The 57,671-nt window shown below is 54.7% G+C and carries 42 protein-coding genes and 1 tRNA gene (2 of these 43 cut by a window edge); 20 read left to right on the top strand and 23 right to left on the bottom strand.

Annotated features, from left to right (window positions below):
* The 5 genes from argC to B7994_RS12295 all read right to left on the bottom strand — a co-directional run.
* Positions 1-120, bottom strand: partial view of an N-acetyl-gamma-glutamyl-phosphate reductase gene (argC, locus tag B7994_RS12315; protein ID WP_088638763.1) — the beginning only. It extends 843 nt beyond the left edge of the window; 120 of the gene's 963 nt are visible here — the first part of the coding sequence; it begins with the start codon at positions 118-120; the stop codon falls past the left edge of the window.
* Positions 121-129: 9 nt separating this feature from the next.
* The gene (locus B7994_RS12310) at positions 130-627 is read right to left on the bottom strand and encodes a YchJ family protein (RefSeq protein WP_088638762.1); all 498 of its coding nucleotides are present in this window, start codon (positions 625-627) and stop codon (positions 130-132) included.
* Positions 628-672: 45 nt separating this feature from the next.
* Positions 673-1,293 carry a methyltransferase gene (locus B7994_RS12305; RefSeq protein WP_088638761.1) on the bottom strand — a complete coding sequence of 207 codons (621 nt, stop codon included), beginning with the start codon at positions 1,291-1,293 and terminating at the stop codon, positions 673-675.
* A complete protein-coding gene (gene rlmN, locus B7994_RS12300; protein ID WP_088638760.1) occupies positions 1,293-2,360 on the bottom strand; it encodes a 23S rRNA (adenine(2503)-C(2))-methyltransferase RlmN in 1,068 nt (355 codons plus the stop codon). Before rlmN ends, B7994_RS12305 begins: the two co-directional genes overlap by 1 nt.
* 123 nt (positions 2,361-2,483) lie before the next feature.
* Complete coding sequence (locus B7994_RS12295; RefSeq protein WP_088638759.1) at positions 2,484-4,766, bottom strand: penicillin-binding protein 1A; 2,283 nt, start codon at positions 4,764-4,766, stop codon at positions 2,484-2,486.
* A 90-nt stretch (positions 4,767-4,856) separates the two neighbouring features.
* On the opposite strand from B7994_RS12295, the gene B7994_RS12290 reads away from it, so the two are divergent.
* The 4 genes from B7994_RS12290 to B7994_RS12275 all read left to right on the top strand — a co-directional run bounded on the left by B7994_RS12290 (position 4,857) and on the right by B7994_RS12275 (position 8,723).
* A tRNA-Arg gene (locus B7994_RS12290) sits at positions 4,857-4,930 on the top strand.
* A gap of 304 nt (positions 4,931-5,234) precedes the next feature.
* Entirely contained in the window at positions 5,235-6,227 is a 993-nt protein-coding gene (locus B7994_RS12285; protein ID WP_088638758.1) for a metallophosphoesterase, read from the top strand.
* 21 nt (positions 6,228-6,248) lie between these two features.
* Positions 6,249-8,357 (top strand): cytochrome c biogenesis protein, encoded by a 2,109-nt coding sequence (locus B7994_RS12280; protein WP_088638757.1) that lies wholly within the window; start codon positions 6,249-6,251, stop codon positions 8,355-8,357.
* A 54-nt stretch (positions 8,358-8,411) separates the two neighbouring features.
* Positions 8,412-8,723 (top strand): YbjQ family protein, encoded by a 312-nt coding sequence (locus B7994_RS12275; protein ID WP_088638756.1) that lies wholly within the window; start codon positions 8,412-8,414, stop codon positions 8,721-8,723.
* A gap of 101 nt (positions 8,724-8,824) precedes the next feature.
* Here the strand turns inward: B7994_RS12275 and B7994_RS12270 are convergent, their stop codons facing one another.
* From B7994_RS12270 to B7994_RS12260, 3 genes are all read right to left on the bottom strand, one after another.
* On the bottom strand, positions 8,825-10,420 hold the full coding sequence (locus B7994_RS12270) for an NAD(P)/FAD-dependent oxidoreductase (protein ID WP_233143204.1): 1,596 nt from the start codon (positions 10,418-10,420) through the stop codon (positions 8,825-8,827).
* Between the two features lie 141 nt (positions 10,421-10,561).
* A complete protein-coding gene (locus tag B7994_RS12265) occupies positions 10,562-13,876 on the bottom strand; it encodes a hypothetical protein (protein WP_088638755.1) in 3,315 nt (1,104 codons plus the stop codon).
* Complete coding sequence (locus B7994_RS12260) at positions 13,876-15,849, bottom strand: FecR domain-containing protein (protein WP_088638754.1); 1,974 nt, start codon at positions 15,847-15,849, stop codon at positions 13,876-13,878. The genes B7994_RS12265 and B7994_RS12260 overlap by 1 nt, the downstream gene beginning before the upstream one ends.
* A gap of 88 nt (positions 15,850-15,937) precedes the next feature.
* On the opposite strand from B7994_RS12260, the gene B7994_RS12255 reads away from it, so the two are divergent.
* From B7994_RS12255 to B7994_RS12245, 3 genes are read left to right on the top strand one after another with little or no spacing between them, the layout of a single operon-like run.
* Positions 15,938-16,228: a hypothetical protein gene (locus B7994_RS12255; RefSeq protein WP_088638753.1), complete on the top strand. Its 291-nt coding sequence runs from the start codon at positions 15,938-15,940 to the stop codon at positions 16,226-16,228.
* Positions 16,228-16,686 carry an rRNA maturation RNase YbeY gene (ybeY, locus tag B7994_RS12250; protein ID WP_088638752.1) on the top strand — a complete coding sequence of 153 codons (459 nt, stop codon included), beginning with the start codon at positions 16,228-16,230 and terminating at the stop codon, positions 16,684-16,686. The genes B7994_RS12255 and ybeY overlap by 1 nt, the downstream gene beginning before the upstream one ends.
* Positions 16,686-18,020, top strand: a complete 1,335-nt coding sequence (locus B7994_RS12245; protein ID WP_088638751.1) for a hemolysin family protein — start codon at positions 16,686-16,688, stop codon at positions 18,018-18,020. The genes ybeY and B7994_RS12245 overlap by 1 nt, the downstream gene beginning before the upstream one ends.
* On the opposite strand, the gene B7994_RS12240 is transcribed toward B7994_RS12245, so the two are convergent.
* On the bottom strand, positions 18,017-19,798 hold the full coding sequence (locus tag B7994_RS12240) for a long-chain fatty acid--CoA ligase (protein WP_088638782.1): 1,782 nt from the start codon (positions 19,796-19,798) through the stop codon (positions 18,017-18,019). The genes B7994_RS12245 and B7994_RS12240 overlap by 4 nt on opposite strands.
* 80 nt (positions 19,799-19,878) lie before the next feature.
* On the opposite strand from B7994_RS12240, the gene B7994_RS12235 reads away from it, so the two are divergent.
* Positions 19,879-20,205, top strand: a complete 327-nt coding sequence (locus B7994_RS12235) for a hypothetical protein (protein WP_088638750.1) — start codon at positions 19,879-19,881, stop codon at positions 20,203-20,205.
* A 60-nt stretch (positions 20,206-20,265) separates the two neighbouring features.
* Here the strand turns inward: B7994_RS12235 and B7994_RS12230 are convergent, their stop codons facing one another.
* The 4 genes from B7994_RS12230 to B7994_RS12215 are packed head-to-tail and all read right to left on the bottom strand — an operon-like array spanning position 20,266 to position 23,642.
* Positions 20,266-20,499, bottom strand: coding sequence for a hypothetical protein (locus B7994_RS12230; RefSeq protein WP_144063884.1), 234 nt, complete (start codon positions 20,497-20,499; stop codon positions 20,266-20,268).
* Between the two features lie 15 nt (positions 20,500-20,514).
* Positions 20,515-21,885 carry a hypothetical protein gene (locus B7994_RS12225; RefSeq protein ID WP_088638748.1) on the bottom strand — a complete coding sequence of 457 codons (1,371 nt, stop codon included), beginning with the start codon at positions 21,883-21,885 and terminating at the stop codon, positions 20,515-20,517.
* A gap of 57 nt (positions 21,886-21,942) precedes the next feature.
* Positions 21,943-22,449 (bottom strand): hypothetical protein, encoded by a 507-nt coding sequence (locus tag B7994_RS12220; protein WP_088638747.1) that lies wholly within the window; start codon positions 22,447-22,449, stop codon positions 21,943-21,945.
* A gap of 14 nt (positions 22,450-22,463) precedes the next feature.
* Entirely contained in the window at positions 22,464-23,642 is a 1,179-nt protein-coding gene (locus B7994_RS12215) for a hypothetical protein (RefSeq protein ID WP_088638746.1), read from the bottom strand.
* A 342-nt stretch (positions 23,643-23,984) separates the two neighbouring features.
* Between B7994_RS12215 and B7994_RS12210 the strand changes: the two genes are divergently transcribed.
* The 4 genes from B7994_RS12210 (at position 23,985) to B7994_RS12195 (ending at position 30,236) form a co-directional block, all read left to right on the top strand.
* Complete coding sequence (locus B7994_RS12210) at positions 23,985-26,063, top strand: polysaccharide lyase family 1 protein (RefSeq protein ID WP_088638745.1); 2,079 nt, start codon at positions 23,985-23,987, stop codon at positions 26,061-26,063.
* Between the two features lie 115 nt (positions 26,064-26,178).
* Positions 26,179-27,540 carry a tetratricopeptide repeat protein gene (locus tag B7994_RS12205; RefSeq protein WP_088638744.1) on the top strand — a complete coding sequence of 454 codons (1,362 nt, stop codon included), beginning with the start codon at positions 26,179-26,181 and terminating at the stop codon, positions 27,538-27,540.
* A 136-nt stretch (positions 27,541-27,676) separates the two neighbouring features.
* Positions 27,677-28,669: a fibrobacter succinogenes major paralogous domain-containing protein gene (locus B7994_RS12200; RefSeq protein WP_144063881.1), complete on the top strand. Its 993-nt coding sequence runs from the start codon at positions 27,677-27,679 to the stop codon at positions 28,667-28,669.
* A 25-nt stretch (positions 28,670-28,694) separates the two neighbouring features.
* Entirely contained in the window at positions 28,695-30,236 is a 1,542-nt protein-coding gene (locus B7994_RS12195) for a family 16 glycosylhydrolase (RefSeq protein WP_233143203.1), read from the top strand.
* A 64-nt stretch (positions 30,237-30,300) separates the two neighbouring features.
* On the opposite strand, the gene B7994_RS12190 is transcribed toward B7994_RS12195, so the two are convergent.
* A complete protein-coding gene (locus tag B7994_RS12190; protein WP_088638742.1) occupies positions 30,301-31,494 on the bottom strand; it encodes a class I SAM-dependent rRNA methyltransferase in 1,194 nt (397 codons plus the stop codon).
* 182 nt (positions 31,495-31,676) lie between these two features.
* On the opposite strand from B7994_RS12190, the gene B7994_RS12185 reads away from it, so the two are divergent.
* Entirely contained in the window at positions 31,677-32,033 is a 357-nt protein-coding gene (locus tag B7994_RS12185) for a VanZ family protein (protein ID WP_233143202.1), read from the top strand.
* Positions 32,034-32,067: 34 nt separating this feature from the next.
* The gene (locus B7994_RS12180) at positions 32,068-33,600 is read left to right on the top strand and encodes a hypothetical protein (protein WP_144063880.1); all 1,533 of its coding nucleotides are present in this window, start codon (positions 32,068-32,070) and stop codon (positions 33,598-33,600) included.
* Positions 33,601-33,603: 3 nt separating this feature from the next.
* Here the strand turns inward: B7994_RS12180 and ruvB are convergent, their stop codons facing one another.
* The 4 genes from ruvB to B7994_RS12160 form a co-directional block, all read right to left on the bottom strand.
* Positions 33,604-34,644 (bottom strand): Holliday junction branch migration DNA helicase RuvB, encoded by a 1,041-nt coding sequence (gene ruvB / locus B7994_RS12175; RefSeq protein WP_088638780.1) that lies wholly within the window; start codon positions 34,642-34,644, stop codon positions 33,604-33,606.
* Positions 34,645-34,695: 51 nt separating this feature from the next.
* Complete coding sequence (gene ruvA / locus B7994_RS12170; RefSeq protein ID WP_088638740.1) at positions 34,696-35,304, bottom strand: Holliday junction branch migration protein RuvA; 609 nt, start codon at positions 35,302-35,304, stop codon at positions 34,696-34,698.
* A 122-nt stretch (positions 35,305-35,426) separates the two neighbouring features.
* Complete coding sequence (locus B7994_RS12165) at positions 35,427-36,872, bottom strand: LamG domain-containing protein (RefSeq protein ID WP_088638739.1); 1,446 nt, start codon at positions 36,870-36,872, stop codon at positions 35,427-35,429.
* On the bottom strand, positions 36,869-37,714 hold the full coding sequence (locus tag B7994_RS12160) for a TIGR02147 family protein (RefSeq protein WP_088638738.1): 846 nt from the start codon (positions 37,712-37,714) through the stop codon (positions 36,869-36,871). Before B7994_RS12160 ends, B7994_RS12165 begins: the two co-directional genes overlap by 4 nt.
* Positions 37,715-37,928: 214 nt before the next feature.
* Between B7994_RS12160 and B7994_RS12155 the strand changes: the two genes are divergently transcribed.
* Entirely contained in the window at positions 37,929-40,316 is a 2,388-nt protein-coding gene (locus B7994_RS12155) for a DUF4859 domain-containing protein (protein WP_088638737.1), read from the top strand.
* A gap of 83 nt (positions 40,317-40,399) precedes the next feature.
* On the opposite strand, the gene B7994_RS12150 is transcribed toward B7994_RS12155, so the two are convergent.
* Both B7994_RS12150 and B7994_RS12145 read right to left on the bottom strand, forming a co-directional pair.
* Positions 40,400-42,337, bottom strand: coding sequence for a glycoside hydrolase family 44 protein (locus B7994_RS12150; protein WP_233143201.1), 1,938 nt, complete (start codon positions 42,335-42,337; stop codon positions 40,400-40,402).
* Between the two features lie 107 nt (positions 42,338-42,444).
* Entirely contained in the window at positions 42,445-43,968 is a 1,524-nt protein-coding gene (locus B7994_RS12145) for a CotH kinase family protein (protein ID WP_088638736.1), read from the bottom strand.
* Between the two features lie 67 nt (positions 43,969-44,035).
* Between B7994_RS12145 and B7994_RS12140 the strand changes: the two genes are divergently transcribed.
* From B7994_RS12140 to B7994_RS12125, 4 genes are all read left to right on the top strand, one after another.
* The gene (locus B7994_RS12140) at positions 44,036-44,233 is read left to right on the top strand and encodes a hypothetical protein (RefSeq protein WP_088638735.1); all 198 of its coding nucleotides are present in this window, start codon (positions 44,036-44,038) and stop codon (positions 44,231-44,233) included.
* A 167-nt stretch (positions 44,234-44,400) separates the two neighbouring features.
* Entirely contained in the window at positions 44,401-47,310 is a 2,910-nt protein-coding gene (locus tag B7994_RS12135) for a glycoside hydrolase family 43 protein (RefSeq protein ID WP_088638734.1), read from the top strand.
* A 163-nt stretch (positions 47,311-47,473) separates the two neighbouring features.
* Positions 47,474-50,383 carry a hypothetical protein gene (locus tag B7994_RS12130; protein WP_233143200.1) on the top strand — a complete coding sequence of 970 codons (2,910 nt, stop codon included), beginning with the start codon at positions 47,474-47,476 and terminating at the stop codon, positions 50,381-50,383.
* Between the two features lie 152 nt (positions 50,384-50,535).
* Positions 50,536-53,208, top strand: coding sequence for a hypothetical protein (locus B7994_RS12125; protein ID WP_088638733.1), 2,673 nt, complete (start codon positions 50,536-50,538; stop codon positions 53,206-53,208).
* 14 nt (positions 53,209-53,222) lie between these two features.
* On the opposite strand, the gene B7994_RS12120 is transcribed toward B7994_RS12125, so the two are convergent.
* Positions 53,223-54,275, bottom strand: a complete 1,053-nt coding sequence (locus B7994_RS12120; RefSeq protein WP_088638732.1) for a hypothetical protein — start codon at positions 54,273-54,275, stop codon at positions 53,223-53,225.
* 232 nt (positions 54,276-54,507) lie between these two features.
* On the opposite strand from B7994_RS12120, the gene B7994_RS12115 reads away from it, so the two are divergent.
* The gene (locus B7994_RS12115) at positions 54,508-56,271 is read left to right on the top strand and encodes an Ig-like domain-containing protein (protein WP_233143199.1); all 1,764 of its coding nucleotides are present in this window, start codon (positions 54,508-54,510) and stop codon (positions 56,269-56,271) included.
* A 7-nt stretch (positions 56,272-56,278) separates the two neighbouring features.
* Here the strand turns inward: B7994_RS12115 and B7994_RS12110 are convergent, their stop codons facing one another.
* Together B7994_RS12110 and B7994_RS12105 are read right to left on the bottom strand one after the other, a co-directional pair.
* Positions 56,279-57,517: a hypothetical protein gene (locus tag B7994_RS12110; RefSeq protein WP_088638731.1), complete on the bottom strand. Its 1,239-nt coding sequence runs from the start codon at positions 57,515-57,517 to the stop codon at positions 56,279-56,281.
* Positions 57,518-57,617: 100 nt separating this feature from the next.
* A protein-coding gene (locus B7994_RS12105; RefSeq protein ID WP_088638730.1) for a glycosyl hydrolase crosses the window boundary here: on the bottom strand, positions 57,618-57,671 show its final stretch. Its footprint extends 1,602 nt past the window's final position; the window shows 54 of its 1,656 coding nt (coding positions 1,603-1,656); its start codon lies off the right edge, out of view; it ends in the stop codon at positions 57,618-57,620.

Here is a 57,671-nt window from a genome sequence, read left to right as displayed (position 1 = left end):
TACATCCTTGCGGAGTTCGGGGGCGATGCGCAGCACTTCGATATCGGTGCGCTTTGCGAGCCTCTCGTAAATCTGCAGGCCGGTCGTTCCTGCTTCGCCGTCAACAAAAACTTTGAACATCTTTAACCTTTACTTGCCAGCGCCGCAGCACTTCTTGTATTTCTTGCCAGATCCGCACGGGCACGGGTCGTTGCGGCCCACGTCCGGAGTGGTCTTCTTCACGGTTTCCTGCTTCACTGCACGGCCGTCATAGAAGAACCAGGCGCCACCCACCTTGTGGAACTCGCCGAGTTCGTGGTGGTTGCGGGTCACGTTACCCTGCTTGAAGCGGGCGTTGAATTCGACCCAGCCGATGTTCTTTTCTTCTTCGGTCTTGGTCTGCTTGATTTCGATGCCGAGCCATTCGGATTCCTTGCTCCAGGCTTCTACGCTCGGTTCGTCAAAGTCGCCACGCTGCGTGGGTTCGAGGGAGTCCTTGAGCCACTTGATTTCGTGCTTCACGTAGGCCGTGTAGCGGGAACGCATGAGGGCTTCGGGGCTCGGGGCGAGGGTGGTTCCCTTGATAATGGGTTCGCAGCATTCGCCGTATTCTTTTCCAGATCCGCAGGGACATAAATCTTGTGCCATAATAAAATCCTTGTGTTAAAAAATCTAGTTCAAAGGTAGAAAAAGTTACAGGCACTTCTTCATCAGCCAGAATTCTTCCTTGCCTTCGCGGCCGGGGAGGCTGTTGACTGCCGGAATGCGCTCGACGATGTCGAATACGCCGTCGAGGCGTGCCATGAGTTCGCCTTCGCTGGTGCAGTGCGGCGGACCTTGGAGGGTCTTGCCGTTTATGAGCGGGTACATGAGGCAGATGAAGAGTCCATCGTCCTTGAGCATCTTGTAGCAGACTTCGAAAAATTCATCACGGCGCCCCGGGTGGATTGCGGAGAACGTACCGTAGTCGTACACGATGTCGAACAGCTGTCCGCCGCGTTTCGGGTCCTTGGGGGAGAGCGTGAACAGGTCGAGGTCGAGGGAACGCAGGTTCTTGTGCGCACGGCTCAGGTGGTCCAGTTCGTCGACTGCGGTTGCAGCGAAATCGACTGCGAGGACATCGTGCCCGCGCTTTGCCCATGCCTCGGCATCGTAGCCGAAGCCTGCACCGGGAACCAGTACGGAGCCCGTGGCGGGGCAGGAGGGGTGCTTGAAGAATTCAAGCAGGGCCGGAGTCGCCTTCTTGAAATTCCAGTAATCCTTGCCGTTGGCATAGAGATTGTCCCAGAATTCCGGGAGGTTCTGCGTTAACATTATTTACCTTCCTTTTTGTACGCAAGCTGTCCGCAGGCGGCGAGAATGTCGCGGCCACGCGGATTGCGGATCGTTATTTGAATTTCGGCTGCCCGGACTGCGGCGAGGAAGTCTTCTACTTCTTCCGGAGTCGGAGCGTGGAGTGTCGGGTCGTCCCCGTCGTTAAGCACGATGGCGTTCACCTTCACGCGGCGGGGGGCGCAAATGCGGATAAGTTCCTTTGCTGCCTTCGGTGTACAGGTGATTCCCTGGATGAGGACGAATTCGAAAGTGACGTAGTTGTCGGTGCGGCGGATGTAGTCATCGACCGCCTCGAGCAGTTTCTCGATGGGCCAGACCCTGTTTACGGGCATCACGGACGAACGGTACTCGTTGTTCGTGCTGTTGAGGCTTACCGCGAGGCAGCAGGGTGTGTTCCTGTCTACAAGTTCCTTTATTTTCGGGACGACGCCCGAGGTGCTCACGGTCATGCGCTTTGCGCCCATGTTGAACAGGCTCTGGTTATGCAGCGTGCAGCACACGCGGTGTACCTGTTCCAGGTTGTTGAGCGGTTCGCCCATTCCCATGAAGATGATGTTGGTGACCTGGGCAATCTTTCCGTCGGCGTCGAGGATGCCGTTATCTTTGAGGTACCAGTTTACGGCGAGGATTTCTTCGAGGATTTCGCCTGCTTCGAGGTTCCTGGTGAAACCCATCTTGGCGGTACGGCAGAAGGCGCAGTTCTGCGCGCAGCCAATCTGCGTGGATACGCATACGGAAAAACGACCGTTCGCAGGGATCATCACCGTTTCGATATGGTGACCGTCGTGGGTCTCAAAGAGCCATTTTACTGTACCGTCGGTAGAGACGAGGTGCTGGTCTTCCTTGAGGGCGAGCATGCTGAACTGCGCAGCGAGTTTCTCGCGGAGCGCGGGCGGAACGTTCACCATCTCGTCGAAACTGCGCACCTGCTGGCAAAAAAGCCATTTCTGGATTTGGTCGGCGCGGTACTGCTTTTCGTTTACGTCCCTGAGCCAAGCCTTAAGCTCGTCTGTCGTTAGGGACTTTATGTTGCGCGGCCATTCCATAGTGGTGTAAAGATAGAAAAAAAACAGTTTTTTGTTAAGGGATAAAAACGTTTAAATCCCTTTAAAATAAAGGGATTTAGGCGATTTTACGCGATATTTAGGCTGTGATTTTCCGAAAGGGAATTAGAACATCTTGCGCGTCTTTTTCGCGCCTTCGGAATGCTCTATGCTGCCCTTGTTGCTGAACAGGGTTGCGTCATCTGCGGACTTGGTGCGCACCTTGTAGTGGTCGCCGTCGCAGACTTCGTCAGGGTAGTTGTTGGTGGTGTAGAGGCAGTATGTCTTTTCGGTGCAGTACTCGCCTGCTAGTTTACCTGTAATGTTGCATACTCCCTTTCCGATAACGCCTGCCGGAACGGGGAAGGATTTCTGCGGGAGACCCTTGTGGATCTTCGTCATCACGGCAATCCACGGCGGAAGTGCGTAGTTGCCGCCCGTGTGGCCTACGCCCATGGAAACGGCCTGGTCAAAGCCAATCCACACGCCCATGGTGTAGTGCTTGGTAAAGCCGATATACCATGCATCGGTGTAGTCGTTCGTCGTACCGGTCTTGCCGCCGCTTGGATGGTTAAACCCGCTTGCGGTCACCTTGTAGCCCGTACCGCGGAGGTTCACGTCCTTGAGGATATCGACCATCAGGTAGGCTGAAGGGGGCTTCATCACGACGCTTTCGACCTTGGAATTCTTCTCGATGGCCTCGCCGTTCTTGTCTTCGATAGATTCGATCATGTACGGCTCGATGCGCGTACCGCCGTTCGGGAATACCGTATAGGCAGATGTCATTTCGAGGAGGGTTGCACCCACGGAACCGAGGGCGAGGCTCGGGACGGCAACAAGTGGAGCCTTGCGGATGCCGAATGCGCGGGCGTAGTTCACCACGGCGCTAAGACCGTACTTCGATGCGGTAAGGACTGCGGGAATGTTCTTGGAGCGGTAGAGCGCCTTGCGGAGCGTCATCATGCCTTCAAAGTTCTTTTCGGAGTTGTGCGGACGCCACATGCCGGTTGCCGCCGTTTCGTCGGTCATGGTGATGGGGGCGTCGTTCACGGAGTCGCAGGGGCTGGCGCCGTTGTCCATGGCTACGGAGTAGACGATAGGCTTGAAGGAGGATCCCGGCTGGCGAAGGGACTGCACGGCTCGGTTGTAGCGGGATTCGTTGAAGTCGTTACCGCCGACCATCGCGCGGATAGCGCCGGTCTCGTTCTCGATGACGACCATGGCAATCTGGGCCTCGTGGTAGCGGACCTCGGGCGGGTAGCGCCATTTCTTGGGGTTCGGTCCGTTGTCCTTGCTCAGGTAATCCTGCTTGAAGAGTGCGTAGACACTGTCAAAGTGGGCGTAGATGGAGTCCTTGTCCATCTCGTACTTGTCGGCAAGCCTGAGGTTCTTGATGGCCTTCTTCTTGAATTCCGCGCGGTACTTGGCGACGGTCGCCTTGGCCACGCTGTCGGCGACGTTCTGAATGTCGGGGTCAATGGTACTGTAGATGGAAACGCCGTCGGCATAGAGCGAGTTCTGTCCGTACTTCTTTTCCATGTACTTGCGGATTTCTTCGAAGTAGTAGAGTCCGGCTCCGGTCTCCGGTTCCTTCTCGGCGAGCACAATCGGGGTCGCCACGTACTTGCGGTAGTCTTCCTTGCTGATGTAGCCGGCATCGTACATGGCGTAGAGCACCGTATTGCGGCGTTCGAGCGAGGCTTTCGGGTGTTTGTCGGGGCGGTAGGATTCGGGCGCCTTGAGCATGCCGGCTAGGACGGCGAATTCCGGAATCGTGAGGCTGTCGAGCGAGTGACCGAAGTAGTACTTGCCTGCGGCCTGGAAACCGTAGTTGCCTCCGCCTAGGTAGACCTCGTTCAGGTAAAATTCAAGGATTTCCTGCTTGGTGTAGGTCTGCTCGATGCGGATGGCCGTCATCGCTTCCTTGATTTTACGGGAGATGGAGCGTTCCGGCGTAAGGAAAAGAAGTTTGGTCAACTGCTGGGTGAGGGTGGAGGCTCCGCGGAGCTGTTTTCCGCTCAGGGCGCTCTCGACGATGGCGGACGGGATGGCCCAGACATTCATGCCCCAGTGCTTGTAGAAGGCTCGGTCTTCGGTAGCCATCACGGCGTGAATCGCGTTTTCGGGAATGGAATCGAAACTGACCCATTCGCGGCGTTCCACGAAATACTTGTGCGCAATCTTCCCGTTCATGTCGTAGATATTGGTCACGAGTTTCGGGTTGATCTGTTCGAGCTGCGCGAGGGACGGAAGCTCAGAGGAGAAATGGTTGTAGGTCACGATGACGCCTACGATTCCGAGAACTACGGGTGCGGACAGAATGGCGAGGCAAATGATGAATTTCTTGTCCGTAAAGAGTTTCTTTAGGAAAGAACCCAGAAAATTGAGAATAGGCTTGATTTTTTGCATCGTAGACACTTCGCAAGTGGAAATTATGAAACAAATTTAGAAAAATCCCTTGACAATTCAACCGATAATGCTATATTTGGGGTCGTTCAAGCGGATGTAGCCCAACTGGATAGAGCGTTTGGCTACGAACCAAAAGGCTCCAGGTTCGAGTCCTGGCACCCGCAGAAAAAGATGCTTCGCGATAAGCGAGGCATCTTTTTTGTTTTATCCCCAATTTGGAACGAGAAGCGGGAGCCGCCGTGAGCAGGTCGCGCCCGGGCGGATACCGGGCGTGAACGCGAGAGCGAGCGAGTAACCGGAATTTTTACGCTAGAGACGACGAACGAGCGGTCGAAACCCCGCTCCAGGTTCGAGTCCTGGCACCCGCACGAATGGGACCTGTTCCAATGGAACAGGTCTTTTTTGTATATCTCGGGTTTGAACAGCGCGAAGCGCGGCCGTAACCTGTAAAAAATATATCTTTACCACATGAACTCCTCCATCGACTTTATTGGCGATATCCATGGCCATTACGACGAATTGCGGCTGCTTCTGAAACAGTTGGGCTATGTCGAATCGTCGGGCGCGTTCCGCTACCCGGGGGGCGAGCGTTCTGTCGTGTTTCTGGGGGACTACATCGATCGCGGGAGCCAGTCGCGCGAAGTGATTGACTTGGTACGTGCGATGCGCGACGCAGGTTCGGCGGTCGCCCTGATGGGGAACCACGAGTTCAATGCGCTCTGTTTTTGGCAGCAGAACGGAGCCGGCGGTTCTCACGTGATTCACTGCATCCCCGGGGGCTACCTGCGCGAGCACAGTTTCAACAAGGTGGCGATCCACACGAGGACTGTCGAGAGCTACAAGGGCCGGAAGAAGGAATTCGAGGACATGCTCATGTTCCTGAGGACGCTTCCGTTCTTTATCGAAACTCCTGCGTTCCGGGCCCAGCACGCCTGTTTTGACAGGGGTGCGGCCGAGGCGTTGAAGGCGCAGGGAATCAGTTGCTTTGCCGACGGGAACTTTGACGAACTTATCGCGCGTGCGAATGACCAGTTCAATGAGTATGAGGATTCACTCTTTGACCCTATAAACTACTTCTTGAAGGGGCCCGAGATGAACTTGCCCGACGGGATTACGTTCCGCGATGGGGAAGGCGTGCTCCGCAAGCGGGCGCGGATCCGGTGGTGGATTGACCCGAAGGGAAAGACGATGCGGGAACTCTCCTTCCAGCCGGGAGTGGAATTGCCAGCCTGCGATGTGCCGGCGGAAGTGCTCGGGCATGACTTTTATGGCGAAGGTGAACGCCCGGTGTTCTTCGGACACTACTGGCTGACCGGACTGCCGAAACTTATTCGGGGCAACGTGTGCTGCCTTGACTTTAGCGTGGCGGGCTACCGCGGCGACGGGCGTTTGGCGGCTTACCGCTTTGATGGCGAACAGACCCTGGACGAAAGCAAGTTCGTGTGGGTGGAGGCTATCTAGACGAAACCCCTGCTGAAAAAGATGGCGTCGCTGAAGGTGACTGCGGCGGTCATTGTCGCCTTCCTGGTGCTCACGTTCTGGGGAGTGCTGGCACAGGCGAATGCGGAAGCGGCTGGCTTTTCGGCGTCGGTCGCCGTGGATCGTTTCTTTGACAGTTTCTTTATATGGGCACTGGGCGTGGTCCCGCTCCCTGCTTTCAAGAGCATTGCGGTTGTAGCCTCGCTACACTTGATCGCGAGCATGGCTTTCCGGTTGCCCCGCGGGTTCAAGAATGTTAGCCTCTGGCTTATGCACGTTGCCCTGCTTACCTTGCTTGTTGGTGGCGTTGTCGGGAGCGCCATGAAGCAGGAATATAACGGGTTCTCTAGTTCGACCACGCAGAAGGTCAAGTTTTTTGCGGCAAATGATAGCCTGGGTGCGGAGCCCGTGAATCTGGATGAATCCGTTCTCCTCGAAGGCTGGCCCTACTACGCGCATTTCCGGGGTGACCTGCCTATGTCGAAGGACAAGGTCATCTCGATGTACAAGGTTTATTATGACCCGTTCCATTTCGTGCCGTACGTGTTCATGGTGCTGTTCCTGCTGGGAGCGGCGTTCCATTATGTGGTGAAGGTGCGTTTGTCTCGGAAATCAACATCTCGAAAGGGCGCAAAAATCGTGTCGGTGTTGGCGCTCGCGATGCTTGCCCTGCCGATGGATGCACGGGCTGACGAAATTCCGGATGATGCCCTGATATGGTTCTCGGTGGATGGAAAGGCTCCGGTGATTGCGGATGGCGTAGTGCGTCCGTTTGACTCTTTTGCGCGAGGAATCCTCGATGATTTGAGCGGGCGAGTTACATACAAGTGCCGGGAAAAGGATTTTTGCGACGGGAAGGAGTCTGCCGTAAACATTGTTGGGTGGATAAAGGATTTGCCGGAAAAAGCAAGGAACCTGGCACTGTTCAAGGTGTTGCGCAGCGATGTCTTGCAGGCGTTACGCTTGCCTGAAGACCGCCGTTATGTGAGCTATGCGGAGTTGACGCAATCACGCAGTTTGTTGGAACTCTATGCGAGCCGGGATGATGAACATCCGGCGACTCTCGAGATGCGGCGACTCTATTCGAATGTGTTGCAGTACGAGGCGGTAAAGAATAAAACTGCATTTACCGTTGTCGAGGAGTCTTCATCGGCGTCGGTGAATGCAAAACGGCTTGCGACGGAAGTGTTCTACCATAAGGCGAATTTTGCCTTGATTGCCTTTGTCCTAGCGTTTATCGCCTGCCTGCTTGCCTCGTTGAATATGGTGTTCAAGTCGCGGAAACTCGATGTCGCTGCGAATGGGGCCTGCATTGCGACAGCGGGTGTCCTTGTGGTTCTTTTCGCCTTGCGCACATACGTTGCCGCCCGCGCTCCGCTTTCGAGCCTGTACGAAATCGTGTTGCTTGTTGCTATGCTCTTGATGGCCTTTGAGGCGGGGGCGTTTGTTTTCTGCAAGAAGAGAACCTTCACGCTCATGGTTCCCGTGACATTCATGGCGGCGGTGCTCCTGTTCTTCGCGAAGTTCGTGCTGGAACCGGGCGATACGTTCCGGCCCATCCCGGCGGTGCTGAATTCCTCGGTATTCCTCACGGTACACGTGTTCACGATTGCACTCGGTTTTGCGGCCATGATCCTTTCGGGTGTCGTGGCGCACGTGGCGCTGTTCCGTGCATCTATTGCCAGCGCGGTATCTTCAGAAAAGGATCTCGCAGCCTCTCCGCTCGATTCGCTCCTGTACGGCACGCTTGTGTTTGGCGCTGTATTTACCGTAATCGGCACGCTCCTGGGCGGCGTGTGGGCGGACTATGCGTGGGGCCGCTTCTGGGGATTCGACCCGAAGGAATGTGGCGCGCTTTTCGTTATCCTGTGGGCGATGCTCCTTTTGCATTTGCGCTCTGGTCGCCTAGTGAATGCTCGTACCTTCGCCCTGTTCAACTGCTTCAACGTGATTGTGACCTTCCTCTGCTGGTTCGGCGTGAACCTGCTCGGGGTAGGGCTGCACAGTTACGGGTTCCAGAACGGCACCGCTATGTGGCTAGGTGTATTTGAGATTGCCGATGTGCTGTTCATCGTGCTTATTGAACGTTTTGTCAAGTTACGTCTAAAATAAAATTCAAATCAACGCTGTTTTTTATATATTCATGCAAAAAAGGAGGCATGGAATATGCAGATTGTAACGACAGACTTTATTACGGGCAAGGAAATTGAGACTATCCAGGTGGTCAAGGGCAGTGTCGTGTTCAGCAAGAACGTTGTGCGCGATATTTTTGCGGGCCTCAAGACGATTATCGGTGGCGAAATTGCCGGCTATACCGAGATGCTGAACGATGCTCGCAACATCGCGATGCAGCGCATGATAGACGAAGCGTCCCGTATCGGTGGTGACGCTGTTGTGAACGTGCGCTTTGCGACGTCATCTGTCATGGCGGGGTCGTCCGAAATTATCGTGTACGGGACTGCCGTGAAATTCAAGTAATTCTTGTTTGCTTCAAGAGTCTATTTACACGTTCACACATTCACTTCGTTCGAGTGTTCACTCACTCATTTATGGCGACAGTTTGCCTTGAGGGGGGCCCTTTACTCGCTTCTCTTCGCTCGTACAGCGAGTCTTACGCCGTCTGCGGCGCTTGTGACGATTCCGCCGGAATAGCCAGCGCCTTCACCGAGCACAAAGAGCCCCTGCGTGTTGACGCTTTCTAGCGTATCGTTATTGCGCGTGATGCGTACCGGGGAACTTGTTCGCGTCTCGGGCGCGACAATCAGGCCCTGCTCGATAAATCCCGGAATCTTGCGGTCAAAATTTTGGAAACCTTCTGCAAGCGATTTGCAGATTTTCTTGTCAAGCCAGTCCCACATGTTGCAGGCGACAAGCCCGCAGGGGTAAGTCGTTTTGGGCAAATTTCTGTCGGCGTGGTGGGCGAGGAATGATTTGATGGTCTGTGCCGGTGCGGCGTATGCCTTGCCGCCGACCTCGAAGGCGTCTCGTTCCGTCTTGCGCTGGAAATCGAGCCCGCCGAAGGTCGTCTCGCTCGCTTCTACGGGTACGACAATCGCGCCGTTTGCGGTGTGCCCGTTGCGGCGGCTGTAGCTCATGCCGTTGGTGGCGAGCGTTCCCGGTTCCGATGCGCAGGGCACCAGGACTCCACCCGGGCACATGCAGAAACTGTAGGCGCTGCTCGTCTTGTTAAGTGTCGGGGTGGCGAGGAAGTATTCGGCGGCACCCGTGAGGCGCGTGTCTACGCCCTTCCCGAGTTGCCTGAGGTTGATAAGGGCCTGCGGGTGTTCTACGCGTACGCCCATCGCGAAGGCCTTGCTTTCGAGTGTCACCCCGCGGGCGGCCAGGAGTTCATAAATCCCGCGGGCGGAATGCCCCGTGGCAAGTACCAGGGCTTCGCACTTTTGCCAGCGGGCGGCGCTGTTTAATTCATTTAATTTAATCGCGCAAATCCGGCCTTCCTTGATTTCCACATCCTCAAGCGCGGTATTGAAGTGTATCTTCCCGCCGAGCCGTGCAATCTCCGCGCGGATCTGGCGCAGCATCAGCACGAGCCTGTCGGTGCCAATGTGCGGTTTCGCAAACGTCACGACACTTTCGTCTACGCCGAAATCCACCATGTCGCGCAGGACCGTTTCCGAAAAAATATTGCGGCTGCGGGTGTTGAGCTTGCCGTCACTGAATGCGCCGGCCCCGCCTTCGCCGAACAGTACGTTGGAATGTTCGTTGAAGATTCGGTCGGCGAAGAACCTGCGGATGTCGCGGAACCGCTCCTCTACGGTTTTTCCCTGCTCGTACAAATCGACGGTGAATCCGCGACGCAGCAGGTGGAGGGCTGCCCACAGCCCTGCGGGGCCCGCTCCGATAACGTCCACATGGCTTGCCATCGGAACGCTTGCGGTAAGCGGGTCACTTTCTAGTGATTCGCGCTCCCGTGTAGCCTCGATTAGCCCGCGGGCCGCATTGCCCGAGGCGTGTAGCGGGCGCGCTACGTCAAAGATGACGTTGTAACTCCAGTGTGGTGCTCCCTTGCGGCGGCTGTCCAGCGCAAACCTCTCTACCACTAGATTAAATATCTCCTCAGGGTTCAAGCGCAGTTCGCGCGCCAAGGCATGGCGTACTTCACCCTTCTTTTCGAGGGCTACGGCCAATTCTCTGTAGCGGTAGGTGAGCATCATCCCAAAAATAAAAAACTGGTAAGTGATTTCGAAATTAGCAGTACCCCGTGAACGGAAAAGGCCCGTATTAACGGACCTTTGGAGTGAGAGTGAGCGCTTGCCGGAGCAATTTAAAACCTGGGCTAGGCGCGAACGGTCTCGTCAGAATACGTAGTGCGCGTTCACGCCCATGTAGATGTCGCTGTATTCGTTGCTCTTGTTGTCGGGCCGGAAATAGACCGCCGTTCCCACGAACCATTCCGTGTAGAACTTCTTGTTGTGGTTCACGCGGAGGTTTACGTTGCTGAGAATGTCCATTTCGGTTTCTTCGATGTCTTTGTCGTTTTCTTCCCAGCTGGTGGTCATGTAGCGGAACGAAGAGTTGATGCCTAGTATCAGGAAGCGGTTCTTGAACGGCATCTCGAATTCGTCTTCGATGTAGATTTCGAATTCACCCATGTTGTCGCGGTTGTAGCTCTTGAAACGCGGCGTGATGGCAAAACGGTTCTGGAGAATCGGAAGAGTCGTCGTCACGGAGATGGGGTAGGATTGCTCGAAGTAGTTGGAACCGCCAAAGTAGTATCCGAGCTTGCCCCAAGTGGAATTCGAGAGGTCCATGTCTTCGACCAGGCTGTCCCTGTGGAATACGGATCCGTCGGTACGGTAGGTCCACAGGCCATTCACCTTGAATACGGAATTGAACGCGCGGACTGTTGCTCCGAGGTTCCAGGTGTGCTTGAAGAGCCTTTCCTGGAATCGCGATGCGATGACGGAATCCTTTGCGAGTGACATGTATTCGGCCCATCTTTCTCTGTCGACATGGGTGGAATCATCGCCTTCCTCAATCACGATGGAATCACGTCCCTTGCGGGCTTTGAACCAGTCGTCCTTATAAATGCCGTCTTCGAGCACGTAGTTGTGGTGCAACTGGAATGGACGGTATTGGGTCTTGTATTCGAAGTTGTATGCGAAACTTACATCGACGTTCTTGTTGATCTTGAACAAGTTGTCAAGACCGACGTTCTGGATGTACTTGGTACGATCGTTGTCGAGTTCGTGCTTGTCGAACCAGGAACCTTCGTCATCGCCGAAAAGGCCCCATTCCGTACCTTCGCTTAGGCCGAAAATGTTGGTTTTCTTGCCCTTGGCAGCGTTTTCGACATTAATCTGGTACTGGAATCCGAGGTCCCAGAATCCGAGAATGTCTTGTTCAATGCGTCCGCCAAATTCACGTGTGTCCGAAAGTTGGTTCGGGGAACCGGCGCTATAGAAGTCTTCGCCCACATACTTGATGTGACCATTGATACTTGTCTTGTAGATATTCCAGTTGAGCGATGCACCAATGGCGAAATTCTGACTGCCCCAGTTGAGGCCGAGAACGCGATCGTCGTCGCGGTTTTCTTCTTCGTCTTTCTGTGCGTACTTGGCCTTGCTGATGAGTGCCTGCAGGGAGTCGCGCATCTGCTTGCGGCTAAGTGTCGTGTTGTCGCCGAAGATAGAGTTGAGTTCCGCGTCGGAAAGCTGGTTGATGCGCGATGTGTTCTGCATCAGCTGGCGGAGCAAGTTGTAAGACGATGTGCTGATTTTCGCATCGGAGAACACCTTGTTGATTGCCCTCTGGCGAACCACGTCGGTAGTGTCGGCACGGCCAACTGCAATCTGTCCGTTGAGTTCGATGTCGCCGGGGAAGAACAGCCAGTTTCCATCGGCATAGAGCGTGAAGGATTCCTGTATCGGGTCACTCGTTGCCCAGGAACTGCTGGCACCGTCGCGCAGCAGCGGGTCTTCAAGTTCGTCGTTTGCGTAGATTACGCCGAGCTTTGCATCGAAACGGCGTACTGGCGCCCATTTGACGAATCCGCCATAGGCGAGGCGTTGGGCCTGGAGTTCGCCGTCATCGATGTAATCGTTGTAGATATAGGGGTGACGGTCGCCTTCTACGAGGCTACGCCTTGCTTCGCCGAAGAATCCGTTCAACTGGAAGAGCGGCTGGTCGGCATTGTTCTTCATGAGCGAAACGGTGTAGTCCGCGCCGAATACCGGGAGCCCGGCCAGGTAGGTTTCGCCGCCCATCAGCTGGAAGTCGCCTAGGACAACCCTGTTGTAGGCGTCGGTGTAGCTCAGGGAGACCGGGTTCGGGGAGAAATGGTTCCAGGAATCGGCACTCAGGTCGGCGTTGAACTCGATGGTCTCGCCGTCTACGGATTGCATGAGGAGGTAGGCACTAGCCTTGCCGACAAGGCCGGGAACCTGGAAGTTGTTCTTGTATTCCTTGCCCGGGGCGATGGTGTCGTTGCCGATAATGTCATTTTCCTTACTATCGTTTTCGCTCGTGTTTACGATATGGTACGCTCCGCCGATCATCGCATTGCCGATGATGCTCCAGCGAGCCTGCGTGGAATCGCTGTCGGTGAGCGCGTACGAACGTTCGTCGGCAACGGAGGAAATCTTGTCGTTCGGTCGGAGCGGACGCTGCTCGATGCCCGGAATCTCGGGTGAAGGCGGAAGGAGCGCAGATGTGGCGACCGCTTCGTTGTCCAGGTCAACCTTGTTTTCCTTGACAGCCTCGATGATTGTCGGGTCGAGCACTTCTGCCGACGAAACGCCGAGATCGTTCTTGCCGATTTTGGTGTTGCTCAGCGAGATGAGGCTGTTACCCATATTGAGTACGCCAATCTCGTTCTCGCTGATGAGTGTCGACGAGATATTTGTCTCTGCAAGTTCGGAGTTCATGATGGCGACCTTGTTCTTCTGGAACTTGCCGCGCTCGATCTTGCCGAAACCGTAGTTCGAAATGTTTAGGGCGACCTGGTTGCCGATGAATTCACAGTCGCTGACCGAGATGCTGGCGTTGCGTGCATATACGCCGCGAACGGAGGTGTTCTCGATGACGGCGCCCTGCAGGTCCATGGAACTGTTTTCTACGGCGATGCCTGCTTCCGCGTCGCTGATATGGACGTTCCTGATTTCTGCGCGCTCGTCACCGGTGATGGTGATGCCCTTCCAGTCGCCGGCCTTCGGACGGTCGTATGCAGAACGCAGGGTGACAGGAGAAATCTTGGAGCCTGCGATGACGAGCTGGCCCTTGTTCACCTGGATGCCGGTTCCCGGCTTGAAATAGAGGACGACACCCGGCTCTATGATGAGGCTCGTGTTCGGGGCTACGACGAGGTCTTCGGTAACGAGGTACGGGGACTTGTCGATTTTCAAGAAGCCGTGAACATTGCCGGCGAGTTCCGTTCCTTCGAGGAGCGAAGGCGGGGGCATCGTCGTGTCGGCGACGAAACCGCCTGTGGCGGAATCGGCGGCCACCTTCGCAACATCAGCCTCCGGTGCCGGAGTTGCGGTGGAATCGGAAACCTGTGTAGAATCGGCCTGTACAGGAACAGCCTTTGCGGTCGTATCGGGTGCCTGTGCAAATACTATTGCTGAACCAATGGCAATCGTGGAAAGAAGAGTCTTGTAAGGATGTTTCATTATGGAACCTTGTATACCTTGACGGAGGTGATTTTCCTGCCATTTTTCATTTCAACATAAACTTTTATATATGAAGTGGTGTCGCGCGAAAGGGTTACCGGAATATTGTATTCAAGATCCGTAATCTGGTCGTTGCGGATTACGAGAAGAGTGTTCTTTTGGTCCTGGATAATCCGGATGGTCCTGATGTGGATGGGGTCCTGCTGCGGTACGCCCGTAATCCTGAAGCGCATAGTCTTATGGATGAGGGTTGATGCTGCCTGCGGAGGTGCCGGAGGCACACGCGGGGTTTCGATGATTCCGCCAGAATGTTCGATTTTCGGTTGGCTCAGGGGGTAGCATCCCAGGGTCTTCTTGAGTGTGCTCTTGTTGCCGGCTTGGTCTTCGGCTGTAATTGTGTATTCATGGACGCCAGTCTTTAGGTCCGCTATGTAGATGGCGTTCTTGTTGAACGAGTTCTCCTTGGCGTTCCCTCCGTCGATTTTGCGGGAGAGGATAACCAGGTCGTCATTGGCCCCGAGGAGCGAGAAGGAGGCTCTGCACCTGATCGAGTCTGCACTGATAAAGGTAATCGTCGGGCGGAGCTGGTTCACCTGCTTGCAGGTCTTGTCGATATTCAACTTGATTTTCTTGCTGAACGTGCCACTCTTTCCCTGGTATTCTACGGTAACTTCCGTCTCGTTCCAGTTGCGGAGGATGTCGTTGATGGTAATCGTGTGCGAGAATTCTCCGTTGGCGCTCAGGGGCACGAGGTTCCTCGACTTGTACTTGTTAATCTTGACGAAGAGGGTTCCGTTGGGGTCGGTCTGGTCGAAGGTCCCCTCGATGGTGACGGAACCGGGGTCACAGACCGTTACTGGCGAGACAGTGGTCACCTCGAAGGGCTTTGCCGCGCTGGAATCGATTTCTGTGGAATCATCGCTAGCCTTGTAGAATGTGGTCAGCAGGCCGCATTCTGCAGAAACTTCCTTTTTGCATACCTGGGGAGTCTTGCCCTTCTCTTTCTCGTTCTGGCACGGGACGTCGAGCGTAATGCTGCAGGTTGCGGCGAACTTTTTTGCTCCGTCGGCGCTCGGGGCCCAGCTTGTAGTGTATTCGAATCCGCTGGGGTTTTCGATATTTGCGCCCGAAAGGACGAGCTTCACGCCGGCGTTACAGGCACCCTTGATAGTAACGGAGTTCGTGGTAATCGTGTCTTCTAGGGCATCGAATTGGCACTTTAGCAGGTCCTTGACCTTTTCGATTTCGGACTGGAAAGCGCTATCGGCCGCCATTGATTCGGAGATGACCTGCTCGTCGGATTTGCTTGCGTCATCCAGAAAGGCTTCGATCATCTTTAGGTAATGGCGGTTACCGGAGGATTTGGCCTCGATGACGTTACACTTTTTCGACCCCTTTCTGAAGAAGGCCGTCTGGCCTCCGACAACGTCGCATTCACTGCCTTCGATAGTGCGGAACAGACCGTTGCCGTTGGCAAGCGAAAGGATGGCCGCCGCGTTGCCTGGTGTCATGCCGAAGAGGCCGCTTGTACCGCGGATTGCTGCTGTGGCGGTGGCTGTCTTGAACTTGAAGCTTCCGCCGGAGTGCTGTTTCTGGGCGTCGAACTTGACCTTGCCGGTCTTCACGTCGGTAAGGGCGACCTGGGCGCCGTTTTCGGCCTGAAGTGTGGTAAATTCTACGAGAGAGAGTTCCTGGACTACGATGGAACTACCGTCGGAAAGGGCGATGGCGACACTGGATTCGATACCTGTGTGAATCTGGTCTTTTTCCTTGACCTTGTTACCGATCTTTAAGTCACTCCATTCGCCAATCTTGGTTGCTTTTTGGACTTTTGTGTCACCAAGCTGACCGACGACCTTGCCCGTGGTGCTTTTTGCGGCCATGGCACAGGACCCGACTGCCATGAGCAGTACTATCGATACCTTGATTTTCGCAGAAAAAGACATAATTCCTCGCTTGCGAGATGTAAACATGTTATAAATATATTTTATTGTGGTTAAAAAGCGTGCAATAATTGTATCTTTGGTATAAGTTTTTTGTGCTAATTAAAAGAGGACACAAATGAGTATCGAAGTAGAAGAACCCACCGTGGAAATGAGCGACGTCGAAACCGGCGAGCAGATTATCAAGGAACTCGACAAGGTCACCCTTACCAAGGGTGCCTGGCAGACCATGATGTTCCTTTGCCAAGAAAAAAACGCCAAAACGGGTGAGTTTGGCGAACCGAAAGTTTATCTGCGCCGTTACCAGAAGGCCGGTGGTGCGTTCAAGGCTCGCAGCAAGTTCAATATCAGTGGCAAGGCTCAGGCCGAAGCCATGATTGAAACCCTCAAGAAGTGGTATAACATTTAATGGCAGACCCTGCTAGTAGTAAAAAGAAGAAATACAAGATTGATTTCCTGTGCGAGGGGGATATCGAGGTATTCCCTTGGAAGGCCAAGTTCGAAGCTATGGCTCGCAAGCTCCTCCGCGAAGAAGGAAAGGAAAAAAACGTCAATATCGTCCTCTGCACCGATGCCTTCGTGCGCGAGATGAACCGCGACTACCGCGGGCTCGACAAGGTGACGGACGTGCTTTCGTATGAATGGCACGAAGAGGATTTTTTGGGCGAAATCTATATCGCCCGCGACCAGGTGAAGCGCCAGGCTCCGGAGTACGGCAACACGTTCTATGCCGAACTCAAGCGCGTGATTGTTCACGGGCTCTTGCACCTCTCTGGTTACGACCACATCAAGGCGGCAGACCGCAAGGTCATGCGCAAGCGCGAATGCGAATTCCTCGGGCTTGACCTCTACAAGGAGAAGGCGTGATGGAAAATCATAACGTCGTCTTGACGGTATTCTTGTGCGTGTTTGTTCTTGTGTCGGCTACGTTCTCTGCCACCAAGTGTGCGTTCAGCCTTATATTCGCAAAGCGCGACCCTAAGGAGCGTAACGAGCGCGAAGAGAAGATTGCGACCCTTGTGAAGTGGAACGGCTTTAACGAGTGCGTTTCCATCGGACGCATTTTCGGCAACGTGAGTGCCGGCGTGCTCGGATTTTTCCTTTATGCGAAGTACTTCTCGTTACCTGTTCTCCATGACAACTTCTACTTGGTTCTTGCGCTCTACCTGATTGTGGCATGTGCCGTGCTGTACGTGCTTACGGTATTTATCCCGTACCTGGTGGCAAGTCTCAAGCCTGATACGTTGTCTGTAATTCTTGTGCCGCTTTTCCGCATCATCCGCCTGCCTTTTGTGCCGGTGGCGAAGTTCTGCCATGTCGTGTTCGTGAAGTTGCTGGAACTCTTCGGCTACGATTCCAAACTGAGCTTCTTGCCCGAGGAAATGCGCGATGCCGTGCAAGCCGACCTTTCTGACATGCAGGATGGTGAAGACGAGGGCCTTGAAAAAGAAGAACAGCAGATGATCCTCAACATCTTCGACTTCGTGGAGACTCCGGTGCGCGAAATCATGACCCCGCGTGTGGACATGTGCGCCATCGACGTGGATACGCCGCTTGCCGACTTGGTGAAGGTCTTGAACAGCGAACGCCATTCGCGCCTGCCTGTTTACAAGGACACGATGGACAACATCGTGGGTATCCTTTCGAACCGCGACTTTCTGGAATGGTACACCGAGCATGGTTCCGAACCGTTCGACATCATGAAGATCGTGATGCCGCCGGTGTTCGTGCCTTACCACAAGAAGATTGACGACCTGCTGACGGAATTGCGCAAGACGGGTAACCAGCTTGCCATCGTCATTGACGAATACGGCGGTACGGCCGGTCTCGTGACGCTCGAAGACATCCTGGAAGAAATCGTGGGTGAAATCCGCGACGAGGACGATGTCGACGAGGAAGATGACGTGCAGAAACTGAAGGACGGCCGCTACATCCTTGACCCGCTCATGACGCTTTCCGACCTGGAAGACGAACTCGAAGTGGAACTCACTCCGCCTGAAGGCTCCCATGTGGAGACACTTTCCGGCCTTATCCAGGCGACGCTCGGGATTATCCCGTCGCCGGGTGCGGAGGTCGAGATTAAGGGCTACAAGTTCCGTGTCCTCAAGATGGACGGAACCCGCATGGAGAAGGTGATGATGATTCTCCCGCCGGGCAAGGGCACTCCGACAGGCAAGTTCAAGATTATCTCGAAGAACTAGGCTTCGGGTTTCCTGTACATCGCTTCTATCTGCTCCGCATAGCGGGCCTCGGCTATCGAGCGCCGGATTTTCAGCGTAGGCGTGAGGAGCCCGGATTCTACAGTGAGCTCATCGCCTACGAGAGTCCACTTGCGAATCTGTTCCCAGTGGTTGAGTTTCTTGTTTACGCGCGTGATGTGCCTGTTGATTGCCTCGCGGACGCGTAGCGACTGCAGCGCCTTCTCGATATCGAATTCCTCTTTTTTCAACTTGAGCAGGCGACGTGCCCCTTCGGGATTTAGCCAGATGACGGCAGATGCGAACTTGCGGTCGTTCGCGATGACTAGCGCCTGTTCCACGGCGGGGTGGCGGCAGAGTTCGAGCTCGATGGGGTTCGGGCTTACGTACTTGCCGGTGCTTGTCTTGAGGAGTTCCTTGATGCGACCGTTGAAGTTCAGGAATCCGTCTTCGTCGAAAAATCCCTGGTCGCCGGTCTTGTAGAAACCGTCCTCGGTAAAGATCTGTGCATTGAGTTCGGGCTTGTTGCGGTAGCCCCTGAAGACGCTTTCTCCCTTCACCTGAATCTCGTTCTGGTCGCCTATGCGGACACTGAGATACGGGAGCGGCTTCCCGATACTACCCGGTTTGGAGCAGAACGGGCTGTTCACCGAAATTACAGGGCTGCATTCTGTCATGCCGAAGCCTTCGTACACGGGGAGCCCAATGTTGAGCAAAAAACGCAGTATGGACTTGTTTAGGGCGCTTCCGCCGCTTATAAGGAGCTTGAAGTTACCGCCGAGGGCATCGCGCATTTTCTTGTAGACGAGCTTGTCGTACAGCCTTTGCATGGGGGTCTTGCGCTTTTCGGGGTCGCTCAGTTTCGCAAGCTTGATGGCACTCTTGATGAAGAGGCTCTTCGGGCCCTTTGCATGGTCGCCGATGATGGTCATGCTTTCGTAGAGTCGCTCGAGTATCCGGGGCACGACCACCATGATGGCCGGGTGCACTTCCTTGAGAATTTGCGCCGTGTTTTTCGGGTCGTCCGCGAAGTAAATCTTTATGCCGTTCAAGGTATAGAAATATACGACCATGCGCTCGAGAACATGCGCTACAGGCAAGATGGTGAGGGCGGAATCTTCCTTGCGGTTCATTCGGTAGAATTCGAGCAGGTTCTGGATCTGCACGAGCATGTTCCGGTGCGAAAGTTCTGCTCCCTTCGGCGTACCGGTAGATCCGCTCGTATAGATGACGCTGAAGATGTCATCGGGTTTGATACTCTGTATCTGATTGTCAATCCAGCTGAAGTACTTCGGGTCTTCGCTGTGTTTCTGGCCCTCTTCTATGAAATCGTTCCAGTAGATGCCGTTCTCGGGTAGGTGCGATGTCCCGTCGATGCATATGATGCGCTTGAAATGGGAAAGTATAGCCTGAAGAGGCAGGCTAAGGTCCGTCACTGCATTTACGATAAGGACTTGCACCTGCGATTCGTTGCACTGGTATAGAAAGTTCTCGGGTGCGATATTCGGGAATAGCGGGATGGTTTCCCTGTGGTTCACCTGTGTCGCGATGTCGGCGACAATCCATTCCGGCGAACTTGGGGCGATGATGCCGACGTTGTCTTGCGGGTCCATGCCGCAGTTGTCGAGAGCGATGGCGCAGTAGATGGCCGTATCCCGAAGAAATTCCTTGGAATAGTGCAGCCAATCTCCGTTGACCCGCTTGTACCATCCTCCGAAATCGTCGCGTGAACAGTTCGCGAAGAACAGGGACGGGAGGGATGTGAACTGCAGCGGTTCCATGTACACAAAATACGTATTCTTGCCCCAAAAAGGAACTTTTTTTTTGATTTTTTAATTATTTTACCCATAAAGGGCTAGATATGATCAAGAAACTGTCCGATTATGAAGCGTACCTGAAGTCGCTTCTTGAGGTGGGGCGTCCACTTTCTGCCGAGCAACTGCTTTCGGTGCGGACCCGCATAGAATTTTTCCAGCATGAGCGGCTTGCGCACGAAATTGTGCTGGTCCTTTTTGCGCTATTGACGGTCGGGAGTTTCCTGTTCTTTGTGGCGTGTCCCGAGATTATGGTGCTTGTGCTTGCGGCACTATTCCTTGTGCTCCTGGTACCTTACATCAAGCACTATTTCGGGCTCGAGAACGGTGTGCAGCGTCTGTACGACCTGTATGCGGAACTCGAAAAACTTTAATGCAAAAGACGCACCCCACAAAAGGGCGCGCCTTGCTAAAAAGGATACGTTCAGAATTACTTAGTCGGTATACGGCTCGCATTCGGTAGCAGAGCAGATGTACTGCTTGCCGTTGTCCTTGCAGGAATAGACGACGCCGTACGAAGTATTCTTCTCTGTCGTGTATATGGCGCAGAGACTTTCGATGAAGGATCCCGAACGTGGGGATGAGATGGAACTGTCTTCTCCCGCGGAGCACGCGGTGAGGGCGGCGAACATCATGGAAGAGAAGAGAATAGCGATAATTTTTTTCATGATAGTGCCTCCCGATTAGAAGTAGATGAATCCGCCGAAGTTGGCGAGGATGTTGTTGTTGCCGTCGGCGAAGCCACGGAAGGGATTGTTGTAGAACGTGTTCTCGACGGAAGCTTCCAGCGCGAAGTTGTTGTAGTAGAAGCGGGCTCCGAGATTGACTGTCGTTGCACCGGTAAGAGAGCGGATTCTTGTGATGTTGTTCTTCACGATGTCGATTTCGTCGTTGTAGTCCGTGATGTATTCTTCGCTTTCCATGGTGAACACTGCCCAGGTGTAGTCAGCGCCGCCATAGATATGCCAGCAGTTGCCGAGCTTGATTTCGGCAAAGATGTTCGGCACGGCGTAGACGCCCATCGTGAAGAAGTCGTCCTTGTTCTTGCGGGTGTCGTCATCGAATTCGTCATAGAACTTGAGCGGGGCGCGGGTGTTGAGGCCGAGCAGGACTCGTGCCCTGTTACCCTTGAGGATTGTTCCGCCGATGTTGAATTCGGGCTGGATATAGATATGTGCGTCCATGCCCGAGGTCTCGGTCTTGGAAGTCGTAGAGCCTGCCTTGTGTTCCCTTTCGTAGGAGTTCTCGTGACGAGTGAAGGTTACGCCCGCATTCCAGAAGATGTTCCTTGCCGAGGGGTCGTTGCTCACGGAAACCTTTCCGCCGAGATCCCAGAAGTCGTTTTCGACGTCAGTCGTTGTCTTGTCGTCGGAATCCTTGTACTCTTCAGAAGTGGAGGTCTCGTTCTGGTAGGTGAGCCAGAAGAGGGTTGCGTTCAGGTCAAATGCTCCCAGAGGGAGGGCGAACCTGGCGCGGACGATGTCACCGGCAGAGACGGTGTATTCGTCTTCGGTGGTCTGTTCGTAGGCATCACGGCTCTTGGTAAAGGTGATTTCCTTTCCGAGAGCGTAGCTGATGGATGCGCCGAATCCCCTGTTTGCGATACCGAAGGTTGCAAGCCCGAGGTTGTTCGACATTTCAAAGGAGATAAACTTTGTGCTCTGGTCTCCGAAGGCCACGGCACTGAATGCGCTGGTGGGTTCGATATAGACGAACTTGGAACCGGCCATCTTGTAGGGCTTGTTCAGGTTGTCGGCGACGGTCGATTCTGCGGCCGTGTTGCCAACGTTGTTGTACGAGATACCGTGAAGCGCAGTGGGCTTCTTGGTTGCGGTATCGGTTGCCGCCGTGGTGGCCGCCTGGGGAGCTGGTGCGGCAGGTGCTGGTGTTACTTGCGGAGCAGGAGCGGGAGCCGGCGCCGGCGCCGGCTCCGGCGCTTGTTCGGTCGCGGGAGCGTTGTCGGTGGATGCGAGACCCACATTGTCGCTGTTTTCCTGGGCCATGGCGACAGTCAGCGCTGCCGCTGCAGTCAGGGTTATCAGTTTTATCTTCATTCTGTATCCTTTTGTTGTTATTCTTTAAACTTTTATCTTGACTTTAAAACTTTTGGGTTAATCCTCTTCGCTAGAGGATGAAGAATCCGGGTCTTCAGCACTGCTGGAGGAATCCTCATCGCTGGAAGATGAAGAGTCCGGGTCCTCGGCACTGCTGGAGGAATCCTCATCGCTGGAAGATGAAGAGTCCGGGTCTTCGGCGCTGCTGGAGGAATCCTCATCGCTGGAAGATGAAGAATCCGAGTCTTCGGCGCTGCTGGAAGAATCCCCATCGCTGGAAGAACTCGATTCCGTAGAAGAACTAGAAACGCTGGACGAACTGGACTCCTCCGAACTGCTGGATTCGTCTTCTTCTTCGCTAGAAGAGGACTTTGCACTAGACGAACTGACGGAACTGGAAGATTCCGTGCTGCTCGAAGACTTCTTGGAACTGCTGGAGTTCGTCGCGTACGTCTTATTGTGCGGGGTGTTGAGATTGCTCGGACCGTTGATGGTGGAATCGGTGGAGCACGCTACGATAAGGGCGAAAACCAGGTACAATGCAAAAAAGATTGTCTTTTTCATAGTTTTCCTCTCAGTTAGAATGTTACGATTCCGGAGAAGTCGAATAGTATGGTGTTGCCGGTGAAACCTCTGAAGGGATTGTTGTAAAAACCGGACATGATAGAGGTTTCAAGCGTCAGGTGTTTGTATCTGAAAAGCACGCCCGTAGTCGTGTAGACTCTGCCGCTCTTTGTCGAAAAACGCGTAAAGTAGTTCTTGGTCTCGTCTTCGGTCTTGTAGAGCTCGATGTACTCCTCGCGATAGGCGTTGCTGCTCCAGCTGTAATCCGCGCTGGCCCAGATTACCCAGTTCTCGTTCAAGACGTATTCGGCGAGAAGGTGGGGGGTGAGGGTGAGGGTGCCGCGCATGTAGGCATCCTTGCGGTGATTGTCCTTGTCTTCGACTCTGTCGAAGATGTAGGCGTTGAGGCTCGCGTTGTTGCCTACGTGCACGCGGGCGTTCCCGGATTTCAGGACGATGTAGCCGAAGTTGTAGAAAAGGCTTGCGTAGAAGTAGCTGTCGTCTCTTTCGGAGGTGTGCTTGTAATTGTCGTCAGGGTCGATGGTGCTTTTCAGGGTGGAATCCTTCCACCAGAATTCACGGCCAAGGCTTCCTCCGGTTCTCCAGGAGAAGTTCTTGGCGGAGGGCCTGTTCGTGAATGTAATTGCGCCGTAAATGTCGTGGGCTAGCCTATGGTAGTCGTAGTCGATCTTGCCTTCGCTGTCCGCGTAGTCGACCATGGCGAGGGAATCGTTTGACTGGTAGTATCTCAAGGTCGCCAGGAAGTCGATGGACTGCATGGGGAAGGCAAGGCGGAGCGTAAGGTTGTTGGCGCGACCATGAATTTCGGTAGTTTCTTCTTTGTGGTAGGCGTCCTTTTCCTTAAAGAAGTTCAATTTTTCGTCGATGTCGAAAGCGATGCTGAAACCGAAAGACTTTGTGGCGATGCCGAGCATAGCCATGTTGTTGAGATAGGCAAGGAAAGAAGTCTGGTTGTTGGATGTGTAGCTGGCGATACCGTAGGCGTTCGATGGGCCGAGGGCGACAAGGTTGCTGCCGTACATGAGGTACGGGGTGTAGATGTTCCTGTGTACGGAGGGCGCTTCGCTCGGGGTCAGCACCGCATTGTAGTAGGCGGCTCCGTGGAGAACGTTGAAATTGGCTGTGTCGGACGGGCTTTCTGCAAACGTTGTTGCAAAAAATAGGGACAACATTGTCAATAGTATTTTTGGCTTCATCATTGTTCCGAATTGATTTGAGTAAAGGATAAAAAAAATCAGGTGGATTTTGGAGTCTGTGTGGGAAAATAGGTGTTGTTTTTTGTTGTGTTTTTGTTGTTATGCGGCATGCCGGTCCCGTCTTATTGTACGCAAAAATTGCGTTAATTAGGTTATTTTTGTAAAAATTGAGAACAAAAATATGGTAGTAATTGAAATATTTACAAAAATATGTTGCATTTTGATTGAATTTGGGTTATCTTTTAAAAAGAAATTTTGAGAACATTTGGGACGCCGTGAGGGAATGTTCCCGAATGTTCTTGAAAAAGGGATGATGGTATGAAATTTTCTTCGATGATGATTCTTGGGCTCGGCGTGGCGGTTGCCTCGTATGCCGAGGTTTCTCTGTCGACCGCAGGGGGCTGGTTGGAATCTGCCTATGCGGAATGGAGCCCGGATGGCTCCGACAGCTACAACGTGTACTATAGCGGTGCGGGAAAAACCGACGTGAAGGTCGATGCGCAGCTTGTCCGCAAGTACGGTTCCATCTGGCGCGTAGACGTTCCGGGGCTCAAGGCGGGCGACTACACGCTCAAGGTTGCTGGCGTGAAGGGCGGCAAGGAGGGCGCTGCCGCTACGACGAAGACGCTCTCGGTGAAGGCGCACGACCGCAGCGGTTTTGCTTTTTCCAATGGGCGCGTTCCCGGTGCGTACAAGGCTGACGGCACGCTCAAGGATGGCGCCGTGGTACTCTACATTACCGAAAGCACCAAGAATACCGTGACGATGGACGTGGCTACAAGTTCCAAGGGGACAAAGACGACTTGCAAGAGTTTCCAGGGCATATTGAACTGCTACAAGAAGGGCTACGAGACGACTCCGCTCGACCTGCGCTTTGTCGGCAACGTGACGGATTCGGATTCGCTTGTGCAGGGCGACATGGTGATTGACCTCGGCAAGTCTGAAACCTCCTACGTGACGGTGGAGGGTGTCGGGCCCGACGCGACCGTGAACGGCTGGGGAATCCGCGTCAAGAACGCGCAGAACGTGGAAATCCGCAACCTCGGCATCATGAACGTGAACAGCGACGAGGGCGACAACATCGGCCTGCAGCAGAACAACCAGTACGTGTGGGTGCACAACTGCGACTTCTTCTATGGCGATGCGGGTTCCGATGCCGACCAGAAAAAGGGTGACGGCGCGCTCGACTGCAAGCTTTCGACGTATGTGACGTTCAGCTACAACCACTTCTGGGACAATGGCAAGTCTAACCTGCTCGGACTCAAGGAAGGTACGACCGAAGGCTACTACATTACCTATCACCACAACTGGTACGATCATTCTGACAGCCGCCATCCGCGTGTGCGCTACTACAGCGCCCACGTGTACAACAACTACTACGACGGCAACGCCAAATACGGTGCGGGCTCCACGCTTGGTTCCTCGGTGTTTATGGAAAACAACTACTTCCGCAACTGCAAGTACCCGATGCTCACTTCGATGCAGGGGACGGACGTGTATGCGAGCGGCACCAAGCGCGACCCGACGAACAACGGCACTTTCAGCAAGGAAGCGGGCGGTACCATCAAGGCTTACGGCAATTACATGGAAGGCTCCTACACGTTCATTCCGTATGGTGCAACCTCGTACAAGGTAAAGGGTGTGGAAACGACGGCGGCAAGCCAGGGGATCAATACCTCCGAAGACTTCGATGCGTATGTCGTGGATAGCCGCAACACGAAGGTACCCTCTACGGTCAAGTCGTATGACGGCGCAAACACCTACAACAACTTCGATACCGACAATTCCGTGATGTACAGCTACAAGGTGGACGATGCCGCGACGGCTAGGGACAACGTTGTCCGGTATGCGGGCCGTGTGCAGGGTGGCGATTTCAAGTGGACTTTCGACAATTCTGTTGATGATGCTTCTTCTGATGTGAACCAACCGCTCAAGGATGCGCTCGTGGCGTACAAGGGCTGGTCTGGAACCGTCATCCCTGCCGGTGGGGATGAACCTTCCTCCAGCAGTTCTGCGAAGTCAAGTTCTTCGTCCGTTCCGGTATCTTCCAGTTCTGCTAAGTCCAGCTCGTCTGAAAAATCTAGTTCCTCGAGCGCAGAATCCTCTTCGTCCGAAGGGGCCGAAAGTTCGTCGAGTGTGGAATCCTCTAGCAGCACGGATGCGTTGGTGGCTTCCATGCCCCTGCATGGCGAATCCATGCGCTATGTTGCGGGGGAATCTCGCCTTGAAATTTATTCCCCGGTCGCATTCCGCGTGAGTGTGGCCCGCGTGGATGGCCGGAAGGTTCTCTCGAGTACGGCCCGCGTAGTCGACCTTTCGAGATTGCCTACGGGTGTCTATTTTGTTCGATTGGTAAATGAATACGGGATGAAAACCCTGTGCATAAATAAACAATAACCTCCCCCCTAAATATGCACGGGTGTGGACCCGGGTGTTGGCACGTGACGTGAAAGACCTTCAATTCATTGTCGCGTGCCATTTTTTTTGGATATTTTTTCTAAATTGTCGTTACATGAATATTCGACTTTCTGCCGTTTTACTGGTTCTTTCGATTGGAATCTCGCTTGCGAGCGACCCGCGCCTTGAACAGGGGGCCATTTTTGAGGCCAAGGGCGATTACGAAATGGCTCTCGGTGAATACAGGGCGATTCTTGCGGAGCAACCGAAGAATGGCGAGGCATATTTCCGTGCAGCAGAAGTCTACACGAAGACTAAGAATTACAGCAGGGCCATCGCGAACTACAGGCTTGCCTATAAGTTCGAGCCGACGATGAGCGCCGCTTACGAAGGTATCGCTAAGGTTTACGAGGCCCTGGGCGACAAGAAGAAGGCTGCCGAGGAGCGTGCGAAGGATCCGAAGAACAGGCCTGCCGAAGAAGTTGCTGCCCCTGTAGAGACTGCCGCACCTGCTGAATCGGCTCCCGCAGCTCCTGTTGCGGAAGCCCCGAAGGCTGAGCCCCCTGCTCCGCAGAAGGTTGCCGAACCCGCTCCGGAACCGGTCAAGGTGAGCGAACCTGCTCCAGCTCCGCAAAAGGTGGCGGAACCTGCTCCCCAGAAGCCCGCTGTCAGTGCCGAACCTGTGGCTCCGACCGATCCGTTCGAGAAGGGCAAGGCTTTCCTTGCCGAAGGCAAGTACAAGGAAGCTGCCACGATGTGGCGTGAAGTTCTTGCTAAGCAGCCCGGACATGCCGGTGCCTATTTCTATGCGGGCGTGACCCGTTACGAGATGGGTGAGTACGACAAGGCGGAGTTCAACCTGAAGAAGGGACTTGCCTATAAGGAACAAGGTAACGACGCGAACTACTACCTTGCTCTTGTTTACCAGAAGACAAATCGCGCAGACCAGGAAAAGAAGGCCCTTGCGGCATACCTCAAGAAGGCCGCTCCCGATGGAAAGTTCCGTGCATCTGCCGAAAGCCGCCTTGCTGAAATGAAGGCTGCGGTAGAAGCGGCAAAGGCCGCCGAGACGGAGACTGCTGCTGAAAAGAAATCTGCCGAGACTCCGGCGCAGGCGGCCGCGAAACCCGCGCCCTCGGTGGAAAAGCCTGTTACTCCGTCGCCTGCGGCAGCTGACGAAGAATACAGCGTCGCGAATGCAAACCTCCTGTACAAGAGTGGCAATCTTGGTGAGGCCCTGCGAGTCTACAAGGCTCTCCTTGATAAGGGTGTCAGTACCGATGAGTACTATTTCTCGATGCTCCAGATGGGGAATATCTACCGCGAACTCCGTGATTTCCATAGTGCCGTAACGCGCTACCGCACTGTAGTTCAGCAGTATCCGGAATCCGACTGGGCAACTGAAGCCGAACGCGCGCTCGAAGATGCCGTGTGGCTCGAGAGGCATGCTTCTGAACTCCCGCGTCGTGCCCGTTAAGCGGTTGATAGTTGCTTTATGTCTAAAAAGAGCCCCATCAAAGGGGCTTTTTACTTTTTCCGTATAGGTGCTCCCTATTGCGTTTTGGCTTGAAAAAACATAGATTAAGGTAAAGGATCCTAAAGGGGGATTGGTCATGAAAAATTTTCGGCTCATATCAACGGTCGCCATATCTGCGTTTCTTTTCGCATGTAGCAATGGTACTGGCAATCCTGGAAGTGCAGAAGGGGACGTGAGTGCTGTGGAAAAAGCTGAAGGCGCCGTAGCGCAGTCTGCAAAGCAGCCCGCTCCAGAAGCGGAATCTGGTTCCACGGAGTCTGAGGCTCTGGACGAAGGTATTGCCGAAACCGAAATACCTGAGTCATCTTCGAGCGAAGAGGCTTCTTCTAGCGATACGGGCTATTCCTGGACCGAAGAAGAAATTTCCGATTTCCTTGAAGAGTTCAACATCAGTCCGGCAGATACGGCGCGTCACGATCCTGACAGCTTGGGCGTATGGCATTTCTACGACCCCAGGGGTGCGCACGACAATCCCGACTTTGCCTATGGCTCGATGACGGACCCGCGTGACGGGAATGTTTACAAGACGACGACCATCGGCGGCCAGGTCTGGATGGCCGAGAATTTGAACTACTTCGACATTGAAGGGGCGGCGAGCTCTATCAAGAACGACTGGTGCTACTGGGACAAGCCCGAGAACTGCGAATCGGCAGGTCGCCTCTACACGTGGAACGTTGCACAGAGGATTTGCCCCGAAGGCTGGCGCTTGCCGACTAAGGCGGACTGGGAATCCCTGTTGCAGGAAGTCGGGGCAGATTCCTTGAACGAGATTCTTTGGAAGGGCTCTAGCAAGCTCAAGTCTATGAGTGGTTGGGAAAACGAAGGTAGCGGTACAGATGACTTCGGCTTTACGGCACTCCCCGCGGGCATGAAGTTTACTACCAGCACCCAGGACGGTTTTACCTATCACGGTTGCTCTTCCCTCATGTGGGCTGCCACGGAAGCCGACGGCGGTGCTGCGGATTCCCTGGCTTACCACATGTACTTGGATTGCAGCAACGACAATGCCATCGTGAATACGGTGAGAAAGATCAATGGACTTTCGGTCCGTTGCGTAAAGGATGAATAAAACCTACAGGGTTTAGGGATTGGTTGTGAAAAAAATCTGTTCAATTGAATCTTTATCGTTTGCGGTGCTGTGCGCCGCGACGCTATCTTTTGCCGAACCTCCCGCAAACTTCAGCGGCTGGGAATTGGTGTTCGAAGACAACTTTGACGGAACTTCGTTAGACAAGAAAAAGTGGAACCCCACGTACAACTGGGGCCCCACGCATAATCACCGCGCCTACTGCGCCGAAGAGAATGTAATCGTTTCCGACGGTACGCTCAAGCTGAAGGGCGAAAAGAAGGTGCACCCGAATGCCAACGGGAAAAAGGCGAAGTTCAACAACAAGGAAATCCCGGTCGATTACACCTCGGGTGCGATTGATACCAAGAATCATTTCGAAGTGAAGTACGGCTATATTGAAGGCCGTTTCAAGGCCCCGTGGCAAAAGGGAACGTGGCCTGCTTTCTGGACGCTGCAAGATGGCTGGCCACCGGAAATCGACATTCTTGAAATTCCGGCTTCGCGCAAGCAGCACCATTACTACCTGCATTACACCGACCCGAGCTGGTACAACAGTCATGGCTCGGCGTGGGACCACGAGGCCTCTTTCGGTGGGCACAAGGACGATGACGTGGACCGTTCCGCGGGCTTCCACAACTATGGCGTGGAGTGGGACGAGTCAACACTCAGTTTCTATTTCGATGACAAGAAGTTTGCCAGCTACAATCGCCCGACCGAAATCAAGCAGCTCTCGGCGCAGTATATTATCGTGAACCTTGCCATCGGAGGCTGGGCTGGCGATGACATCGAAATCACGTCTGATAAGCCCGCCTACTTTGAAGCGGACTGGGTGCGCGTGTGGCAGGCCAAGCCGGCGAAACCCGATACGGTGCGCATCATGTCGATGAATTTCGGTACGTGCATGGTGAGAACATCCGAGGATAAGCTAGCGCTGGGCGACTGCAGTGGCGACAATGCCGTCGTGACGATTACGCCGCTCTCTTCGACAACCTACCGTATCAACTTTGGCGACATGTCGCTGGATACCCCGAATGAATCGAAGGATGCGGGCATTACGATGGGCCTGTACAAATGGAACGCGGGCAGTCACCAGAAGGTGGTGATGGAAAAGCAGTCCGGCTACGAGGGCTCGGTGGTGCGCATGAAGATGCAGCACAGTGACATGTACCTGCGTGCGACGACTGACGGCGAACGCGTGGTGCAGAGCTGGGCTGACGACTGGGAATGGAACCAGATGTGGCGCTTGCTCGGCAAAGATGATGAAATTCCGACGAAGAAAGATACCTCTGTAACGGATACCGGCAAGACGGCACTTCCGTATCTTGGAAATTTCGCAAGCGTGTATGGAACTTCTGTCCACTATGCCGACAATCATCTGTTTGTTGAACTCGGCAGCGGCTTTGTCGAAGGTGCGATGGTACGCATCCTTGACCTGCAGGGCCGCGAGGTGATGCTCCGCAGGGCAATGCGCTCGGCAACATTTGATGTGCAGGCCTTGCCTGCAGGCATTTACCACATTGCCGTACAAAGCAAAAACCGCACGGAAATCCTGCGGTTTAAAAAGTAGGGTTATCTTGCCCGAGTGTAAAAGTCATGCCCGACTTGGTCGGGCATCTTTTTTGTGTGAAAAATTAGACCACCTGTACGAGCAATCCCTTGAGGTACTGGCCTTCGGGGAAGGCCGTATTTACGGGATGGTCGGCGGGCTGGCCGAAGCGTTCAATGATTTGAACGCGCCGTCTCGCATCGGCGGCGGCATCCGCGATAATCTTTTGGAACAAGTCCATTTCCATGAGTCCGGAGCAGCTGAAAGTCGCGAGCATGCCGCCTTCGGCCAAGAGCTTCATGGCGAGCAGATTGATGTCCTTGTACCCGCGGGCGCCTTTCTGCAGGTTGTCCTTGCTCTCTACGAACTTGGGCGGGTCCAGCACGATGAGGTCGAATGTTTCAGCCTTGTCGCGGCACTTGCGCAGGTACTGGAATACATCCGCTTCTACATGCGTTGCATGCGTGGTGCTGAGCTTGTTGCGCATGATGCCTTCCTTCGCGAGCTTGAGGGCGTCCTTGGAAACATCCACCTGGTATACCTTCTCGCAACCGCCACGGAGGGCGTATAGCCCGAATCCGCCGGTGTAGCAGAAACAGTTCAAAACTTTCTTGCCCTTTGAAAGCTCGCCGATGCGGCGGCGTGCGTCGCGCTGGTCGAGGTAGTAGCCCGTCTTGTGCCCGTTCTTCACGTCGATGGGGAAGAGGATACCGTTCTCGTTGATGATGACGGGCTCGTCGCTCACCTCGCCGTACACGACTCCCGTACGGAGCGGCAGACCTTCTTTTTTGCGCACGTCTGAATCGCAGCGCTCGTAGATGCCTCGGCAGTGCGTCTTTTCGGCGAGGAGTTCGTAAATCGTATTGCGGTGGACTTCCGCACCGGCGGCAAGGATTTCCACCGAGTAGATGTCGGCATACTTGTCGATGATGCATCCGGGGATACCGTCGTTTTCCGCATTGATGAGGCGGAATGCGCTCTCCTTGTCCTCGATGTCGAAGCCGCGGCTCTTGCGGGCGGCAATCGCCCGGTCAAGCAGGTCGCTGAAGAATTCTCGGTCGATGTTGCCCTTCTCGCCGAATGTCCAGAAGCGCCCGCGGATCTGGGACTTGGGCGAGTATGCCGCAAGACCCAGGAAGTCGCTCCGGTAGCTGTAAACCTCGACGGTATCGCCGAGTGCAGGGTCGCCGACGACCTCGTCGACGGCTCCGCTAAAGATCCACGGGTGATAACGCAATGCGGACTTCTCGCGTCCGGCCTTCAGGGTAATCGCTTTCATGTGCGTAAATGTAGAAAAATGGCCCTCATGCAAATTTTTTTATACCCGGAAAACGATACTCGCACAAGAAAAAAGAAATGCAATCCTTTGTCATTAATTTATTTTCTACATTTCTTGGCAGGATGTTTGAATCGCTATTTGAAAAATACCCGTTTTTCCGGGCCGTGCCAGCCGTGCTATGCATGGCAATTATCTTCAAACTGTCGTCTCTTACTAACGAGCAGCTGGAAGACCTTCCGCAGGTCTGGGACAAGTTGGCGCATTTCTGCGAATATGCGACGCTTGCGGGCTGCTTTGCCATGTGGTGGTCTCGCGCCCAATGGTCCAAGAGGCAGTGGCTGCGGGTCCTTGTCGTGACGGCACTCGTTGTCGCCTATGGCTGTACCGACGAATTCCACCAGAGCTTTGTCGAGGGCCGCGACTGTAGCCCGCTCGACTTGGTGGCCGATCTCCTGGGGGGCCTCACGGGAGGCTCTGTATACGCCCTCATTTGCCTGCTTCTGAACAGGTTCGACCCGCTTCGCGAAAAAGACGGCTAACATTCCGCTCTCAATTATTATAAATTATTTCACGATGGCTAGATGGTTAGACATCGGTATCGGATTTGTGCGCCCGAGAAGTCTTTTGCTCTCGTTGGCGTTTATGGCTGTTTTCTCGGTGGCGCAGACCGCGGATTCTACGGCCTCGTCTGCTGCTTCCGTGGATTCGGCTGTTGTCTCGAATGATACCGCGACAGTCGATACGGGGTCTTCTTTCTGGTCCCGTTTTTTTGTATGGCCTTTCGAGCACATTATCCAGCCTGCCCTGAACGGAGCCGTCTATCCGATAGCGCAGCCTATCAAGTATGCCTTTGATAATGGTGTTATCGAAACATCCATTGACCTTATTACGTTCGGCGAGAAGCGTAACGTACTCCTGTACCCGATAATGAACTTGAAACCGGGCAATACTACGATGCTCGGCTTTACGTACCGCCACCGGAGCCTGTTCTTGGACAAGGACTATCTTGTTCTGTCGCCACAGTACTTTGCAAACGGTGACTGGTATATTGATCTGCGATACACGAAGCACCAGCTTTTTGGCACGAGGCTTCTGGGGGGACTCCGCTTCCGCAAGTATTGGGACAGTGATGCCCGGTTTATCATTCCGGGAACGAAGGAATCGTTCATAATGCCGGATTCCTCGATGACGTTCGATTTTCGTACCGGCTTGCCTTTGACAAGCGATGGCCGCTGGAGCCTGGAATTCAATGGCCGTGTTGATTTCAAGAGGCATGACTTCCCGAACAAGACGCAGGATAGTATCCTTGTCGACGATAAGTTCTATGTCGGCGACCACGGGTTGTACCAGCATTTTATGCAGTATCCGGTAGAGGCGTCCATCCTGTTCGATAACCTCGACTTCCCGTTTACGCCGAGCCGCGGTAGCCGTATGCAACTCTCGGCACGCTATGTCTTTGTGGGTGAGTACAGCGGAATCTCGAGGCAGGATCTTTCGAATGCGCTTGGAACCAGGGCGTCGGAGTCGATTGTAGACGATGGGGCGAACCATGACTACATGCGTACCGAGGTCTTGCTGCAGCATTACTTCTATTTCGGCAAGGCGGAAACATTCCACTTTTCGAGAAAGGAAGCTCGGCAGAACAGGCGGTTCTATACGGACTTCAACTGGGATGCCGCCTTGCGCATGTGGCGCCCGGAAAATGTACGCGAGACGCTTTTTGAACGTCGCGTCATTGCACTACAGTACCGCCTTGTAGATATCTGGGAAATGGAACAGGGCCATGCGGCTGTCGATGCGTACACGATTGTTGGTCCGAGATTCCCGTTCCGAGGTTATGGCAATGCATGGTCCACCCGCCATGTGATGAGCCTGAGCATGGAGTACCGCTGGCCTATCGACTATTACGTCGATGGGGTCCTTTTCAATGAGTATATGATGCATGCACCAGGATTCAAGGAATGGTCGTTCGACCGGTTCTACAATTCCTGGGGATTTGGAGTACGCGTGCGCAGACCGGATATGTACTGGTTCCGCGTACAACTGGGTTTCCATGGTCTACATGGCGTGAATCTCGTGATGACGATCGCACCGGAATTCCGCTGAACTTTAGAACAAGTTAATTTGGTCTAAGGCGGGGTCGAGATTCTGGGGAATCTTCTTGTGGAACATCTCATAGGCATTGCGTGTGGCGATTCGCCCGCGGGGGGTGCGGTTTAAGAGGCCCTTCTGTATAAGGTAGGGTTCGTAAACTTCTTCAATGGTATTAGGCTCTTCGCCCATCGCGGCGCTGATGGTGCCGATACCTACGGGCCCGCCATCGAACATGTCCATCATGGTAGAAAGGATACGGCGGTCCGTCGGGTCCAGGCCTTCCTTGTCTATTCCGAGCATGTCGAGAGTCTTGCTTGCGGCCTGTACGTCGATTATGCCGGTTCCGCGAACTTGTGCCACGTCGCGGCATCTCCGGAGCACGCGGTTCGCGATTCGGGGAGTCCCGCGGCACCTGCCGCCGAGCATTCTTGCGGCATCTTCCGAAAGTTCAATATCCAGAATACCAGCGCTACGCATCAGGATCTTGACGAGGTCCTTCTCGTTGTAGAGTTCCAGTCGGTATTGAAGGCCGAAGCGGTCGCGGAGCGGTCCGGTCAGTTGCCCGCTGCGGGTCGTGGCGCCAACGAGGGTGAAGTGCTTGAGCGGCAGGTTCACGCTACGTGCTGCTGGGCCCGAATCCAGCATGATGTCGAGCCGGAAATCTTCCATGGCGGGGTAGAGGTATTCCTCGACGGTGCGGTTCAGACGGTGGATTTCGTCGATAAACAGCACGTCGTTCTCCTGCAGGCTCGTGAGTAGCCCGGCGAGGTCGCTTGCCTTCTCGAGCACGGGCCCGCTGGTAATGTGGATGTTTACGCCCATCTCTTTGGCGATGATGCCTGCGAGGGTGGTTTTGCCGAGGCCCGGTGGCCCCGCAAAAAGGCAATGGTCAAGAGCGTCACCGCGGTGCTTGGCAGCCTCGATGGCGATGGAAAGACTTTCCTTGATGTCTTCTTGGCCGGTGAATTCGGCAAGGCTGGGCGGTCTCAGATTCTTGTCTGAATCGCTGTCGTCAAAGGAACTCTTCTGCGGGGAAATGATGCGGTTGTCTTCCATGTTATGACCTGTCATCCTGATGGCCGATGGCCAGCCGGATTCATAAATTTTTTATAAGTACTTCAGCGCCTCGGGGATAAGGGCTGCGGCATCGGCGCTGTCGCCCAGGATTTCTGCCGCCTTCACGACGGCCTTCTCTGCTGCCGGGTCCTTCACGCCGAGCGTGTGAAGGGCGAGGACGGCTTCCATTTTGGCACCGGTGAGGGTGCCTATGCTGGTAACGCCTGAGCCATCTACGTTGCCAAGCGCCTGCAGGAGTGTTGCTGCCTTTTCTTTGAGGCTGAGCGTCATCTGTTCGCAGGTCTTTTTGCCGAGGCCCTTGATTTTTGAAAGTGCGGCCTTGTTATCGCTTGCAATCATGTTCAGGAGGTCGGCGGGGGAGACTCCACTCAGGATGCGCTGCGCCATCTTGGGGCCGACTCCGTTCACGTCGAGCAACATCAGGAAAATGTCTTTTTCGGTCTTGTCGGCAAATCCGAACAGCGTCATCGAATCTTCGCGTACGGCGAGGTAGGTATGGAGCGTCACCTCGTTTTCGATTTCGGGTAGCTTGCCTGCGGTATAGGCCGAAATGTTCACGCCGTACCCGACTCCATTCACGTCCACGACCACGAAAGTGGGGGATTTTTCTGCAAGAATACCTTTAATTCTTTCGATCATGGGGCTTCCTCTATGCCGTAAAACCTTGTGCACGAATGTTTACTGCACAAATATATACTAAACATAGGGGCTCTGTCAAGCCTTTTGGAGTAATTTTTTGAAAAAAGCGAATATGTTGCTTTTTATGGCTTCAGATTGTCGTACCGGATCTTTATCCACTCGGGGCTGTGGGCAATCGATTCAATGCGGATTTCATCGAGCGGCCCGTTCCAGGTTTCGGTCTCGATTTCGTCGCCGCCGATGCGGAAGGGGACGCTGCGGGTCAGTTCGTTCGGCACGAACTCGCCTGCAAATTCAGTACCGTCGCTACCCGCAATCGCTACGGGTTTGCCGTTCACGTACATGCTTACCTTGTGGTCCCTGGACACGAGCGTGAGCATCGCCCACTCGCCAACAGGCACGCTGGTCGAATCCCCGAAGAATACCGCCTCGGGCCTGCCCGGCATGCTCTTCATTACGGCAAACGAACCGCTATTTACCTCGTAGTGCCACTGGAACCTTGACGTAGAATCGCTCCAGTAAGCGCGCTGGCAGAACAGCACCTGGTGCTCACCGTTGGGGCCGTTCCATTTTGTCCAGAGCGAAAGCGTAAAGTCGCCACCGGTCGGGTTGAGGGTATCGAGATCGATATACTGGCCCGGTTCCAGGAGCACGGCCTTGCCCTTTACGCCATCCACGTAATTCACGCTGTCCGCCAGTTTGCCGTTATGGCCGAACACCTGCTCGTCACCAGCCATATTGATATCTACCGCACTGCGGCTGGTATCGAACCTAACAACATAATCGGTATGGTAAGAGCTAAACCCGTACGCATCCGCAAGCATAGGCAGGTCAAGGTTCCAGAGGAAACCGTCGTAGTTTTCAAGTTGCGGGAGGACAACGGTATCGCCTTCATCTTGTATGGTAAACGGAATATAGCCCAGCACGGAATCGCTTTCTGAATAAATTAATTCTTCCTGCATTCCCGGCGGGATGGAATCGAAACTGAACGAGCCATCTTCCTGTATGTCGGCGCTAAGATTCGTTCCGCCGATGTGAACCTTGCCCGAAGCCACGCCGGACATGCTCCCGCGCAGGGCCTTGCGCGACCCGATACGGACCTCGGTAGCCTTTCCACTCGGCGGAAGCGAGATTCCCGAAAGGGAACCCGACCGTGCATACAGATAAACGCCCGCAAACGCATTTACCACGCCCCTTGCAGAATCCGCATACTGGATGACGGTCGTCCGCCCGTTTTGCAGATAGCCATGCATGTCAGTGCTTGCGACCCTGAATTCGAACTGAGCATTCGAATCGGCAACAGCTTCCAGCGAATCCTCAATTGCATAACCGTTATCCCAATACAGCGTGAGGCGCGCGGCAGGCATCCTGTTGCCCTGCATGTCGACAACAGTCCCTGCAATCTTTGTCGTATCCGGTTCTCGAGCAATAGAGTTCCCGATATCGGTAACGCCGCCCGCAACATCGTCGCCGTTCGAGCAGGCAAAAAACGCAAGGGATGCGGCAAAAGCGAGCGCCCACGCGCGGCAAATGGCAGGCTGTTTTAGATAAACAATCAAACGTTTCATCTTTCAACCTCCGTTCCGACTTTCTTGCTCATCGGGAATGCCACGAGCATCATCTCGTAAACGCGCTCCACATCCAGGTCGTTAGCTGCCCGCGCAATAATCTTCTTGCGGGCCTCTTCCAATACCTCTACCGCATAATTATAGGATTTCTCGCTCATCGCAAGCGTCGTGAAGGCGGCAAAGCGTTCGTTTTTCGGCATGGCCTCCACTGCACCAATCGCATGCTGTATATACTCGCGGCGGATTTTCCGGAGGGCAATTGGCGGAATTTCCGCGGCATCGAGCATCTGCGATACGCGCTCATAACGTTCGCCATCCTTTTTCAACAGGCCCCATTCCAGCAGGTTCTTCACCGCCTCGCGGGCCTCCTCCGTCGTTATCTGCGGGGTAAGCGAGCGGGCCAGCACGCGAAAATCGCCGTTCCAGTCCGATTCCACCGCAAGTTCGCGTATCACCGGATAGTACCACTTGCTAAAGTAGGCCTGCTCGCGCGTCGTCACGTGCGTGAACTCAATCTGCCTGCGGATCTGCAGAATCTGTTCCCACGCCTGGTCGCGCTCGTCCACCTGCTGCGCCTGGTTGTACTGCACCAGCGCCTCGAAGTATGCCTTCTGCAGGGGCTCAAAATCCATCGCCTTCGAAATTTTCTCGATAGACTTGGGCGTGAGATTGAAGCGCCCGCGGATTACGTTCAGGCAGTACGACGAACTGCTGAAACCCGCCTTCGCCGCAAAAAAGCGATGCGAAAACACGGAGCGCATTTTCTTCTGCTCTTCGAAATAGTCCTGCATGAACTTGCGGAAGTCATCGTAGTCAAACAGATGTTCCAGGGCGATACTCATGTCTTTTAAGATATAAAATTTTTACACAAAAAGCAATATGTTTTGCAGAATTGTCTTGAAAATCTGTTTTGATTATAGAAATTCTTACACAAAATGGTCCCAGAAAATTTTTTACACACCCTCAACACGGAATCTTTTCTGGGGGAATCCCCAAATCTAGGATTTCCGGGTTCAAAAACCTATTTCTTGCGTAGCATCAAAACTGGAGTGTGTTATGCAAAAAAAGTGTATGGGATGGATAGCCGCGGCAGCGCTCGCGGCAGGGATGGGGGTCATGGCCTCCGCTGCGGAAGGGGACGCCTACACATGGCCCGCCTACCGCTCTGACCTCGATTACGACACCAAGTCGAACCTGGGTGAAATCAAGCCGCCCACCAAGTTCAACAACAACTGTTCGGGCGTGACCGGCAAAAAGGCCGGCAAGTGGTGGGCCTTCTACTGGGGCAAGGATCGCGACAGCCGCATTACCGACGTGACTATCGACAGCATCCTCAAGAAATACGATACCGACTTCGAGTACCTCTATAACGAGATGGGCTGGGCACCTGACGCACAGGCACAGGACGGCCAGTACAGCGCCGTGTACTACTACGGCTCGGGCACGTGCGCGGGCGGCGCAAAGACCGACACCACCGGCGGATGGCAGACATGGGTTGCGGGCTACACGGCCGTCGCGGCATCGTTCTACCCGCTGTACAGTTTCAACACGAGCTGCCCCTACCGCGATCGCGTGGCGCAGATGGACGCGATGATTCACGAGGGCATCCACTCGATGACGAACGGCTACCCTGGCGCAAAGGAGGCGCACTGGTTCCAGGAAGCGGGCAACACCTGGATTCAGCAGGACATGTTCAGCCACCGCGAAGGCGTCTATAGCGGCATGGGATTCCTGAACGCGGCGACGGTGATTGCGCCCTTCATGCCCATCGAATGTTACTCGGGCTGGCTCATCGACGGTACCTTCGGTGGCCCCGGCGCTCAGGGCGTTACCGGCAAGAACCAGCGTTCACTCCTGGGCGGTGCACAGTACAGCAACATTTTCCCCACGTTCATGGGCACATGGCTCGGTACGGGGTCCGTGCGTTGGGTGTACGGCCACGCCTACGGCAAGACGACCTACCTGCTCGAAACTTACGGGCTCGACATCGGCCTCGGTGACGAGGGCGTGCGCAGGCTCATTACGGAATTCCGCGCTAGGCTCGCGATGCTCGACATGAAAAAGTGGTCCAACGAAATCAAGAACCTGCTGAACCAGAATTTTGGAAGCAATACGTATTGGGAACAGGACTACTGGGACAACGGCAAATACAGCTACACCTGGAAAATGACTCCGTACCAGAGCGTCACCGTTAGCAACGGCGACTGGGTGCCGAACCAGGACTTGACTCCGGGATGGTCGGGCTCTAACGTAATCCCGCTCAAGCTCAAGGACGGAGCGACGCAAATCAGCATGACACTCTATCCGAACGGCTCGCACTCCACGAACGAAAACATGCGACTGGTGCTTGCCTACCGCGCCACGGACGGCACGCCGGTGTACAGCACACCCGTGAAGGGCAACGAGACCGCCATCCTTAAAATCGCGAAGACCCCGAGCAGCACGGGCGGCAGCAAGATGGCCTTCGCCATCGTCGTGAACACCGACTACAATTACTCGAAAAACCCCGACATGCGCACCTACCACTACGATTACCGCCTCAAGCCCGAGGAAGGAATCAACGGCGCAGGCGACGCGAATACGAAATACTACAACGATTTCAAACTGGATTACAAGTGGCCTGAAATTGGCGATGCCCCCGTTGCATCGAGCAGCAGTGTCGCGCAGAGTTCCAGCAGTGTGAACCCGGTTTCTTCGAGCAGCGAGAAGCCCACGAGCTCGAGCAGCAGCGTTGTGCCAGCAACCACCGCAGCGACATACGACATCAAGGTGACTCTCCCCATCGACGACAACTACGCTCCGGTTACCGCAACATTCGACGTCGCCGAAGTTGCAAGCAAGCTCGGACTCACCGCTAATACACTCACGCAGGCAACCTTCTTCGCGCAGGAACCCAGCGGGAACAACGTAACCGAATCTACCGCGAACGCACCCGGCCACTGGTTCGGCAAGACGGGCAACGTGGTGGAATGGGGCGAAAACGCCTACGTGTTTAGCGAAGCGGATATCGCGAAGGGGACGCTCTCCATCGGGCACTACCCGAACCGCGTGAACAACGGTGATACATACAAGTTTACGCAGGGCCTCCAGTACAACGGGAAGGCGGTACTCTTCAAGGTGACGATCACGCTCACGAACGAGCAGGGCAATGGCGAGTCGACTACCGCACTGATGTACGGCTTGAACGGCACGCCCTCGCATATGAATGTCGCGTTCCGTCGCGGGCAACTTCAAGTTCGATACACGCTCCCGCAAAACGACAACGTGAAGGTGAGCCTGTTTACCGGATTCGGCGCGCTGATCGACCAGAAGGTGACGGGAATCCAGAACGCAGGCGGGCACGTGCAAACCTTCGACATGAGCGAGATGCCCGCAGGCACCTACATCGTGAAGGTTTCGACCGGTAGTTACCACGAGGCACGACCGATCAATATTACCAGATAGCTTGCTCCTCTGCTATCCACACCAAAGAGCCTCCGGCAGTTTCGCCGGAGGCTTTTGTGTCAGATCATAGGAAATGCGCAGGCTTATTTCACTGTAATGGAGTGATTCTGCTTGCCGATGCGCAGGATATACTTGCCAGCGTGCGGAACACTGATGTTCAGAGAGTTTTTCTGGTTCCAGATGCCGCTTTCGATGACTTGGCCGAGTACATTGCTGAGTGTATAGCGCGTGGAGCCCATGCCTTCCACTGCATGTGAGGTGATGGTGCGGCCCTGGGCGGTAACGTAGTATCTTGCCGTGACGTGCGCAATGCTGCGACTGTCGCCGGGCTTGATGGCGTCGGTAGAATCGACGACTTTTGGCGTATCGGTGGTGAGCAACAATGCGGTGATGGATTTTGCGGGGAGCTTCAGCGAGAACTTGTTCGCGGTGGCGCCCGTTGCGCTCGTGGCTCCGCCCTGCACGTTTGCTGCTGCCGCGTCTTCTTTCAGTGCGTTGTTCGTGTGCGATACGAAAGTCTCGCCCTGGAGGTTCTGCAGTGTGAGCGTTTTGACCGTCCCGTCAGAGGCGAAGTTCGCGAGGCTGAGGTTCACGTCCTGCGCGTCCTTCTCTGCGCGGTTCACGAAGATGACGGTGAGCGAGTCGCCCTTGTTGGTAATGGAACTGTAGGCGGAGACGAGCGAATCGTTCGTGGATACGGATTCGATGCGGTTTGCATGCCCGTAGCGGCTGAAGAGGTGGACCGTTTCGTACATGCCGTTGCCCCATGTCCACGGGGTGAATATCTCGACGCCGTTATCCTGCATGGTGCCGATGAACGAGGCGTAGGTGAGGGCGGTGACCATCGGGTCGTCTTCGTCGATGAGGCTTGTCTCGGTGATGCCGAGCGTGATACCGTGGCCTTCGCCGAAGTACTTGTCGAGCCAGTCGTTGATGCGCTTGAAAATGTATTCCTTGGTGTTGTTGTTGTCCCAGCTGCCGTTCACCATCTTGATTCCGTTTGCGCCGGGGTAGTTGTAGGTGGTGTCGAACAGTACGCGGTACCAGTTTACGCGCGATTCGTAATCCTTTTCGCTCGGGTACCAGTGTATGTCGAGAACGTCGAGCAGTCGCACGCCGGAAGCCTTCTGTTCCTCGGCGACCTTCATGATGAAGTATTCGAGCCAGCAGTAGTTGCGTTCGGGTCCCTTGGGACGGTCCTGTTCGTTATATGAACCAATGGAACACCATTGCCATTCGTTTGCTGTTACGGGGCCGGTGAGCTTGATGTCCTTCCATTGGGCACGAGCCTTCTTGGCGACATCGATGTAACGCTCTACCAGGAAGTCTCCCGTGACGGGCAGGTCGAGGTCGGAATGCGTACCGCGCCAGATTTCCATCTCGTTGTCCATGCTCCAGTATTGGAAACGGCTCATGTCGAACTTGAGCTCGTCGCGCCAGTAGGGGATAATCGCGACGGTGGAGTCGGCGGGCCATTCCATGTTGTAGAGCTTGTAGTCGCCTGCCTTCACGAGTTCCTTGCCGTCTTCGGATACTTCACCACCGCCTGCGAGGTCCAGCGTTTGTGTCGCGTAGAAACCGTGTTCCTGTTTCCAGTTCCAGTCGCCAAAGTTGTAGTCGGTGGAACTTGCTGCGAAACCCGTGAGCTGGAAGGCGTACATGGCGTCGATTCCGGGCATCTTGCCAAGGACCTTCTGTGCCGTGTTCGCCCAGTCGTGCGTGTAGACGTTGTTGTACCAGTCGGGGTGGACGGTCATTTTGTGGCGCCAGTTGTAGCGCGTGGCGTTGTTGCCGTTGTTCGCGCGTAAAAAGTGTATGCCCGCTTCGAGCATCTGGCTGATGAACGCCTCTTCGGTAGTGTCCGTTTCGGCGGTACCGTCGCTAATCTTGTCGATATTGCGCCCGTACAGGTATGGCGAGATTTTCTTGACGCCCTTTTGTGTATCGACGGTGATGTCGATGGCGGCGGTGGATATCGTCGCGAAACCCGCGACGAAAACAGCGGTTAGAATCTTTTTCATAAACACCCCTAGTAAACAACTATCCTTAAAATAATCTTTTTTAAGGGAAATGTGAAAGGGGGTGTGCTTTTTGGCACATCTATGTTGAAAAAGGTGCAACGATAGGGTTAATATTGCGCCAGAACGCGGCTGTATTTGTCGATTCGCTCGGTGAGCCAGGCTTTTAGACTCTGGATTTCAACATCGTACCGGCGGATAGGCGGCCAGCGTGTGGCGTCGTTCTCGAGCGCGATAGCAGTCTGCAAAACGTAAGCATCGAGTTTTGTGAAGGCGTCATCGAGGATGCCAGTCTTGAGCGATTCCCAGCGTGCCTTGTATACGGCGAGAAAAGTCTCGTTTGCGAACATATTGGCGAAGAAACCCGGAACCGCCCTGCCGTCGTAACTGTTGAAACGCATGTTTGTGCCGTTGCACATTCCCCAGTCGTTCTTGCTTTCTGCAGTGCAGTTGTAGGGGCTTTTCGAGGGGTTGCCTGTCCCGAGAATCCAACTCTGGCTCGTGAAGTACTCCTTGGTATCCTCGTCCCAGCCGTAGCCGAAACCTCCGTCAAAATCCCAGACGGGCCCCATGTGGTATTTCCCGGTATTGTCCCGGTAGAGGTACATGCTTCGCGGTGCCTCCAGTTCCACATTGCGCGTGATTTCCTGTAGCAGGATGAAGTCGATGAAACTTTCCATGTCTATCAGTTTCTGCACGTTGTCATAATCGGCACTTACGATTGCCTGTTCCAGGGTGGCGAAGTCGGCAGCGATGGCTTCGAGCCGTTCTGCGGAAATGTTTTTCGGATATTTTACGGCGACGGGCATCCCGTATACCTTGCTGTAGAAGTTGTTGCCTGCGTCGGGGGAAAGTTCCGGACCGTCGTCCATGTCGAGGCAGAGCAGCAGGCCGCTTGTGTCGATGTCTACGCGGCTTGTGGCCCTCTCGATCTGTTCGGTCAACTGGTACATGCCCATGTAATCCCCGTTGATTTCGACCTCTACGAACCGGTTCGCGTTCACGAACGGGAAACTGCCCATATAGCGCGCCATGTCGAACGCGATGGCGTTCATGAACTTGCTCTGGTCGCGGTAGTTGGCGAGCAGCACCCAGTCCTTGTTGGCAGGGAGCCCGAGAATACTTGTCTTATTGTCAAGCTTGATGCGGTACGGCTTCTTGTCGTACCAGAGCCTTGTGGAGTTGCCGCGCTGGCGAATTTTTGCGCTTGCCGGTGCGATGCTCTCGTATTGACCGTTACCTGCAATCTCGATGCTGCAGGCGACATAGCCCGTATCTATGCTGTCGGCGGCGGTGATTCGCACGTAGGGAATGCCGTTGTTCGGCAGGGGGATGTTTTTGACGGAAGAAGACGATGTCTGCGAATTCCATAGTGAAGACGATGTCGGCTGTATTTGAGGCGAAGAAAAGCCTTGCTGCGCCTGAGACGATGAAGAGCTTTGCGGTGCCCAAAGAGAAGATGAACTGTTAAAAAATGAACTGTTCGGAAAATCGACGGGCGTAATGCTTGTGGTACTTTCGGTGGCTGCGACTTCGGTACCGGTTGGTGCTTCGGAAACGGAATCTCCGCAGGCGCAGATTGATAGTAAAACCAGAAACAGCCCACCTTTCGCCAGTCTACAAACACGTCCCATTTTTTACACCTCGCAGGGGAATATAGCCGGTTTTCCCGCGAAAAAGAAGGTTTTTCGTAAGGTGTAGTTGAGTTTCCGTGTAAAAGCCGTGTTGGAATCTAGGCAGTTCGATTCGGGCGAAGGCTTTGCAGCTGCATTCAACCCCACAATCGGTTATGGCGGTATCCGCGGTGGTGTCGACGAGGTATTCTTCTTCGATGGTACGCAGTCCAACAACTGGATGCGGCTCTTCTACGCCCTGCAATATGCGGTTATAAGGGAATAAATGGGCGCTTAAGGCGCCTTTCGTGGCACATCTTGCAAAATGTGGACTTTTTTTTAAGTAAAACGTTGTTAAAATCTCATCATATTATTCTAAAATATTGTAAAACTATTGACTTTTAATTGCAAAAAGTGTAGATTTTTTATATATTCTCTGGAAAGGAGTGTGGTATGGGTGTATTGGAAACATTCAGGGCGGCGTGTGTCGCCTTATCTCTCGCGGCTGTTGCCGCATTTGCGGCCTCGGTCGCCGTTCACGATCCTTCCGTCATTGTGGTCTATAAGGACGCGGGCGGGAATTCGTATCCTGAAAACGATGCGGCCAAGTCGCGGACGAAGTATTATTACATATTCGGGACCATGAACGGGGCGGCATATTCCCGCGATATGCTGGACTGGACCCCGTTTACGCCGCAGCTTTCGAGGGGCGGCACGGTGTATGTCACTGGCAACGAGGCCAGGGACGATTACTACAGCGTGTTCAAGGCGGAAGCCGACTATGCGGAACATACGAATTCCGCGACCGCCAAGGGGAACCTGTGGGCGCCCGATATCGTGTGGAACAAGAAGCTGAAAAAGTGGTGCCTGTACTTTTCGATGGCGGGCGAGGACTGGAAAAGTTCCATTGTGCTCCTGACATCCGACAAGATCGAGGGGCCGTACGAGTACAAGGGTGCGGTCGTCTACGGCGGGATGGACAAGCAGACGGCGGGTTCTGCCGCCAATGCCGACTACGCGAAGGTGACGGGTTCTTCGACAATCGACGAGCGTTACTATATCGCGAACAACGGTGTCACTAATTTGGGCAAGTGGGATGGCGGCTATGGTTCCAGCTGCATCGACCCGAACGTGTTCTACGACGAGGACGGAAACCTGTGGCTCCTGTACGGTTCGTGGAGCGGCGGGCTTTTCCTGGTCAAGCTCGATGAGTCTTCCGGTCTCAGGGACTATTCGTACAAGTACGGGAACAACGGCGCGGCCAAGTGGAGCGGGACTTCGATGCTCGAGGACCCTTACATGGGTATCCACGTGGGTGGCGGTTATTATGTGAGTGGCGAGGGCTCGTACATCCAGTATTTCAAGGATGCGGACGGCAATGGCTACTACTACTTGTTCGTGAGTTACGGGTTCTATTCGCCCGAGGGCGGCTACACCATGCGTGTGTTCCGCAGCAAGGACGTGAAGGGGCCCTATGTCGATGTGGATGGGACTCCTGCGATTTTTGAAAAGTTTATCCTGAACTATTGGGGCAATACCGACCGCGGTTTCCCGATTGTCGCGAATTACCGCTGGAGTTTCTGGGCCGAAGACCGGGCCGAAATTGCGGATGGGCACAATTCGCTGTTGCGCGACGACGATGGCGGTATGTACCTGGTTTATCACCGCAAGTTCAACAACCATACGGGTTGGCACAATGTCGAGACTCACCAGCTGTTCTTTAACAGGATGGGCTGGATTGTGGCGGCACCTTTCGAGTATCACGAGGGTTACGGGCTACCGGCGCGTGCGCTCGACCGCAGCGATATCGCGGGCCCGTACAAGGTGATTATGCATAACCCGCCCAGGAACAACCCGCAGACCTGGGAAGATTCCGTGGCGGTGAACCAGGAACAGAACATGCAGCTCAATGCCGACGGTACGGTAACAGGCGCCTACACGGGAACCTGGGATTACGACTATGCGAAGGGCCGGAGCTATGTGACGCTCACTCTGGGTGGAACTGTCTATGAGGGCGTGGTGCTTGACCAGTTGCAGAACGATATGAGCAAGCGGACGCTTACGTTCTCGGCGATGAACAAGGCGGGGAACCGTGCCTTCTGGGGTTACCGTGTGCCGAAAACCGAAGTGCTGCAGGATGCCCGCTATTACGGCGACAGCGTGAAGGTTGTTGGGAAAAAGGACTTTAGCACGGCATGGGATGCCTATGACGAATTTGAGTCCGTGAAGGTAAGTGGAAACTTTGTCGCGGAATTTGAATTCAGGAACAAGGTAAAGAGTGGAGCCGAAAACTGGAACAACTGGGTGCTCGTCTTTAGGAACGGTGGCGACATGTGGTACCTGCGTGCCGACGGCTATTCCGTGGAAACGCTCGGTGGCGAAAATACGGTGCACTACTGGAATGCCTGGGGTGAAAACTGGGATGCCTTCAAGAAGATGTACGACGGTGCAAAAGTCCGCCTGCGTGCAGAAAAGGACGGCTACCTGATAAATGTGTATGCGTTCTTGCGCGGTGCGGCGAAGGATGGATCCGACTCGCTAGTGTATGCGGTTACGGCTACGGGGACACCGGTTGGCGATTACGAAATATTGCTCGGTGCCGACGCGGCGTCGCTCGAGTTGAGCCGCGTTGCCTACGGAGCACTTGAAAATCGCATCATGGCGGGTACGATAAACGACGGTGGCGAATACAATGTAGCGTTCAATGCGCAGAAGACGGCTGAATACAAGGTCTCGGGCGACTTTAGCGCAACATTCCGCTTTATGAATTACGGGAACAAGCCGGTTTACGGGCTTGCCGATGCGAACAAGGTGAACAACTGGGACAATTACATTGTGCGTGCGACTGCCGGCGGGGCGACGACGCTGTTGCGTGCCGATGCCTTTGCGATGGATAACGCGGGGACGTTCTATTACGATTTCGACTGGAACTGGGACGATTTCGCTGGCATCATGCGCAACGCCGAAGTGGTGATGGATGTCTCGCGCGAAAAGGATGTCGTTACCTACTCGGCCCGCATCACGGCGCAAGATGGCAAGGCGTATCACTACAAGGCGGTAAACAGGGGCGCATCGACTGCCGAGATGTCGCTCGGGTTTACTTGTGAGAAGAGTGTGGTCGACCTGCTTTCGGTTTCCGTGAATAGCGTGGCAGGCGACGGCACGCAAATCCAGGTGGAAGATCCTGATTCTTCGACCACGTCGTTTGCGGTTCGCAATGGCGTTGAAACGGGACGCAGCCTGCAGGATATGCGTGGCGCGAAGGTTTACGATGTGCGCGGTCGCCTGTTGGGAACTGCGGACAGCCCGCGGGTAAAGGAAATGCGTTTGCGCAAGGCCCGACAGCCCGTTTTTGCGAAGTAACAAAAAGCACCGCAGGTGCCCACGAAGAAACTTGTCTCCCTTGTCTCCGTTGTCTATGGACAACCGGAAGTGTGGTGGTGAAGGTACTATTTGGAGTGCCGGAGATATATTATAGGTGCAGGTTCCCGGTGGTGCGGGGCCTGTAATTCAAAGAAAGGATTGGATGATGAAAAAGTTGTGGATGTTTGGGCTTTCGCTCGCGCTTGGAGTGGGCATGTCGCAGGCGGCTCGCCAGATGGAATGGCTGAACCGCGGGCTTGTGGCGGTTAAGACCGGCGGGGGCGTGTTCCTCAGCTGGCGCGTCCTCGGGACCGAGGGCTCCGAGACGGGCTTTAACCTGTACCGCGATGGCGAGAAAATCGCGAGCCTCAGCGGGACACAGGCGAGCAACTATACCGACGCGAAAGGGACGGCCTCGAGCAGGTATTCCGTAAAGGCTGTCATAAACGGCAAGGAACTTGCATCTGACGATGCCGTACCCGTGTGGGGCGAGCAGTTTTTGACAGTGAACCTGGACAGGCCTGCAGGCGGTAGCGACTACACCTACAGTCCCAACGATATTGCCGTGGGCGATGTGGATGGTGATGGCGAGTTCGAGTTGGTTCTCAAGTGGGATCCGAGCAATTCCAAGGACAATTCCCAGAAGGGAAAGACGGGCAACGTCATCATTGACTGTTACAAGATGAGCGGCAAAAAACTTTGGCGCATCGATCTGGGCGTAAACATCCGCGCGGGTGCGCACTACACGCAGATGCTCGTGGGTGACTACGATGGCGACGGCAAGGCGGAACTTGCCGTAAAGACTGCGCCGGGAACGAAGGATGCCAGCGGAAAGTACCTAAGCAAGGGCGCAGCGGCCAATGCGGCACATACCAGCGATTACCGCAATTCGAGTGGATACATTCTGACCGGTGACGAATACCTCACGGTTTTCAACGGCGAAACGGGACTTGAAATGGCGACCGTCGCCTATAATCCAGGGCGCGGTACGGTAAAGAACTGGGGCGACAGTTACGGGAACCGCGTCGACCGCTTCCTTGCGACAAATGCCTATCTCGATGGCAAGAAACCGAGCATGGTTTTCCAGCGCGGCTATTACACGCGCATGGCGCTCACGGCCTACGACTGGGATGGAAAATCGCTGACGCAGCGCTGGTACCACAATTCGGCGACGAGCGGCAAGGAATGCTACGGGCAGGGAAACCATAACCTTTCGGCGGGTGACGTGGATGGCGACGGATTTGATGAAATCATGCAGGGTAACTGCGCTATCGATCACGATGGCAAGTTCATGTACCGTGTAGGTTACGGTCATGGTGATGCAATCCACTTTGGCGATTTGGACCCCGACAACGACGGCCTCGAGGTTTGGCAGGTCCACGAGGAAAAGCCCTACGGCTACAACTTGCACGACGCACGTACTGGCAAGGTGCTTTTCTACGAAACCAGTTCGGGCGATAACGGGCGCGGTGTCGCGGGCGACGTCGATTCCAACAGCCGTGGACATGAACTCTGGTCTGCTGCAAACTGGAACACTTATACGGCTAAGGGAAAAATCTGGAAGGCCGACAAGCGTCCCGCCTACAACTTCCGTATCTACTGGGATGGTGACCTGCTTGACGAATTGTTGGACAATACGACCATCAGCAAGTGGGACCATGCAAAGCAACAGAGCAATACGCTTTTCCAGATGCAGGGCAACAGTTGCAATACCACCAAGGCGACACCGAATTTCAGCGGTGACATTCTGGGTGACTGGCGCGAGGAAGTCATCTTGCACGATGGAGCCTCCAAGCTTTACATTTACACGACGACCACGCCTACCGAACATCGCATGTACACGCTTGCGCACGACCCGGTTTACCGCAATGGCATGAGCTGGCAGAATACCGCCTACAACCAGCCACCGCATCTGGGCTTTTGGCTGCATGGCAACAAGGGCAAGTTCCCGAAGCCGGACATCGTGCTGATAGGCGACAACACGCCGAAGGCGGCCGCGATTGTCAAGCAGGGCGCAGGTAGTTCGAGCCAGGTGATTGTGAAGGGTGATTCGATTGTCCCGTTCACCTTCGTGATCCAGCATGCGGACGGGGCGAATGTTGACGGGCTCCCGGCAGGCGTGACGGCCGTGTGGAATGCGACGACATCATCGCTCTATTTTAGCGGGACTCCCGATGTCGAGGGCGAGTTTACCTATACGATTACGACGAAAGGCGGGAATGCTGACTTTGGCGAAGCGACTCGCAACGGAAAATTCACCATCCTGAGTGTCGTGGAATCGGGGCCTGCTCCTCTTATGGTTCGGAGCGATATCGAGGCGGCGGTACCGACCGATGCAAAGGGAGCCTTTGCCGACAACCACGAGAATTTCCGCGGCACGGGATTCTACGATTTCGAAAACAGTCTCGATAGCTACGGCATTTACCACCTGGTTTCGCCGAAGGAATACAAGAATGCAACGATGGTGCTGCGCTACGCCCACGGCAAAACGGATACGCGTCGCATTATGGTGAAGATGAATGAAGACCTGGTCGGTTCGCTGACGTTCAAGCCCACTGTTGATTGGGATACCTGGGATAGCGTCTCGGTGGGTGTTTCGCTCCAGAAGGGGTTAAATGTACTTTATCTGAAATCGCTGGAAGAGGCGGGTGCACCGAACATCGACCAGATCGGTTTTGATGTCGAAGGCGTGGTGCTTTTTGAGGATTCAACGCAACTCTCGGCGATAGACACCTTGAGCGCTGAAGTCGCGGGAGACTCTTCGGGAACGACGGGACTTACCCGTGGCGATTACACCGCAGAAGACGACTTTGCAGGTAACATTCGCATTGCTGCCGGAATACACCTGAATCTTGCAGATGGTACGCTGATTGCCCGCGAATCGGGGTATGCCCAGGTGGATTTCTTTGACATGACTGGCCACCAGGTGGCGCGCCTTGCAAGAAATGTTCCGGCAGGAGCGTCTGACTTGTCCCGCGAAATCAGGGCTCTCCCCGAGGGCGTCTACATGGTCCGTGTCAAGTTCAATGGTCGCACGATGCAGAATGCGGTGCAGGTAAGAGTCGAACGGTAGTTTCCTAACTAAACGATACGTCCCGGCGGAAGCCGGGGCGTTTTTTTTTGCACCGCAGGTGCCCGCCGTAGTCCGCGGACAACTGGAAATTTCTTTTACCCTACCCCCGGAGCAAATCCGAGGGTATTTTTGTGGGCAGAAAGGAGTTATGTATGGGATGTTTGAACTCTATTCGCGTATTGGGCCTCTCGGCGGCGCTTGCCTTTGCCGCATCGCCCGTCATCAAGGTCGATTTTGACATGAGCGGCCGTAATTCAAGCGAGGTAACCGAGCCGAATTATGTGCCGTGGGTGGTTTCGGGTGTCGCTTCGAAAGATACGACGCTTTCGGGCGTGAAGGTGAATGTCGCCGGAAGCGCGAACCTCAAGGCCAACTGGTACAAGGCCGGGGTGCAGTCCCCGAGCTATGCGCGCCTTGTGTGTGACGGCGTGATGGTCGAAGGCGGCGGGGCGATTACGCTCACCTTCTCGAATCTTGCGGCAGGGACGCACAGCCTCCTTTTGTACCTGAACAATGTCGATGGGACGGCGGTAAGCAACAGCATCGATGTCTATGTGAACAACTCGAAGCAGACGTCGGTCAAGCCCACGAATCGTGCGCTCTCGACAGGCGAGGCGGCGATTGCCTACGTGACTTTTAATGTAAGCGGTACGGGTGCCTCGACCGCGATAAAGTTGAATACGGGCACGGTTACCCTGAACGGCTTTGAGCTGAACGTGCCCAATGCGGCGGCACAGGCGACAGGGCCTTCGCCTGCGGATCTGGATTACCACGCTCCGCACGAAAGCGGGGCGCTGACGCTTTCGTGGACGGCGGCGAAGTCGGCCGTAAAGCATCGCGTCTATTTCGGGACGGATTCGGCGGCTGTGCTTGCGGCAACGCCTTCGAGCACTGCGGTTTACAAGGGTGAACAATCCGGCAGTTCGTATAAGGTGAGCGGTACGACTCCGCTCCAGACATACTACTGGCGCGTAGATGAGGTCGATGCGAACGGAACGGTCACAGCAGGGAATGTCTGGTCGTTCAAGCCGGGCCGCGTCGCGTTCGAAGGTGCCGAAGGTTATGGCCGCAACGCCCTGGGTGGCCGCGGTGGCAAGGTGGTGTACGTGACGAACCTGAACGATGACGGTGCGGGTTCCTTGCGCGAGGCGTGCACGGCAGAAATTGGCCCGCGTACCATCATGTTCAAGGTGTCGGGAATGATCCAGCTGAAATCGCGTTTGGTCTGCAATCAGGATTACGTGACGATTGCGGGGCAGACGGCTCCCGGCAAGGGTATTACCATCAAGAGTGCCCCCATTGGGTTCACGGGCAAGGACATGGTCATCCGCTTCATGCGCGTGCGCCTGGGCTACGGCGCCACCTACGACGGCATGGGGCTCACCGGCGGCGACCACAGCATATTGGACCATGCGAGCATCAGCTGGACGATTGACGAAGCCTTCAGTAGCCGAGGCGGCAAGAACCTCACGCTGCAGCGCACACTGATTTCGGAGGCGCTGAACATTGCGGACCACCAGAATTATCCCGTCGGGACGGGACACGGGTATGCGGCGACTATCGGCGGTGATATCGGCAGTTTCCACCACAACCTGCTTGCGCATAATGCGGGCCGCAACTGGAGCCTGGGCGGTGGCCTCGACGGGAACGGCTACTACGCGGGTCGCCTCGACATATTCAACAACGTTGTCTATAACTGGGTGAGTCGCGTGACCGATGGCGGTGCGCACGAGGTGAACTTCGTGGGCAATTACTACAAGGAGGGCGCCGCCACTACCTTGCACGGCTATACATTGCGCGCGCAGTTCGAAGGTACGGGCAAGGGCTCGCAGGCGTATTACTACCACAACAATATTCTCGAGGCTGCGGGCGGCACGTTCACCTGCGACGGCACCAACGACAATTGCGGTCGCGAGTATTCGCTTTCCGGCGGGCAGGTGCTGGATTGGGAACCCTGGAACAGCAAGCCCTTCTTTGCCTCGTATGCGACTGTCCAGAGCGCGAAGGCCGCCTACAAGGATGTGCTGAGCGATGTGGGCCAGCGCATGCCGGTACTTGACAATCACGACACCCGCGTGATAAACGAAACCAAGAACGGAACCTACAGCATGAAGGGTTCCGTGGGCGGCATGGCGGGCATTCCCGACCGCGAAACCGACGTGAAGGATACGGCGAACATCAAGGGCTGGGAGCCTTACCCGAGCGAAATCCGGGCCGACGACTACGATAGCGATTTGGACGGGCTTCCGGACTGGTGGGAAAATATGTACGGGTACAATCCGAAGTCGAAGAGCGGTGACTTTAGCGAAGCGAACAGGGACCGCCTGGGCGATGGCTGGACGGAACTGGAACGCTACCTGGAATGGATGGCCCGCGCGCACTACACCTTCGCGAAGGGCGAAACCCAAGTGATAGACCTTTCGCAGTTTACCCGCGGTTACGACGGCGGAACCTACACCGTGTCGGCCCCGAGCGGCGTGACGGCGACCGTGAGCGGTTCCAGGTTGACGGTGAAACTCGCCGACAGCTTTGCAGGTGCGGACTACGTGCAGTTTACGCTGAAGGACAACGCGGGCGATACCTTTAGCCGCTACATCGGCGTGACGCAGGGACTTGCCGTGAACGCTTCGCAGGGCGGACAAGACGAAAACGACACAACATCTGTTGTCGCGGGCGATACGACTGCGACAGGAGATTCTACGACCCTGATTCAGGACCTCCGTCGTGCACGCCCTGCCGATATGCGCGGGGCTGCGCATAAAAATTATCGCGACCTGAAGGGCCGCCGTTTCGACAGGCAAATCCCTTACAGGGTAATGTTCTAGGTGCGGTTCCTTTTTTACTCGCCGTAACTGTACGGGGCGCGCACGGTGATGACCAGGCTGTCGGTCTTGAACGAGCCCTGGTTCCCGAGACGGAACGTTGCTTGCCATATGTTCAAGAAACTAGCGTCGCGGTAGGCTTTGTCGGCTTCGTAGTTGTTCTTGATGCGCGAAGTCGAGAACATGTCGGCGATGGCGACGTCTTGGGGCAGGCCAGTCGCCGTGAAGTGCAGGCAGCCTATGTCCTTCTGCTCCCATCTTCTAGGGAGGATGTAGAGCGTGTCCCCGTTGCATTTCTCGGGCGATTCGGCCATGCGGAAAGAACAGTTGTTGTTCTTGAGGGCCTCGCGCCGGGTAGAATCGTCCATCCAATCGGGGCACGAGACGCATTTGTAGGCAGTGTCGAGATCGTAGTCGTATTCGTAGTCTGCGATAGAACATTTCTCGATGGTCTCGAACTCGGTGCCACTTGGCAGTTGCGACCTGTCGAAGTTCGTGTCGAGCGTGTAGCCCTCTAGCGTGTCAAGCCCCTCGGGGAACGAGAAGTAGGTCGTATCGTGGTCGCCGGCAGAAACCTTATGGTATATCTTTGCGTATAAATTAAGGTCTATGTCAAACTTTTTCTCTTCGCCTTTTATGTCGACGAGGGCGAATCGTAAGTGGTTGTCGCTATCGGGGGCAAAGTTTATGCCGTAATTGTAATGCCTGTTGTAGTAATCAAAAGGCGGCATGTTTCTAATAGAATCGCTGTCACCCACCTTGATTTTCGTGACGCATGCGGGGTGTACCGAATCCGCGCTCTCGTTCTCGAGCAGCTTGCAATCGAGCGTTTCCAGGTACACGTTTGTGATGGAGTCTGTTGCGGTGAACGAAATCTGGAGTGTCGTTGGACGGTGCAACATTTCTGCTGCGGGGAGGCAGGTATGGTTATCGCAGTAGTCGTAGACCGGATCCATTCCCAAAATGCGACCTTCGTCGTCTACGAGGATGAGGTTCCCGTTGGCGTCACAGGCCCCGAGGATGGTAGCGACGATTGCGGTCGCTGAAAATATGGCGATTTTCTTGTGCATATCAGAAAAATAACAAAATAGGGGCTGCACAGATCGCTGTTTCGCAAATAGCCTGACAAGGTGCAAGAATGCAGAGATGGAATGGTTTCCGGGTATGCTGCCGTAGTCCGTAGACAACGTTAATGCGCTTTCGTAGGCCCGTTTCAGGAACTTTTAGTATATATTTATGTACGGCGGATTCCGGTGGTTCGGAATCCTGCCTAGAAAAGGTATGGGAAATATGGGCTTTGGTTTGCATAAGGGATTGCCGGTTTCGGCGCTTTGCCTAACAGTGTTTGGTTTTATCGGGGCAGGTGCCGAGCCGCTGGCTTTTCCGGAGGCGCTTGGTTTTGGTGCGCAGGTCACGGGTGGTCGTGGCGGCAGCGTTTATCACGTGACGAACCTGAACGATGACGGTGCGGGTTCCTTCCGCGATGCGGTGAGCCAGGGCAACCGTATTGTGGTCTTTGACGTGGGTGGCATCATCAACATCAAGACGGCAGTTTCTATCAAGAGCAACATTACCATCGCGGGGCAGACGGCTCCGGGCGAGGGAATCGCCATTCACGGTGGCAAGCTCAGTACTGGCAAGCAGAATAACATCATCATCCGCTACCTGCGAATCCGTCCGGGCGAAAATACCGCGTCCGAAAAGGACGATGCGCTCAACCTTTACGATTCCAAGAACGTAATCGTGGACCACTGCTCGGTGGAACTTGCACCGTGGAACAACTTCGGCGGTTCTTCGGACAATGCAAGTTACCGCGTTACGGGCATTACGGTGCAGAACTCGCTGATTGCAAATCCTATCGGGCAACAGTTCGGTGCGCATATCGAATCGGTGGATGGCACTTGGGCTTGGTACTACAACGCCTTCGTGAACACGCACAACCGAAACCCGCTTGACAAGATTAACGACGTGTTCGTGAACAACATCCTCTACAACTTCGAGGCGGGCTACACGACGCATACGAGCACGCACTTCAATCACGATATCGTGAACAATTACTTTGTCTATGGCCCGAAGGGGAGTAACCCGTGGTTCCAGGTAGACAAGAACCAGAGTATCTACGCGAGTGGCAACATGATTGACACGGACCGCGACGGAAAACTGAACGGCGGGCCTTCAAGCATTTACTACTACCAGGGCGTGGGCGAGGAACTTGCGAAACCCTGGAGCGAACTCACGACATCGGGCCCGATGCTCTCTGCTGCAAGCGCTTGGCGCTATGTGACATCGCAGAGTGGCGTGCTTCCGTACGACGACATCGATTCGCTGGTGTGGTACCAGGTGAATACGCTTGGAACGGCCGGTGCGCTCGTGAAGAGCGTGGGCGCGATGGGGCTCAAGACCAATAACGGCTGGGGAGAGGTGATTGCGGGGAAGGCCGCGACCGATTCCGACAAGGACGGCATGCCGGATTACTTCGAAGATGCTCTTGGTTATGACAAGTCTAAAGATGACGCGATGACCAAGGAAAGCGATGGCTATGTGCGCATCGAGAAGTATATCAACTGGCTGGGTGCCATGCACGCGACGGCTGCGGGCGGGAAGTCTCTCGATTTCGACCTGCGCACGATAACGCGCGGGTTCAAGGACGTATCGCCGACCTACAGCGTCTCTGCTGCAGAAAACGGAACCGTGGAACTTGCGGGTGACGGCTATACGGCGCGCTTTGCGCCCAAGGCGAATTTCAGCGGGCTTGCCTCGTTCAAGTACACCGTGAAGGGTAACGACGGTACCGAATATACGGGCCGTGTTGAAGTGCTGGTGGAAAAATCTGCAGGTGTGGATAATCCGACCGTGCAACCGCAGGACACGACTGCGCGCGATACCTCCGCGACCGACACGACATCTGTTGTCGCCGGTGATTCTACGGCGACGGATTCGACGACCGTGATTCGAGATTTTCGCCGCGCTCGCCCTGCCGAAATGCGCGGGCCTGTGCACAAAAATTACCGTGACCTGAAGGGCCGCCGCTTCGACAGGCAAATCCCCTACAGGGTTTTGTTCTAGGTATAGACTAGAATTGATGCCCTGTCAGGTCGAATCGTTTGCCGTCCTTTTCGATATACAGCAGGTTTCTTTTTTTTTGAATGCGTATAGCGGTTGCGTTGCTATGCTTGGCTGTAATAGTATTTCGGATGATTGTCGTGGTATCGGATCCGTTCGAGGCGGTATCCCCTGTGGCATATAGCGGGGAGAGCGCTTCCGCCCAAAGATGGTGCATGGCTTGGCCGCCACCGTTTGCATTCGGGTGTACTCCGTCGCTACCGAGTAATTCGGGGTGTTCCTTGAAATAACCGTAAAAATCGGGACCCTGCGGCAGACCGTTATCTTCGACGAGCTTGTCAACGGCTTTCAAAAATGCCGGATTGATTTGCCAACCCGCCTTTGTGGAATCGGTCGCGATAATTCGAGCTATCACGGGCGTGATTCCGTGGGCCTTTGCAGAATCGATAATCGTTTGCATGTTGCTCACGTAGGTATTCAGGTTCCAGTCGCCGCCACCCCAGGCGTCGTTCGTACCCATCTCGATGGCCCAGAACTTCACGTTGCCCGCGTATTCCAGGTATTCGTTCAGGTGTTCCACGACTTCGGTGCTGTTGATGCAGCCGATGCCACCGCGCAACATCGCAGGGGTAAAATGAGGATGTCTTGCGTGTATCAGTTGCGCGGTGGTAGAATCGGTGTCCTGCTGCTTGATGCCCATTTGGCTGATGCTTGTGCCCATGAAGAACCACGTGTCAGTGCCGCCGTTGCTCATGTCGAAGGCCTCGATCTCGAGAATCTGGCCAACGTCGCCTTCACTCACGAACTTGAACCACGATTTGTCTGCGAATTCGATTTCGACACCGCGAGCCATTACGGGATTGTTCTTGATGCTTGCCGCCTCTACCCAGTCACCGTCGGTGCCGTCGGTTGAATTTGCGGAGGTCATGATCTTGAAGTTCGAAAGCGCGACTCCGCTATGCCCGCAGCCGCTCGTGAAGTTGGTCGCCCAGGCGCAATCACCGTAGGATTCCCAGTTGATGAGCAGTCTAGTTGGGCCTTTGCCTACGTTTATCGCGATTTCCTTGGCGTTACTGCTCTTCCAGTTGGTGAGGTAGCCGTCGGTCAGGTAGTCGGTGGTCGCGGAACCTGTATGCGCGGGAAGCCCGCCTGAAACTAGCTTGTTCGGGGAAATTGCATGCGCAAATCCCCAGGCCGATATGGCGATAACCGATGTAATTGCAATTATGTAAAAAGTTCTGTTTTCCATACACAAATCCAGGAATTGCTCTAAAGATATACTTTGAAGCTCGTTTTTTTAACAAAAAAGAACTGGGCTCAAAACAAATCGTTGAAAAATGCTCATCAAGTTATTTCTTGACGTATAGAGTGCTTTTGGTGTGGCCCAGGACTCGCTGGCGCAC

This window comes from Fibrobacter sp. UWR2, assembly GCF_002210285.1.
Taxonomy (GTDB): Bacteria; Fibrobacterota; Fibrobacteria; order Fibrobacterales; family Fibrobacteraceae; genus Fibrobacter.
Note: the sequence above shows the minus strand (reverse complement) of the source record. Positions and strands in the feature narration are given on the sequence as shown.

Bases quoted from the DNA above. Each gene is read 5' to 3' on its own strand.
- B7994_RS12310 (WP_088638762.1), bottom strand. From the start codon at position 627: ATGGCACAAGATTTATGTCCCTGCGGATCTGGAAAAGAATACGGCGAA.
- B7994_RS12305 (WP_088638761.1), bottom strand. From the start codon at position 1,293: ATGTTAACGCAGAACCTCCCGGAATTCTGGGACAATCTCTATGCCAAC.
- rlmN (WP_088638760.1), bottom strand. From the start codon at position 2,360: ATGGAATGGCCGCGCAACATAAAGTCCCTAACGACAGACGAGCTTAAG.
- B7994_RS12295 (WP_088638759.1), bottom strand. From the start codon at position 4,766: ATGCAAAAAATCAAGCCTATTCTCAATTTTCTGGGTTCTTTCCTAAAG.
- B7994_RS12285 (WP_088638758.1), top strand. From the start codon at position 5,235: ATGAACTCCTCCATCGACTTTATTGGCGATATCCATGGCCATTACGAC.
- B7994_RS12280 (WP_088638757.1), top strand. From the start codon at position 6,249: ATGGCGTCGCTGAAGGTGACTGCGGCGGTCATTGTCGCCTTCCTGGTG.
- B7994_RS12275 (WP_088638756.1), top strand. From the start codon at position 8,412: ATGCAGATTGTAACGACAGACTTTATTACGGGCAAGGAAATTGAGACT.
- B7994_RS12270 (WP_233143204.1), bottom strand. From the start codon at position 10,420: ATGATGCTCACCTACCGCTACAGAGAATTGGCCGTAGCCCTCGAAAAG.
- B7994_RS12265 (WP_088638755.1), bottom strand. From the start codon at position 13,876: ATGAAACATCCTTACAAGACTCTTCTTTCCACGATTGCCATTGGTTCA.
- B7994_RS12260 (WP_088638754.1), bottom strand. From the start codon at position 15,849: ATGTTTACATCTCGCAAGCGAGGAATTATGTCTTTTTCTGCGAAAATC.
- B7994_RS12255 (WP_088638753.1), top strand. From the start codon at position 15,938: ATGAGTATCGAAGTAGAAGAACCCACCGTGGAAATGAGCGACGTCGAA.
- ybeY (WP_088638752.1), top strand. From the start codon at position 16,228: ATGGCAGACCCTGCTAGTAGTAAAAAGAAGAAATACAAGATTGATTTC.
- B7994_RS12245 (WP_088638751.1), top strand. From the start codon at position 16,686: ATGGAAAATCATAACGTCGTCTTGACGGTATTCTTGTGCGTGTTTGTT.
- B7994_RS12240 (WP_088638782.1), bottom strand. From the start codon at position 19,798: ATGGAACCGCTGCAGTTCACATCCCTCCCGTCCCTGTTCTTCGCGAAC.
- B7994_RS12235 (WP_088638750.1), top strand. From the start codon at position 19,879: ATGATCAAGAAACTGTCCGATTATGAAGCGTACCTGAAGTCGCTTCTT.
- B7994_RS12230 (WP_144063884.1), bottom strand. From the start codon at position 20,499: ATGAAAAAAATTATCGCTATTCTCTTCTCTTCCATGATGTTCGCCGCC.
- B7994_RS12225 (WP_088638748.1), bottom strand. From the start codon at position 21,885: ATGAAGATAAAACTGATAACCCTGACTGCAGCGGCAGCGCTGACTGTC.
- B7994_RS12220 (WP_088638747.1), bottom strand. From the start codon at position 22,449: ATGAAAAAGACAATCTTTTTTGCATTGTACCTGGTTTTCGCCCTTATC.
- B7994_RS12215 (WP_088638746.1), bottom strand. From the start codon at position 23,642: ATGTTGTCCCTATTTTTTGCAACAACGTTTGCAGAAAGCCCGTCCGAC.
- B7994_RS12210 (WP_088638745.1), top strand. From the start codon at position 23,985: ATGAAATTTTCTTCGATGATGATTCTTGGGCTCGGCGTGGCGGTTGCC.
- B7994_RS12205 (WP_088638744.1), top strand. From the start codon at position 26,179: ATGAATATTCGACTTTCTGCCGTTTTACTGGTTCTTTCGATTGGAATC.
- B7994_RS12200 (WP_144063881.1), top strand. From the start codon at position 27,677: ATGAAAAATTTTCGGCTCATATCAACGGTCGCCATATCTGCGTTTCTT.
- B7994_RS12190 (WP_088638742.1), bottom strand. From the start codon at position 31,494: ATGAAAGCGATTACCCTGAAGGCCGGACGCGAGAAGTCCGCATTGCGT.
- B7994_RS12185 (WP_233143202.1), top strand. From the start codon at position 31,677: ATGGCAATTATCTTCAAACTGTCGTCTCTTACTAACGAGCAGCTGGAA.
- B7994_RS12180 (WP_144063880.1), top strand. From the start codon at position 32,068: ATGGCTAGATGGTTAGACATCGGTATCGGATTTGTGCGCCCGAGAAGT.
- ruvB (WP_088638780.1), bottom strand. From the start codon at position 34,644: ATGGAAGACAACCGCATCATTTCCCCGCAGAAGAGTTCCTTTGACGAC.
- ruvA (WP_088638740.1), bottom strand. From the start codon at position 35,304: ATGATCGAAAGAATTAAAGGTATTCTTGCAGAAAAATCCCCCACTTTC.
- B7994_RS12165 (WP_088638739.1), bottom strand. From the start codon at position 36,872: ATGAAACGTTTGATTGTTTATCTAAAACAGCCTGCCATTTGCCGCGCG.
- B7994_RS12160 (WP_088638738.1), bottom strand. From the start codon at position 37,714: ATGAGTATCGCCCTGGAACATCTGTTTGACTACGATGACTTCCGCAAG.
- B7994_RS12155 (WP_088638737.1), top strand. From the start codon at position 37,929: ATGCAAAAAAAGTGTATGGGATGGATAGCCGCGGCAGCGCTCGCGGCA.
- B7994_RS12150 (WP_233143201.1), bottom strand. From the start codon at position 42,337: ATGAAAAAGATTCTAACCGCTGTTTTCGTCGCGGGTTTCGCGACGATA.
- B7994_RS12145 (WP_088638736.1), bottom strand. From the start codon at position 43,968: ATGGGACGTGTTTGTAGACTGGCGAAAGGTGGGCTGTTTCTGGTTTTA.
- B7994_RS12135 (WP_088638734.1), top strand. From the start codon at position 44,401: ATGGGTGTATTGGAAACATTCAGGGCGGCGTGTGTCGCCTTATCTCTC.
- B7994_RS12130 (WP_233143200.1), top strand. From the start codon at position 47,474: ATGATGAAAAAGTTGTGGATGTTTGGGCTTTCGCTCGCGCTTGGAGTG.
- B7994_RS12125 (WP_088638733.1), top strand. From the start codon at position 50,536: ATGGGATGTTTGAACTCTATTCGCGTATTGGGCCTCTCGGCGGCGCTT.
- B7994_RS12120 (WP_088638732.1), bottom strand. From the start codon at position 54,275: ATGCACAAGAAAATCGCCATATTTTCAGCGACCGCAATCGTCGCTACC.
- B7994_RS12110 (WP_088638731.1), bottom strand. From the start codon at position 57,517: ATGGAAAACAGAACTTTTTACATAATTGCAATTACATCGGTTATCGCC.